The sequence below is a fragment of the Sporomusa sp. 246TCP1 genome (assembly GCF_057319775.1).
The window spans coordinates 977501-1035171 of the sequence record NZ_CM170492.1 but is presented as its reverse complement, the minus strand read 5'-3'; the positions used below and the strand labels follow the sequence as shown (position 1 = coordinate 1035171).

The window sequence follows — 57671 nt, the reverse complement described above, 5'->3', positions numbered from 1 at the left end:
CTCCTAAAAAACGCGTCTGGTAATAGTCCTTAGACATTGCAGTCAAAGTTACTTCACTGGCACCAGAACTAGCATGGATAAATTGCCCATTTCCCACATATATACCAACATGTGAAGGACCAGGGGTATAGGTACTATAGAAAACTAAGTCACCAGGCTGAATGTCATTCATTGACACCCTTCGCCCATAATTATATTGTTCATCTGCAACCCTTGGCAACGAGATACCATATTGGCTATACACATAGTAAACAAAGCCGGAGCAATCAAAACCACCGGGAGCAGCCCCTCCCCAAGTATAAGGCACACCTAGAAACCCTTGGGCAAAATTAGCAAGTTGCCGTCCAAGTTTTCCGTTATAATTACCACGACTTGATTCAGCAGTACCTGTAAAGCTGCGAAGCGTCTGCCATGTTTCGAAACCAACAATGCCATCAACTTGAATTCCAATCATCTGTTGGAATTCAAGAACAGCTTCCTTAGTATCTGAGCCAAATTTGCCATCCACATCTGACTGATAAAAACCTCTTTTTTTAAGTTCTCTCTGTAAGGTGTAAACAGCATCATTAGCGTCTCCTATCCTTAATACCGGCATATCCTGGCCTGATGCAAGAGCTGAATTACCAGGAGTTAATAGCAATGCAACTACAAAAACAACCATAACAAGAGTAATTTTGACTAACTTCAAAAACATACCTCCATTTACTTTAATCTGTCTTTTCTCGATTTCGACATTTTCTATAAAATTCCTGTGGGACTTAAGACTCATAATGTACCATTCAACAAACCATATAATTTACACTTTTCCACTGTTGACAACAGTATTATGAATGTGTATACTTAATAAATGTGAGCCGGGGCGTAGCGCAGTTTGGTAGCGCGCTTGGTTCGGGACCAAGAGGCCGCAGGTTCGAATCCTGTCGCCCCGACCAGATAAACCCAGTAATATCAGGTATCCCGAAGACTTGATAAACTTCTAACAATAAAATTTAAAGCAAGCATTCTAACGCCATTTACAACCTCTTATTTATATAAGAGGTTTGTTTTATTATTTATTCATGTTTCCTTCATTATTATAATATGTAAATGAACTTACATCCGCCATACGATTCCGGCAGTAAAAACAAAAAACCACCCCCAACCGAAGCTGAGAGTGGGCTACATAAACAAACCACACGCCCCCTCCTGATGATAGAGCGTCTATTTAGCCGGCTTTCTTATATACAGGATATTTTACATTTACAACTTCTTTAACTTTTTTCTTAGTGTGCCCAAAATGGGGATTGATCATTGAAATAACAAAAAATACTATACGACCAAGCGCCTTAATCATAAAATCATCCCCTTATCAATAAATAATTATAATTATTATTTCATTTCATTTTCATTTCTACATTTCCTTCCAAAAACCTTTATTTCCGGCAGATGAAAATAAAAAAACCGCCCAGGGACGAACCAGACAGACGGCAATAAAACATAACAATTCATCATACTCTTGCTGCATTAGGGCCTGAAATTGCTGAATAGACATGATAGAATATGTTTTATTGGACGTGCCAGAGCAGTTCAGCTAGTTATCCTCCGGAGGGATTCCCGAGTGGCTAAAGGGAGCAGACTGTAAATCTGCCGTCTTTGACTTCGGTGGTTCGAATCCACCTCCCTCCACCATAATATGATATAAGAATATAATCATGTTAGTACAACAATAGTACTAAAGCAGAGCGAACCGCTCTGCTTTTTGTTTATATTTCGAAATCCTTATTCTTGACACACACCACATCTTTTACACCCTGCACTACATGGCGGGGTGTATTTTTCTGCTTGCGCTTGATGATATTCAGCCAATAGATATGCTGTGTCGAAACCCATGCTCAAGTTATCCCATGGCAAAACCTCGTCCTCACCTCTTGGACGATATAAGTAAAACTCTTCACTAACCTGATGCGCTTTAAGAGCCTGTTTCCACCCCTTGACACCACCATTAGCCGCAGCGGTAAACAGTACTTGCCCTAACCTGCGATCACCTCGCGCCAAAACACTTTGGATATAAGCCTCTTTAGGTTGCTCAATTAATACCTCTACACCTTTCCTTTTTTTCAAAATGGTTTGGATGTATTTCAATCTGGAAGACACTTCCTCCATCGAAGCCATCGGCAACCACTGAAATGGCGTAAACGGCTTAGGAATAAAGGGATTAATACTTAATGTTAACATTGCCCTATTTCCTAAAGATTCCATATGCTCCTTGACTCTGTGGACCATTTCAATAATAGCCTCAACATCCTGATCACTTTCTCCCGGTAACCCAACCATGATATATAACCGAACATGGGGAATTCCGGCTGTTGTCGCAGCAGCTATAGCTTGATATAAATGCTCATCAGTAATTCCTTTATTGATTACCCGCCGCATTCGCTCACTGCCGGCTTCCGGTGCCAACGTAATGGTTTTGTGGCCGCTGGCAGCCAAAGCCTCTACCAAGCCAGGCGTCAGTGAGTCAGCTCGAAGTGACGCAACCGACATCGTAAGCCCCTCATTTAGAATCAGCTGGCATAATTTATCAATTTCAGGATAATCGGAAATAGCGGCCCCCATCAAACCGACTTTTGCCTGGAACATCTTAGCTTTCTCAACACCTTCGGCAATCTGTGCCAAAGGCCGAACTCTGGGATTACGGAAACAATAACCAGCCATACAGAAACGGCAATGCCTGCCACAACCTCTGGCAACCTCAATTAGGAACATATCCTTAAACTCAGTTTCCGAGGTAACAATCACCGTTTGTGCAGGATATTTCCCTAAATCCTTAATAAATCGACGCCTCACCTTGGTAGCTGGCAGTACCGGATGCCGTTCATAGCATTCAATAATGCCGTCATCAGCATATACAGGCTGATAAAAGCGGGGAACATAAACGCCTTCAATTTGCGCCAACCGCAACAATAGTTCTTCTCTTGGCAGCCCTTGCTGCAAACTGTCATAATAACTATCCAGGAAGTCCTGGATTACTTCTTCTCCCTCACCAATTATACAAGCATCAATAAAGTCTGCCAATGGTTCAGGATTAAAGGTAGCACATGGACCGCCGATAATTACCAACGGATCACCGTCTCCCCGGTCAGCCGCCAATACCGGAACTTTTCCTGTCAGTAAAATAGTAAGTAGATTAAAATAATCCATCTCAAATGAAACAGCAAAAGCAATCAACGGAAATTCATATAATGGTAACTGATTCTCTAGCGTTAATAAAGGTGTGTTTGTTCGAATATACTCGTTTAGCATTTTTTTATCAGGCAAAAACAGCCGTTCACAGGCTGTATCGCCCCGGCTGTTTATCTGTTCATAAATAATATGCATTCCAAGGTTGGACATTCCAACATGATACGTATTAGGGTAAACAAGAGCCATAGGCTGGCGGGAACCCGGCGCATAGACCAAAGTTCCCTGCTCAGCAGCCACAATTTTTTGCAGGCGCTCTTTTAAATGCCATGACATTTTTATCACATCCACCTGTAATGTCTGCCCATAATCGCAAGTATAGGTGACACTACAATAGTATACCAATATTTCATTAAATTATCTGATGACAAGTTACCCTAAGAATTCGCTTCGAAAAGCAGAAGTGCTTTACGCCCAGCGTTTTTGTAAGCTATCTTCCCATAATACCACTCGCCCAGCAGCTATTGTTGCTGCTACATCAATCAGACGCTGATTCCGAGAACCGCGAAAGGCCAGCCCTAAATCACGTTCAGCGGCCTGATATAAACCGTCTATCAAAATGTCGGTTTGTTTAAGCAAATCTCCAATGCTTTTACGATTGACCGTCATTGCTGCCAACTGTTCAAAAGTAAACCCGCTATAAGTAACTATGTCCAGACCCAATACCTTTAATTTTTGAGCTAACAAGGACAGCTGTTTCGCTTGGAGAAAGGGTTCTCCACCTGAAAAAGTTACCCCCTTTAATAATTTATTACGGATAAAAACTTTTTCAATATAGAGAAACAGATCCTCAACCTCAGTAGCATAACCGCCATTGATATCATGTGTATCCGGGTTATGACAACCTTCGCATTTGTGTGAACAGCCTTGGGTAAATACTACCAGTCGTAATCCCGGACCATCCACAATACTTTCTTCCGTTATCCCAGCAAGTCTAATTTCCATTTTTTACTCCTAAATATGGCATACGCGCTGGTTTAATTCCTTTAACTTGGCATCATTAAACCGGTCAACAGTACTTAAATAACCGGTAATACGGCGAACACGCCGAATACTGGTAGTCCCGCATGATGGGCATTCATCAGTGTCAATTACCCCTAGATGTCCACAACCTTCACAGAAATCAACGGGAAAATTAAAGCCGGCATAGCCAAAATCACATTTACGCATATGGCGAATAATTTCCTCTAATGCTCCTAAATTATTGACAGGAGGTGCACCAAATTCAACATAGCTGATATGGCCGGCATTAGTGTACTTATGATATACGCCCTCAATACGAATTTTGTCAAAAACGCTTATCGGATAGCCAACAGGAATATGGAATGAATTGGTGTAGTATTCTTTATCGGTAACACCGGGAATAATACCATACTCCCGGCGATCCATTTTTACAAATCGTCCTGATAGACCTTCAGCCGGTGTTGCTAGTAACGTATAGTTCAAATCATAATGCTCAGCAGCCCGATCAAGCTTATCACGCATAAAAGCAATGATTTCTTCTCCCATAATCTGGGATTCTTCATTTTCGCCATGATGGCAACCGGTTAAAGCTGTCAGCGTTTCAGCCAAACCGATAAATCCAGCTGATAACGTACCCTGTTTTATAACCTCTTCAATATAATCATTAGGATTTAGCTTGTCCGAATCAATATATAAACCCTGTCCCATCAAAAACGGCATATCACGTACCCTTAGCTTAGCCTGCACTTGAAAACGATGATAAAGCTGCTCACAAGTTAAGTCAATCAGTTCAGCCAGACTTTCATAGAATTTCATAAAATTACGCTCGGCTTTAATAGCCAAACGCGGCAAATTAATTGTAGTAAAGCTCAAATTTCCGCGTCCATCAGTTACTTCCGGACCGCAGCGATTAGCCATTACCCTGGTACGACAGCCCATATAGCCAACTTGATCCCCATAGGCTTTATTAAAAGAGGAATCCATAAAACTAAAAGTAGGATTAAGCCGTTGAGCCGCAACCCGAATTGCCAGTTTGAACAAGTCATAGTTAGGATCACCAGGATTAAAATTAACCCCTTCCTTAAGACGGAAAATTATATTCGGGAAAATAGGATTTTCACCCCGTCCTAACCCTTTTTCATAAGCTAACAATACATTTTTTATCACTGCTCGCCCGGTTGGAGAAGTTTCAGTCCCGATATTAAGACTGGAAAATGGTACTTGAGCACCTGCCCGGGAATGCATACTATTTAAATTGTAAATCAACGCTTCCATAGCCTGATATACTTCTTCATTACTGGCCTTTTCCATAAATGGTGCAATATCACGGTCGAAAAAAGCAAACGACTGCCCCCCATGCATATCGTTCTGTGAACTCTGCAAGATAATGGCCGCAAGAGCAGTAGCTGATGCAGGGCGTTTGGGAGAACGAATATAGCCGTGCCCGTTGTTAAAGCCACTGTTAAGTAGTTTTCCCAGAGGAATTTGGACACAAGTCAATGTTTTTCCATAAAAGTCCAAATCATGAATGTGATAATCCCCTTTAACATGAGCTTGCGCAAACTTTTCTGGAATAAGTCGGTTTAAATAGAAGGCCTTGCTGGCAGCACTGGCAATTTGCAACATCTTCGCAGATGGTGAATTAGAAACATTCGCGTTCTCACGACTGGTTTCCACCAGAATTTCACCCACTGCGTCCATTAGATCTGATTTAGCGTCCCGCAAGCGATTACGCTTGTCCCTGTACAAAATATAAGCCTTCGCGGTTTTGGCATGGCCTGTTTCAATTAATACCTTTTCAACAGCATCCTGCACATCTTCTACTCCAAATAAACCACCATTATATTGCTGTTTTAGAAATTTTAGTACATTAAGCGTGAGTTCTAATGCCAGTTCCCGGTCTGCCCCGCCTACTGCCTTCGCCGCTTTATATATTGCTTCGGTTATTTTACTTTCATCAAAATCGGCTTCTCGTCCATCACGTTTCTTTATCCTAACAAACATTCTCTTTCCCCCATATTGATTAATCTTTATGCTGTGTTTTCATAAGTAACTCAAGTTCCTGCATAAAATTATTAATATCAGCAAATTGCCGATACACTGAAGCAAACCTTACATAGGCAACCTGATCAATCTCTTTTAAATGCTGCATCACAGACTCACCAATTTGCCGGGTAGAAACCTCTCGTTCCACACTATTATAAAGATCTCTCTCGACTTTGCTGACAGCTGTTTCAATCACATTAACAGGAACCGGTCGCTTTTCACAGGCTCTTAACAGGCCGCCTAGTAGCTTACTACGATCAAACCTCTCCCGACGTCCGTCTTTTTTTATAACCATCAGAGGTATTTCTTCAACTACTTCATAGGTAGTAAAACGACGGACGCAAACCGAACATTCTCTTCGCCGGCGAATAGAATTTCCTTCGTCGGCTGCTCTTGAATCAACAACTTTACTATCAGCTGCTCCACAAAAAGGACAGCGCAAATTTCACTCACTCCTTGATTACTCTAGTAAGTATGTTATACTATTTGTAGGTCATTACCTGCAGTACTATATATTGTGCCCTGCATACTATATATACGCCACATGTTGTGTTTCTCCTGCCTGATAGGAAATTTTAACATAAAAACTCTAACCACTACCGGTTAGAGTTTTTACGTTATTCATGCTTTAACCCGCCAATGCTTGCGCCTTCAACCAAAATTACATCCATTCCGATTTTATTGATCTTATCCCACGGAATAACCACATCTTCATTACGTCCAAATAGTCCTAAAAATTTCCCCATCCCCGGTACAACAATAGCGGTAAGCCGCCCAGTGTCAACGTCAATTTCTATATCAGTAATATGTCCCATACGTTTACCATCAATTACACTTATTACCTCTTTCAACTTCAAATCACGCGTATTACCAACAATGTTTTTATCTGGCATAGTTAACACCTCCCTGATAAATATCTATGATAAGGTGAAGATTATTATGTTTCCTCATAGAAGAAACCTCCTGTCGCAGTTATCCTACAACAGAAGGCTTTTTGTCTCAATGTCCATTTTGATGGTGGATTCTTCACGGCTTCTAAGCTGGACGGCTAAAGGAAGGTTAGTCTTTCTTCGATGCGGCAGGTGCTACATGAAAAATTATCCGTATAACCCATAAAAGTATAACCGCTCCGACAGTACTTGAAATGATTGATCCGATTATTCCATATGTGGATATTCCCATATAGTTAAATATACTTCCACCAATAAAAGAACCTATAACACCTGTTACCAGATCGCCCCAGAAACCGAATCCCCCGCGCGAGATCATGCTAGCAAGCCATCCAGAAATCAGTCCAATTAATAAAAACCAAAGCATTATAATACCACCCTTTCCTGTAATGATTCTATAATTTCCGTTTTAGTTTCATTATATACAGATGGACGTACTCAAAAGATGTGGCCGGAAGATAAAAGTAAAAACCACTCCTATTGGAACGTCCCAAACAGCAGCCTTAGTAGAATTACCGCAAAAATTTCACTGTAATATCAGGCAGATACCTGGCAAAAGCACTAATTAATTCAGTAGTAAGTTCTTCATCCTTAAGCATACGCTCAATTGCATTTATCTCTATTACCCCGTACGGTTTAACCAACCCCAGCAATGGGTGGTGTACTCCCGAATCTAGTTGACCAGTATCTACACTTTCTACACGTAGTCCCTCCAGATGAAATGTATACTCGCCAATAACTTGTCCATTCCGGGTCACCTGAAGACCAGCTTTGTTTTTACGGCCAGCTAGGAGGCTATCCGCTATAGAGTATAAATAAGGATGTTTTTCTTTCACAATACTGAGAATTTTTTCCCTAAACGGCACAACTTTTTCTTTTATAAGTATGTCTGTTTCGGTCATATATACATACCTCCCTATCGTATTCATATATAGTATTTCCACTTGCATGATTTTAATTATGAAGCCGTTGATGATTATCCAAATATCATCAATCACAATCATCGCTAGCCCCTCATACCTCAATTTTCAAATTTTTACTGCCGTATTTCCTCTCACCTCGGAAATACTAATTGGGAGGTGATTTTATGGACAAAAAACATCCTGATCGTACTAATGAATGGAGGAAACAGCAACAAATTTTAAAAGAATACAGTAATAAAAAATCAGCAACTAAGGACACGGATGATATAGATAAAAAGCATAGTTAAAGCAGCAATTTTTCAGGATAAACTATGGCCTAAGAGGTGATTTTTATTTCACTGTATAAACAAGACATAAAAGCTAATTCAAAGAAGGTTACCTTCGGTGATCCAAAATATAATTCAAATCGCGATAGCGCTAAGGAAAAGAATACGCAAAACAAACCATACTTACCGGATAAATGATGTTACTAGCTTTACTAGTCGGCTTACAATAGCCGGCTTTTATCTTTTTACGCCCGCTTGTCCAGTTATTAGACAGTCGGGAATTACCCGACCTAATCTTGCTGTTGCTCGTGTTTTTTGAAGTATCCCTCTAGCCACCCTTGTTCTATGGCTGTTTTAATCTCGTCTGGCAGGTTGTCTGCCGGGTACTGTTCTGCCGGGTACCATATATCATCAACCTGGCAGCCTTTGAAGATGAATTTAAGTTCCCTTTTCGCCACCCTATCACCCCCGGTATAACTCTATGCGGGATAGCTTGAAAACTTACCCCATATCCCCGGTCATGCTTTGTAGTATTTTACAATGAGGGGCTGCGCATAGGAAATTTAGTAAAAAATTTTCTTACCTTCCCGGGTTATTGCCGTGTTATAAATTCAGACGATGTACATATCTTTATGGAAGAAAGGATGGGATGTCTCTATGAATGCAGTGTATGTTCGTGTAAGCTCAGAGGAACAGGCTAAATCCGGGTATTCACTTGGAGACCAACTACAGGTTTGCCGCACCCGCCTGCTAAGTATGAAATTTACAGACATAAAAGAGTATATTGATGACGGCTATAGCGGCGAATATCTTGATCGTCCCGCCCTTGATGAGCTTAGAAGTGACCTTCGTGCCAAGCTTATTCAAAACATCTGCATCTATGATCCAGACCGCCTGAGCCGTAATCTAACCAACCAGTTACTCATAGCCGACGAAATTGAAAAGTCCGGTGTCGCTCTCTACTTTGTGACCGGAGACTATGATGCCAGCCCGGAAGGCCGTTTGTTTTTCAGTATACGTGGAGCCATCAGTGCATTTGAAAAAGCAAAGATCCGTGAGCGTACTCAACGGGGCCGGAAAGCAAAAGCTAACTCCGGTAAAATAGTCCATAATGCCCGACCGTATGGGTACAGCTTTGACAAAGAGACTTCTATGTATATCATTAATGAGGCTGAAGCCACCGTAGTACGAATGATTTATGATCTGTGCATCAACCAAGGCATGGGTGCCAGAACAATTACCCTGAAACTGGCACATATGGGAATTCAGGGACGTAAAGCTGGTAAGCCCCTTTCGATCAACTGTGTCGAACGGGTCCTGACACGCGACATGTACTATGGTCAGCACTACTTGTTCCGCCAGTCAGTTACCAAGACCGGACAGAACACCCGGGAAATCAAGAATGTACCCCGCGAGGATTGGATACCAATAGCAATCCCCCCCATCGTTGATTATGATACCTACCAGCAAGCCCAGAAGCAACGGCAAAAAAATAAGCGCTATGCAAAGCGCAATACAACCCATAATTACTTGCTGCAGGGTATCCTCTACTGTGGATTATGTGGGCACTCTATGACGGCTTACGGACGGCCAGGGGCCCGTAAAAAGACAGATCCTAAGATGTATTACTATTACTCCTGTATTACTAAAGAATCAGCTATCTATATGCTTGATGAACCTTGTCAATGCCGCAGAATACCGGCTACTATTTTTGACGAATTTGTCTGGACTATTTTTGTTAATTCGGCTAAAAACAGTAACAGCCTGGACCAGTATATTAAAAAAGATGCTGTTAAGGATTACTCAGATGAAATTGAAAAAATGTCAAAGCTTGAGGCGGCTTTATTTAGTAAGTGCACTGAAATTACCACCTGGTTCCGCGAGGATTTAATTGCTGCCGACACAGCAAAAAAAGAACTACAGAGTATTAATAGGGAATTGGCTTCTGTTACAACAGCCCTTACTGCTCTGCGCCACGCTCAAAGTAAGTTAACTATACCCGGCCCTACCATCTTACCAGCGGAAATTTTAGCTGCTAAAACCTTTGCTGATAAGCAAGATATCCTCCGTCAATCAGGTATAACCGTCTATGCTGTACGCCTTGGGGATTCGGTAGAATTTGAATTTAAGCTAAGAAAAGACTAGGCTTGCACCAAATCCTTTAGGATATGGTGCAAGCCTAGTCTTTCCAGTCAGTGATAATTATACTTTCCATCCGAAAAACCCAGGTCTTAATTTTATCTACATTATTACGTTTATTATTGTACTTCTGATTTGTTTAAGTCGCTAGTCTTTAACATTCTCCCCCTCCTCTATTTAAAACTTCACACATGCAGCATCAAGATTCTACAATAATTATATGAAGGACAAGGGATAACTGTGCTAAGTATATTTTTTTATTTTTTCAGTGCTCACCGATGCCCGGATTTCCTGGAGTAGATAATTCTACACCTGATTTCGTATTAAACACGCAAACTTGATTACCTCCGGCCTTTTTCGCCTCATATAATGCTTCGTCCGCATAGTTAATTAATGTCTCCAAATCAAATGAAACTTCATTTTGCATGGATACTATCCCAAAGCTGGCAGTAACAGTTATTTTCCTTTCTCCTGCAACAAGTATCATTGACTTTACGGCCCGCTTAAGACGCTCAGCCAGTTCAACTGCTTCGGGAGTATTACTATCAGGTAAAATAATAACAAATTCATCCCCGCCATAGCGTCCAAAAATATCTTGGCTGCGTAAATTATTCTGGCATGTCAATGCAAAATGCCGCAAAGCAGCATCGCCTATTATGTGCCCGTATATATCGTTCACTTGTTTGAACTTATCCAGATCCGCAAGTATAATTGCTATCGAACCATGTTTACGGCAAACCTGAGTCAATAACGCTGTTCCATCCTCCGAGCCACCGGTTCCGGTTCCATGCTTTAGTTAATGGATCAATAGCCGCTTGCAGTTGAAGGCTTTCCACAATATTTGAAAAATGGGTAATATCCCGGCAGATTACCATGAAACCGACAGTATGATTTCTGTTATTATATAGCTCAATGCGCTGTAACTGATACGTGCTCTTTTGGTCTCCCGCTTGCAGCGTCATTGTTTCCTGTTCGTTAACAGAATCAGCAATAAGATTCATCAAAATTGGATAGTCCCGGAATAACTCGGAGCCATTTTTCCCTTTTGCATCATTTTTCAACTTTGGAAACACCTTACAGCCGGCTGCATTAAAGTCGACCAGGCATCCTTCCCGATCAAAAACAAATACACCTTCGGATAGTTTTTGAAACACAGCCTGCCGTGCAATTGGAGCAATTTCAAGCATTTTTAAGTCAAATACAGCCCAGGCATATAGAAGTCCCGGAACTAGAAACGAGACTGGAACTGGATCTATTCCCCAAGGAATAATTCTCAACATGTATGCAAGAAATACAACCCAGGGAAACATAGAACCTAGGAAGATAGCAAAAGCTTGTTGTTTTTTATCCTCTGAAGCGTTTTTCCAGGCACGGGTGTAGAGTATATTGCCAATAACGATTGCTATATTTGTGAATACATTATGGAACCAATACCATGGCCCTGCTACAAAATCCACTACGGGAAAAGGAGCTTCAGAGTTTAGTCGCATATCAACATAATGGAGATGGTGTAATTCTGACGTATTACTGATAATAAACGTGATTGCCGACAGCATCAAAAATAAAGCTTTAACTTGAGGCCAATATTTGAGTTTCATTTTAGTAAAACGGACAGCAAATATAACCCAGGCAGTTGGTATGAAAGCAATACCGATAGATTCTACATGAAGCCAGAATCGAACCTTCTCCAAGGTACTGCTAGCAAACTCAAACATGTAACCAAAGGTATAAATGGTCGTTAGAAAGATTAAAAGGAAAAAGGCTTGCCCCAAGGGGCTCTGTCTGCGCCGCCAAGCAACTAGTGACAGAGTTCCCATAATCAAAGTACTTAACGCAAGTAGAACTATCAAAACCGATTTTTCCGCATACACCGTATTCACCCTTTAAATTATATATACACCATGTAAGCCAATGGAATTTTATCATTATTTTAGCAGTTTAGCAATAACCAAACCAAATCGTACAAAGCATAGTCCTTATTTTCTTCGTTCAGGAGTAATTTTTCTTCTTGTCATAAGAAAAACCTCCAAGTTGATGCTATTTTGCATCAACTTGGAGGTTTTTTCAATTTATCGGTCAATCCCCAGCTACTCCTAAACCTTCATTGGATGAAAGAGCTTTTGAGCTAGTTCTCTCAGAACCGGCGAGCAACGAGCCGGCTCGATGATCATTCCTTTAGCCATACCCTGCCATGAAGGGGCAGGTTCTCTAATCTATGAGCCATACCGCCATTGTCATCAGACGCAGCATAATAGATTTTTTTCACACCTGAGTTAATTATATGTTGTCTGGCGCCCGCCAATGCTTCCTTGAGTGTAATCAGAATAAACGGATCATCCTCGTAGCGTGGATCAAGCGCATAGGTATCAATCGCCTTTGCGATTTCGTCTAAATCGAAGAGTTTATCAGTCCGTTGTTCTTCAGCGGCAGCAGCCAGTCCACAATTGATAAACAATGTACTGGCCACCATAATGATAAATATTTTTAAAATCCAGCCTAAGTGCCAATATCTCACATTGCCATTATTCATCATACTCACTCCTTAGTTACTTTCGAACCAACCATCGCTGCGTAAGATTGCGGGCCGACACGATGAAAATTTTCTCATTCTCATTCCAGCCTTGGCCGTTGAAATGGCAATCAACCGTGATCTGGCTTCATCCAACAGTGTCATAATATACTCCTCCTTTGACAGACCTTGTGGGAGCCTGCTTATGTATGTTTGTGGTTATAGGTACGCGGCTCGCTGCTTATTGTTTGAACGGCTTTATTAAAGCTTTTAATTCTGCCGGGATGTAAGGCAATTCCCTGGTGCGAACTAACGGATTCATAGAAATAAAACCTGCATCATTTAGATATTTTTGTCCATCTGTCAAAAGAAAGTGTATGAATTGCAGCGCTTCCTTGGTATGTGGTGCGTTATTCACCAGAGTAAGACCATAAATTATTGGTTGTCCATAAACTTGTTCAATGCTGCCTGTTTTTTTGCCAGTAAGCGACAGTGTTGCTTGCTTATAATAGTTCACATAATCCAAGGAAGAAAAATCGAGTTCAACCGGCAAGGTTATATAGCGATAGCCGCCTTGTTTGGCTGATGACTCATAAAAGAAAAAGTAATCCAACCGACCTGAATTCAGCATTTCTTTGATAGTTTTTCCATCATTAACGGTGCTAGACTCGTGAAAATTATTTACCAGCTCTTGATACAAGCCTTGTTTATGATAGTATTTTTCGGCTAACTGCAATGTTAGGACTGCCCGGTAGCCGCCAGGATCCAAATTCGGGTCGGTATGACCATACTGCACATCTGGCCTTGATAAAATATCATACCAATTATCACTGGTAATCTCATTAGCATACTTACTTTTGTCAGTAAAGGCTACAACTGTTTTATTACGGGCGAAAAATATATTAAACTTTGCATATTCAGGCATCATCAGATTATCAATAGTTTCATAGTCAGCAGAAGCAACCACGTCACAGGGTCTCTTCAGTTCCGTTACTTTCCGGGCGGCTTCCCGGCTGCCACTTCCCTCTAAAGTGATTTTGGTATCCGGATGAGACTTTTCATAAGCTTCAGCCGCTTTCTGGAACGGTCCGCTTAAACTGCCAGCATGAAAGACAATAACCTCTGTAATTGGGTGGTTTGGACTCTCTTGGGCAAAACTGCTTTGTTGCCCCAGGCCAATGAGTACTACACATAGAAAAAGACCCATTAGTTTCATTAATTTACGATTCATATACATACCCCTTTTGCTAATATTTTACAAGCTGCTTTTGAAAACAAATTTATCGCGATATCAATTGCTTTATTGAAATAGAATAAAATTAAAGTAATATAAGCTAACAAATGCAGCAATACCCTGATTCTATTATAGTATTTGTTTATTTATACTGGCAAGAGTTTAATTGACAAATCAATTTAACCCCTTTTTATAAAGACGAAAAATCAGCTCTAATCTTAACCTCGCAAAAAATTTTTCTAACCAACATATACCAACCATATTGATTTATACACCGTCAAACAATATAATAGTAATTAATTGTTGATGTTTGTTTATGTTAGTTTTCATTATCAAAATACCTCTTATTATAATTTCATAATCGGATAGTCTGCTCCCTTAGCCGATTTACCTAATCCTTTCGTGGTATGGTATCCGGCCGATCGGTATAGCTGAAAACGGCTATATCTCCCTTTTGGAAAGGAGCAATATTTCAAGCAGTGCAAAATTTTGCTCTTGTTTTATGCTTTATTACGTTCGCTTGAATTTATTGCCAAGCCCTTTCCGTTCTGGAGAGGCTTGGCATATTTTTGTTTAAGCTTGTTGCTTCAATTAGTCTATAAAATGTTCTAAGGAGGAAAATTATGTATTCACGAATCAATGATCACAGTGATGTTTTAACCAATGGGAAGATCATGCTATTTACCGACAACGAATCCGGTTGCTATACACTAACTGACTTACAATACTCTGAACATGCATTTCAAGAACTCCTTGTAGATACCCATAAAGCAATTCGAGAAGCTACCTTGTCTAAGAACGACTATACGTTTGATGCCTATGTTAATATTCTGGTAACGTTAACAAATAACCTAAAAAACATTACAGAGTCTCTGCTTGCAGTCAAAGCGGCAATACAGACAGCCAAAGGCGAGCGAAGCACGACAATTGCTGCGTCTTACCAAATAGAAAGTGTCGAATGTATTACAAAAAAAGTTGTGTAAAGAAATAGATTGTTTTACTTTAAATACAAAAAGGATGGTGATACCGCATGAAGATTTCAGATTTCATATTAGTAGCCAACAATATCCCGGTTGATACGCTTCCTCTTTTTGTCCAGCTCGCTGGCGATACATCATCGGCATACAAAGAAATAGACTTGCTTTATGAAATCGATAAAACCCGTTACCAGACCGCAGCCTCTCAGTCTTCTTATGCTAATCATCCTTTGTTCACTACCAGCGGCATTGATCGACAAATTTATGCCTTAAAATACTTAGGAATGTTGCTTGTGGCTATGGAAGATGGCCCTTGTTCTCCCTTATTCGAACAGGTAATACACATTCTGACAAAACGCTGGAGCAATTTGTATGGCTATATTAAAAATTCCGAAACAATTGATTTATCAAAAGCCGTCCAACCAGAGTATTATGCCGAATCCATAAAAAACAGTCAATACCACAATCTTCTTACTGGCGCCACAATACAATATCTTCAATATTTTATTGCAATGTATCCAGCTATTGATTTACCACCTCATGCCTCCCTGAAATTTGCCATGTTTATTACCTGTATTTTAGGCAAAAAAGCAATCATACCCGAACCTGAAACTTTATTTGTTGTGCAAACACTTGCCAGCAAACTTGATAACACCGGCGATTTTCAACAATTAAAAAGCAGGCTGAATAAACCAGCAATAAAAAAAATGGCCCGTCAACTTAAAAATGCGATATATCAAAAGGTATTTTATAATTATCTTGAACCCTGGAACGGCGACCACTTCTGGGAAGGAATGGCTCACTGCACCGCGTATCTGTCATCATCAGCCGGAATATCCCTGGCTTCACCAAAAATTCTGACAAAGATTAAAGAACGAGATGTTGAACTACTTTGCCGCCTCTATATTATCAAGATGACATCAGAGTTATTTCGATCCAATCATAAGCAAAGCCAAGAGGATCTGGAATCAAAATGTGCCGAGTTTGTAATGCTCGGCTTAAGTTTACTCGAATTTATACGTGAGTATAAAAAAACGAGAAAATATTATTTTGAACAAAACAATCCTTTTATATATGCCGAAATTGATAATCTCAAAAAACAACTTCAAGCCTACGAAATAGAAGTTCGCAGAATGAGTGCGGATTTGGCAGCCAAAACCGATTTACTGGCCCAGAAAGAAGAGGAGCTTAACACCTTGGTTCTCAAACAAAAGTTCGTGGTAAATGCCTTAAGCAAAGAAACTGAGCTACTTCAAACTAAACTCACTCAAGTGGAAAATCGCCGAAAACAAATTAAAGACATAGAAAGCTCTGATAATATTATAAATTTAGCAACATCTAATCAACACTACAATATCGAGGCAGCTTTAAACACTTTAAGCAACATTCACGCCCTGGTTATCGGCGGTGCTGAAAACTGGCAAACCAAGTTAAAGACCCAGTTACCTAATTTTGTTTATCTCTCCGGCGATGCAAATGGCTTTGATGAAGCACTTATCATTCATGCTGATATTATCTTTGCCAATGTTCGCTGCAAATTCAGCCATGACTGTTTTTATAAGATGATCAAACTAATTCGCTATTACGACAAACGTTTAGTGTTTTTGTCCAAAACCAACATTCCCCTTACCATCCAACAGATGGCCAGTGCTGCAGTTCCTTCCTATTCATCAGTAGAAAAAAGCGTTGTAACGCAAAGCAATATCAGACGCGTTGTCGAAGTATAAATAATCTCAGTAAAGTTTCCTACAGTGAAGGTACTATGAAACGCTAAGGCTTGTGCCGGCATCCTAAAGGACGCCGGCACAAGCCTTAGCCGTTCATCCAGGAAAAGTTCAACTTTCCCTCTGGAACAAAAAGAGAGCTACTTAATTTGTTAGCTTTCTTTTTAGTTTATTCATAGGAATCCATTGTATTTTCGCAGAGTTGAGACTGCTTTTTACCTGTTGCAACAATTTATTATCTAAAAATCTCAACTAACTTCCAGCAAATTTTTAGGGGTTTTTCGCCATCCTCCTGCTGAGTATACTCATTGGAAGAAGAAACTGGGGCTAAAGTCGTGTTAGTACCATCAATAAAACATAGGGGTGGAAATAATACGCACCACCAATTTTGCCCGGCACCCTCTCCCAGGAGAATGCGAACAGCCTGATACTCTCCCGCAGGCAACACTAAGCTGCCGTAGGAACGCACCGGAAATTCAAAACTACCAATTTGGATAGCTACAGGATAATCAACGCCGTTTTCCGCCAGCGTGTTTTTAGCCACCAGAACAAGTTCCTCTTGGCGGTTAGCTATAATGTTTTTAGCTGCTTGGGCGTTACTCACATCTTTGACATGCGGAGTTAGATAGGCAATAACTGCATCGCGAACCTTTAGTTTAAGCTGTTGGTCTTGCACGCTATCACTATTAGCTAAAATATGCAATCTAACATAATCACTACTATTGGGTGTCACCGACACCCCGTGTTTTTGCTGATAAAGAAGTACATTCCAACCACCAGCAATAAGACAAATTACTAAAATTATCAATATTCGCTTACTCCACAAAGGTAAACTTCTCTCCACTACACTGCCTCCCTGATAAATCATAAACTCTATATGTATTTGCGCATGTGGCCTAATGCGGCCTTTTCCAACCGTGACACCTGTGCCTGGGAAATACCGATTTCATCTGCAACTTCCATCTGCGTTTTACCCTCAAAGAACCTAAGAGTGAGTATATGTTTCTCACGATCACTCAGTTTGCGCAGAGCTTCTTTGATCGCCACTCCCTCAAGCCAACTTAAATCTAAATGTTTATCATCACTGATTTGATCCATTACAAAGATGGGATCACCACCATCATGATAAATAGGCTCAAATAAGGATATAGGCTCTTGGATTGCATCCAGGGCAAATATTATTTCTTCTCTTGGCACCTTAAGTTCATCAGCAATTTCATTAATTGACGGCTCCCGTGAAAACCGACTGACTAACGAATCCCGTACTTGCAGCGCTTTATAGGCAACATCCCGCATTGAGCGGCTTACCCTTATGGGGTTGTTATCTCTTAAATAGCGCCGGATTTCACCAATAATCATTGGTACTGCGTAGGTAGAAAACTTTACATTCTGTGCCAAATCAAAATTATCAATGGCTTTCATTAAACCAATACAGCCAACCTGAAATAAGTCATCAACATATTCTCCCCGATTGTTAAACCGTTGAATTACGCTAAGCACTAATCGGAGATTGCTATAAATCAGCTGTTCCCTGGCGGCTTTTTCGCCCCCCTGCATTACCTCAAACAACTCACGCATTTTAGTGGCAGAAAGCACCGGGAGCTTTGCTGTATTTACACCACATATTTCGACTTTATTAACAATCACATTATTACCTCCCCAGTTTTTCTAAGCTACTAAAACAACTTGCCCCACACAAGCATTATTGCCATGGGCTGACGATTTTATACTTTGCAGTGCAAGAGAAGCTTGCCGTTTTTTCAAAAAAGATCAAAAACCGCTATTGCAGCCTTTTGATCTTCAGCCAAAAAATAGTAATGCTATAGTCCACAATACCGTTATTCCTTTGCGTACTTTGAATACTTTGCGGTAACAATTCTTAAAATGGGTGGAGCTTGGCTTTTGGCTAGTTCTTTGGATTTGCACACATCAGATATTTGGTCAATATAATACCAGGTGAGGGCCTTTTACTTTTGGCATTGCCCCAAAAGTAACAAAAGGTCTAGGCCCCACGCCTCCAAAAGCTGAAAAGGCGGGCGATATTCCTAAAATCCGTAAACTCTATATACCGCAAAACAAAAACCGCACCCCGGAAGATGCGGTTTTTACGATTAATTTATAAATCAACTGCCAACAAAAGGCATTATACAGTCTTTCCAATGAAATACAAAAAACCCACCTTAACCAACGGCTGATAGTGGGCTAAACAAGAAACTGACCCACCCGAAGAAAGGGCGACTAAAAATGCATTTAACAAAACCTTACTCCATGCGAGATATCTCTTTACGCAGCCTTTTTATTATCCTCTTTTCCAGCCTAGAAATATAAGACTGGGATATCCCCAGCATATCAGCTACTTCTTTTTGTGTACGTTCATTACCATCATCATTAAGGCCAAACCGTAGTTCCATAATTCTTCGTTCCCGCCCTGACAACTTGCTCATGGCTGTGTATAACAGGGTTTTATCAACCTCTTCCTCTACTGACTTATAAATAATATCATTATCTGTACCTAACACATCAGAAAGTAACAGTTCATTACCATCCCAATCAATATTTAATGGTTCGTCAAAGGATACTTCGGCCCGGGTTTTACTGTTACGACGTAAATACATTAAAATTTCATTTTCGATACATCGTGAAGCATATGTGGCCAGTTTAATCTTTTTAATGGGATCAAAAGTGTTTACTGCTTTGATTAAGCCAATCGTACCGATGCTAACTAAATCTTCGACACTTACGCCGGTATTTTCAAATTTGCGGGCAATGTAGACGACAAGCCGGAGGTTACGTTCAATGAATACACTTCTGACAGATTTATCCCCTTTTTGCAAACGGTTAAGCAAAAATATCTCTTCATCACTTGATAAAGGCGGCGGTAAAATTTCCGCGCTACCAACATAAAATACTTCATCAGGCTTCAGCCAACCAATCGCCTGAAGTAATGATATGATCCTTAGCCTTATATACAATTTAATTATTGGCCAGGTAATTCGCATGTACTTTCCCCCTTGGTTCTATTGATGTCTGTTATAAGCGCCGGATGTAAAAGTGCCTGACAATCACTACCATCAGCAAAGGTACCATCGTAAATGCCGATGAGTACTTCTGAGGTATAATACGAGCCTACCTTACTCATCACGGTAATACTATCTGGTCTAAAGCCAAGTAACATATTGCAGCCGCCAACCGACTGGCAGGGAATAATCTCCACCCTGGCTAGCCAAGCTGAGTCCTGGCATTCGTCAAGATTAGCTAACCAGGAATCTGGCCGGTTAGCTGTTAAGAATGCTGCAACCTGCCGGCCCAGTAATTGAAGTGCAGATTGCAGGGACAGCAGAACTACCGGTTTACGCCCCAGCAGCGAATAGAGGCCATTGCCAGTATCCATCATACCCGTAACTTCCTGCAACTGCCCGGCATATTCTATTCTTGCCTGATAAAAAGTCTTATACCGGTACATTCTGGCCAGCAGTCTTTTGACAACCAGCAGGATGAGAACTATGGCTATAACACTGCCTGCCACTAAATGGCCCCAGGAGAGTTTAATAGTAGTACCAGCTCTAAAAGGCGCTTCAGTCTGAATAAAATACATCCAGCCCAACAAGGCCCCACCCAGGATAAAAGATACTATAAAAAAAATACCGGTAAGTGTTACTGTCAGCTTTACTGACCTATAGCCAAAAGCCAATAAAATAATCACCACCGACGCCAAGAACTTTCCGGGAATACTATATAATACAGCCATCTCCGGAAAAATACCGATTAATGTATATACGCCTCCCGCTACAGCCGTCATCAACAAGCGTTTCCAACAAAAAGAAATGCCTGCGGCATAAGCTGTTACTACTAAAATAATACTATTCATAATAAAATTGATTAACAATACTACATCAGCATAAATGCTCACAGTTTATACCTTCTTGGATCATATTTTATATATAAAAACATTATACACATAAGACTATATGCCTGAAATCAAATTGTTATTCTAATTATACAAAGTATTCCTTTAATAAAATGTAATTTCCTGCCATTTTAATAGTTTCAAAAATAGACATAAAACCCGGCTCGTAATGAGCCGGGTTTTATGTTACATTCCTTATTTACTATATGTCTACCGCCGCATCCAAGCCGGAATATCTAAATCCCGCCCTTTAAACGGTTCAATAACCTTAGTTTCGCTTTTACCTGCACTTACCTTCAATGGCAGGGGATCAAAACCAGTAGCAATGACAGTTACTCGAACTTGGTCTTCAAACGCTTCATCAATGGTTGCACCAAATATAATCGTAGCTTCCGGATCAGCCGCTTTGGCAATAATATCAGCAGCCTCATTAACTTCAAACAATGTAGTATTAGGACCGCCAGTAAAATTAAGTAATACACCTTTAGCGCCATCAATTGACATTTCTAAGAGCGGACTCTTAATCGCCGCTTCAACAGCCGTAATTGCGCGGTTATCCCCTGTACCAAAGCCAATACCCATAAGTGCCGAACCAGCATCGCTCATAATAGTCTTAACATCGGCGAAATCAAGATTTATTAATGCAGGCACAGCAATAAGATCAGAAATCCCTTGCACACCTTGACGGAGTACATCATCAACAATCTTAAATGCTTCCATGATCGGAGTGCGTTTATCCACAACCTGTAGCAATCGGTCATTAGGGATAGTAATCAACGTATCTACTTTTTCCTTCAGCTTGGCAATTCCCCGTTCAGCTTGGAGTTGACGCTTGCGTCCCTCAAAAGAAAAAGGTTTAGTAACAACCCCAACCGTTAAAGCTCCTACTTCCCGGGCACACTCAGCTACTATCGGTGCCGCCCCTGTGCCAGTACCGCCACCCATACCAGCTGTAATAAACACCATGTCTGATCCTTTAAGAACCTTAATGATATCATCCCGGCTTTCCTGAGCGGCCTTCTCACCGATATCAGGATTAGCCCCCGCTCCCAAGCCTTTAGTTAATTTCTCACCAATCTGAATACGATAAGTAGCTTCAGATCCAATCAATGCCTGTGCATCTGTATTTATAGTGATAAATTCTACACCCTGCAAGCCAGCGCCAATCATTCGATTGACAGCATTATTGCCACCACCGCCCACACCAATAACTTTTATTGAAGCAAACTGGTCCAAGTCCATGTCAAATTCCAACATTACTAAGTTTTCCTCCCTTACCATCTATCAAATTTTCAATAATTTTTTCGCCTTACGGATAAACGCATTCCAAGCACTGTAGCCTTCTGCAACTGGCTCACTTGTTGAAATCCTGGCTCCATGGCTTATAATGCCATAACACACAGTATTAGTTGCATAAGCATATTCATCAGCCAATTGCGCTGGTTTAATCGTTTCGGTATGTATCTGAAACACTTTGGCTATGCAAGAGCCCATACTGGGCATTGTCCCTGAACCACCCGTCAAATAAATGCACTCCAAAGTTTCTCCATTTACGGTTAGATGCTTGTCCAGAAGCGGCTTAATAAAATCATATAGCAAACCAACAATTTCATCTACTCTACTTTCAATAATATCATATAAAAAATCAAAAGAAATATGCTTATCTGTAGTTCCGTAATCATTACAGTCCAGAACCACTCCTTGATTATGCAAATCAGGCGACAACCGGGAATAATAACGCTTAATTTCTTCAGCATGAACTCGGTTAACACTCAATCCCTGCATCAAATCACTGGTTATATAATCACCGCCCAAGGGTAATGAGGCTGAAGAACAAAGCTTACCACCAACATAAATAACAACATCGGCCGTACCTGCCCCAATGTCCATAAAAATAAAGTTATTACGCTCATCAGATAACTCTTTCCTCAACGTTTCTGCGGCCACAACACCATTAGCAACAATTCCATTTAATTTAAGCCCGGTTTCGGCAAGCGCCTGGGTTAGTCCTTGCACAATTACCTTCGGCGCCGATATTATGTGAGCTTCTACCTCAAAAGCAGCGCCTGGTTTGGCGACAGATTCTCTAGTTGAAAACACATGTAAAATTTCGTAATCATTATCGGCAACGGCAAAGGTTGCTGCTTTACAGGCGCGTCCAACATCTTCGCGTGTCACAGTTCCTGCAGTTATTGGAGCAATACTACCAATACTATTTTGCATAACAAGTGATGAACCGCTAATACCTAAGTATACACAACCTGTCTCCTGGCTGTCAGCTGCCATAAGAACACAATCTACTGCCTGTCTTATAGAATGAGTCAAAGCGTTACTGTCAGTGATAACCCCTCTATCGTAGCCAACTGTTGGAGCAGCACCACTACCTAAAATGTCCACATTGCCATCAGCCAGCCTTCTTCCAACAAACACTTTGATCATACCTGTGCCAACATCAATAGCTAATATAGTTTTTTTATTCATAACTCCCTCGCAGCACAGTATTATGTTTCTTCAAGAATAGTTTCAACAAAAGTGCCATTTTCCCTTTTTTTTAACCGAAAAATCTATATTTATTTTACATTTAAACACAAAGAAAACTCCAAAGCCAAAACGATACTAGGATGACTTTGAAGCTTTCTTATTATTTCTTTAAAAAATAACGACGAATAATTGCTAAATTTTGAAATATTCGCAAGCCAAAAGCCAATAGGGCAACATAATATAAATCAATTCCCAGACGGTCGCCAATATATACCAAGCCTGCGGCCAACAATGCATTTGTAAAAAAACCTGTGATGAATATCGTATTGTCAAATTTTTCCTCACTGCCGGCTCTTAGTCCACCAAACACAGAATCTAGCGATGCCAGCAACGCCACCGACAAAAACTTAGCATATTCTACAGGCACTGTAACCGGAAAAAATATACCAATAAGCACACCTATAATAAGTCCGGCAATCGGCAATGCCATACTAAAGACCACCTTCCTGCGCCGGCTTGGCGAGTTCAAACCGAAAAGTACCCTTAAATGCCGGAATTTTTACTGCCTCTTGCGTTTTGATTGTTACTTGAATACCCCAGAATTGTAAGGTTTCAACTACTCCGCCACGCATTTTTAGTGCATTCTCCAACGTTGTTGGCTCACCAATAACACGAACTTCATAGGGTGGTGAATAGCGCGAATTATTGACTGATAACGTTGGCCCGGCACAACGAATTTCGGAACTGGCAATAAGCCGTTGTTCGTTAATCGACATAGCTTCCGCACCGGCTGCCCACAATTCATTAATCACTTTAAGAATATCATCATCATGAATTAGATACAAATTAGGGTTTTCCCCCGGCTTAGATGGCCGCTTACTATCATCAATCGTTACAATAATACCAGGTCCTTCGACAGCTACTACACCGGCTCCCATTTTTATCCTCTCAAATTCCTTAGATGCGGCTTCAGCACCTGAAGTACGCTTTAATTCATGAACTTGATTAACTAACGCGTCCCGCTCCTTTTCAGTCTGACTTAGCCGTTGGGATAAGTCCTCAACCCTTTGATAGGGAATACTTGACTTAATGTCTTGCGTAGTACGGAATTGCACCGCCAACATAATGCCCAATACAACGCAGACCAGGGCAATGGCAAGCTGCCCTTGCTTGATGGGTAACAAAATATCGTCTCCTTTCAAAATTGAACCCTATTTACTACGTATTTTAATAATTGGGGAGGTATAATTTAGATCGACATATTCGACAGTCATTTTTTTAGCAGCTATTTCCTGTAAGATTTCAGCTGTCAGCTTAGCTTTTTCTATAAGACGCTGATTATCTCCAATCCGGATGCAAACTGAATTTATAGTGTAAACAACAAGCTCATCCGGTGATTTAATGTTTACTTCCGATAATTGGTTTAATGCTCCCTCATCCAGTTCAGATAAATAGGTTAAAACATTAGCAAGCCCTGGATCATTTATCTGATCGCCAACATAAACATTCCCCAACCGAACACCAGTAATAACAGGCACTTTTACTTGCTTTAGGTTTTTAAATGCAACCATTACTATACCCTGTCGGTCAATTTCTACAAAACCATACTGGCTGGCAACAAAAGCCAAAGGCTGGCGTTCCTTGATATGAATAGTAATCGTTGCCGGAAAATTTCTCTCAACCTTAACCTCATCCACGCGCAGATCACCAGTCAGCCGCTCTTTAATTTCTGCAGGTTTTAGTCTAAAGATATTTATTTTTTCCGGAACTCCGGCTATTCGCAGCACTTCTTCAACAGTTACATACTTATTGCCCTCAACCACTACTGTCCCTACAATAAAATAGGGAGAATTAATAAATAAAAAAATAGCTATTAATGCTACCAGCGCCGCCAACCACAACGCCAGTATGGAAGCGCGCCGCTTTCTAGCTGCTCTCAAGCGTTCTGCGGTCTGCATACAATCACTCCTGTAGACATCTTCTGCAGTAATTATACAACGTATTGTCCACTAAATAAATAAAAAAATGAGCAGTAAACACTGCCCAATTTTTTCTAATCAGTCACCATCTGCAGTATCTGCTCACACAATTCGGCAAAACTTATGCCAACAGCAGCAGCAGCTTTGGGTACTAAACTAGTAGCTGTCATCCCTGGAATTGTGTTAATTTCCAAAACGTATGGCTGATTAACGTCACTGAGCATTACGTCAACCCGCCCAATTCCCCGGCATCCCAATAACTTATAGGCGTCAAGCGCAATTTGCTGGATATGCTCCGCAACCTTGGCTTCTAGCCTGGCTGGTACTATATACTCTGTCGCACCTTTAGTGTATTTAGATGTATAATCATATCGTCCTGATTGGGGCACTATTTCGATGATCGGTAGTGCTTTCGGCTCTTCACTACCAAGTATAGAAACAGTCAATTCTTTTCCTTTTATAAATTCCTCAACAACAATATGACCGCTATATTTAAAAGCCTCTGTTACTGCAACTTCAATGTCTGCAGCATCTTCAACGATGATCACGCCAATACTTGATCCCTGCGCAGCCGCTTTTACTACCACAGGTGTGCCGAATACCTCTTGAATCTCTTTTGTCACCACAGCAAGGTCAACATCCTGTTTACTGTATAGCCGTGACCGCGGAGTAGGTATTCCGGCTGACATAAACAATCGTTTGCTTACTGTTTTATCCATTGTCATCGCACTAGCCAATACACCTGAACCAGTATAAGGTATACCTAACATTTCCAGCGTGCCTTGCAGCAAGCCATCTTCACCATAAAGACCATGAATAGCATTAAATACAACCTCGATCTTCTCTTGTTCCAGTTGTTCAACAAATTTTCGGGGGTCAAGGTCGATGCCAACGGCATGATAACCTTTCTCTTTTAACGCCGCTAGAATGGCCCGCCCCGTATTCAAAGATACTTCCCTTTCTGCAGACGGTCCACCCATAACAACTGCAATTTTTTTATCTTTCATAAAAAGTCCCCCTTTATCTCCCTTACACCTTTACAATATTTGCTCCTAATGCTTGCAATTTTTTATCTATACTTTCATAACCACGCTCAATGTGATATACCTGCTCAATTTCCGAGGTTCCTTCTGCTGCTAAAGCGGCTAATACCAACGCACTGCCAGCCCGCAAATCAGGGGCAGCCACAATGGCACCAGTCAATTTCGCCACCCCGCGAATAATAGCTGTTCGTCCTTCAACCTTAATTTTAGCTCCCATCCGGGTAAGCTCATCAACATGCTTAAACCGATTTTCAAAAATAGTTTCCGTAATAATGCTAGTACCTTTAGCAATGGTAACCAATGACAACATCGGTGCTTGCAAGTCGGTAGGAAAACCGGGATATGGCAGCGTCTTTATATCTACACCCCTGAGTTCGCCAGCCTTTATCCTAATATAATCCTTACCAGTTATTATTTTCGCCCCAATATCCTGCAGTTTATCTGTAACTGAGAATAAATATTCAGGAACGACATTCTCAACTACAATATCACCACGTGTCATAACGCCTGCGGTTAAAAAAGTACCAGCCTCAATTCTATCACTCATTACTGTATGTTCTGCCGGAACTAGCCGGGCTACGCCATCAACTCTAATCGTATCAGTACCTGCACCATTGATTCTTGCTCCCATTTTATTTAAGATAGCCTGCAGATCAACAATTTCAGGCTCACGCGCTGCATTGCGAATAATCGTAGTACCCCTGGCCAGCGCGGCCGCCATCATCGCATTTTCTGTAGCACCAACACTGGGAAAATCAAAATTTATTTCACCGCCGGTTAACTCTTTCGCCTCAGCATCAATAAAACCAAAACTTTCATCAACAATTGCACCGATTTTCTCTAATGCCTTGATATGTAGATTAATTGGCCTGGGACCGATGGCACAACCACCTGGATAGGACAGTCTGACTTTGCGAAATCTTCCCAAAAGAGGCCCCATCAAAAAAACTGAAGCACGCATTTCCCGCATCAAATGTTCAGGTATTTCAACCTTACTCACATTGCTGGTATCGATTAGCATGGTATGACCTTGCCTGCTTATCTTAGCGCCAAGCAATATCAAAATATCCTGCATGGCTTGGATATCGCGCAAATACGGAACATCATGGATAACACTGATACCAGAACACAGAAGCGTTGCTGCCATAATTGGCAAAGTAGCATTTTTCGCCCCGCTTATCCGGACGTTGCCACTTAGTTGTACTTCTCCTTTGACGATAAATTTCTCCATCGTCTTCCCTCCCAGAAAAGTACAATCACCCTATACTCTTCTCTAATATAATCTAATCTCTAGCTAACTACACATTATTCGCTTGCGTAAGTTTTTCTACCAACTCTTCGCCTACCTGATAAATATTGCCGGCGCCCATAGTCATTACTAAATCTCCCGGCTCAACAATTTCAAACAAATAACGCGCAATTTTACCTTTATCTGGTACATAAGTTACCCGCTGATTGGTTTGCTGTTCAATTTCATTCTTAATCGTATCCCCGCTAACTCCGGGAATAGGCTGTTCACCAGCTGAATAAATATCAGTAAGAATTAACAAATCAGCTTGTAAAAATGCCGCACCAAACTCTTTTCGCAGAAAATTCGTACGGGTATACCGATGCGGTTGGAAAACACAAATTAGTCGCTTAGGTTCTGTTTGGCGTGCACCGAGTAATGTTGTACTGATTTCAGTCGGATGATGGGCGTAATCATCCACTACCCATACGCCATTAACCCGTCCTTTTGTCTGAAACCGGCGTTTTGCTCCCTGAAATAGGCCAAGACCTTCGACAATTTGGGCAAAACTTAACCCGGCATAAATACCTACAGCAACCGCAGCTAACGCATTAGATACATTATGGATTCCCGGCACACAGATTTTAGCTGTGCCTAAAAGATTGCCTTGATAGTATACATAAAAGGTTGAAACTGGACCGTCGGATTTTATATTGCGGGCGATAACATCTGCCTCCTGCTCAAGCGCATAAGATATATAGCGTCTTTCAAGCTTAGCAGCTATATTTCTTACATAGGAATTATCGAAACATAGAATAGCTACCCCCTCTGCCGGCGCAAGCTTATGCAAGAATTTTTCAAAAGTACGCAATATATTATCCATAGTTTTGTAGTAATCCATATGGTCGTTTTCAATGTTAGTTACAATGGCAATCTGTGGTGAAAATTTCAAAAAAGAGCCATCACTTTCATCAGCTTCTGCCACCAGATAGGGACCGTGACCAAGTTTTGCGCTGCCGCCTATTGATTCTAGCTCACCACCAATGACTATGGTCGGATCTATACCTGCCCGTTCCAGCATCAGGGCAATCATTGACGTCGTTGTAGTCTTGCCATGAGCACCAGCTACAGCTATGCCCTGCCGTTTAGACATTAAAAATGCCAGTACATCGGCCCGGTGATATACAGGTATTTCCTTGTCCCTGGCAGCCTTTACCTCCGGATTGGTCTCAGGGATTGCAGTAGAAACAACTACAGCTTGCGTATCACCAATATTTTCGTAACTGTGGCCAATATGCACTCGCGCGCCGGCTTGAGCAAGTTTGGTGGTAACGGCTGATTCCTGAGCATCAGAACCAGACACAATATACCCCATTTCCAGCAGTACCTTCGCAATAGAGCTCATACCTGAGCCACCAATACCAACAAAATGAATTTTTTTTATATTATCTAACAACAGTATTTCTCCCCTTTCTTGCGCACCGGTAACTCCAGCGCCTATATCTGCAGAAAGAGTTATTCCCTAGCCCATCCGGCTGCCGCTTTGGCATACCATAGTGTATGCACTCTCCGCACCCGATGTTACCTTATTAGTAAGATTAAGGTTTTTTCAGACTAAGTGCCAGCCGGGCAATTGTTTCTGCCGCTTGTGGGCAACCTAACTCTTTACTTTTCTTAGCCATACTGGAAAGTACTTCCGGATTACCTAGCAACCTCTTGATAGTATCTATCAGTTTACTATCTGTCAGTTCTTTGTCGATAATTACTACTGCTGCCCCCTGCTTTTCTAAAGCTCTGGCATTAAACTCCTGATGATTCTCTGCAGCAAAGGGGTATGGTATCAGAATTGCCGGAATGCCGCGCGCGGTTAATTCAGACAAACCGACTGCCCCAGCTCTGAAAATAGCTAAATCAGCAGCCGCTAAAGCTAACGGCATATTATATAAATATGGTTTGATGATAATATTACCAGCACTGGATAGCTCTATACCAGATTGCTTACTATTGCCAACCATGCTATTATACTCGCTTTGTCCTGTGACATGCAATATTTGAATCTGTGAATTGCCGCTAAAATAGTTGTACACACCAGACATCGCCTTATTGATACTGCGAGCCCCCCGGCTTCCTCCAACTACCAAAACAGTGAGTTTATCCGACGCAAGTCCAAGTTCAGTCAAACCTTCTTCCCGTTTAGCTGACATGACCTCCGGTCTAATAGGATTACCGGTAACTACAATTTGCTCAGGCCTGCACTTAGTAAAATAGACTGCAGCGTCTTGATAGCCTAAAGCAATTTTATCAACAAACCGGGATAAAATTTTATTCGTGATGCCAGGTATAACATTTTGTTCTTGAATAATGGTTGGTATTTTTAGCAAGCTAGCCGCCAAAAGCACCGGACCACATACATAACCACCAGTACCAATAACAACGTCAGGGCGAAATTTTTTTATAATTTGAGCAGAATTCCAAACACTTCCTACGGTAGTAAAGAGTGTTCGGACATTCTGCCAGGACAACCGCCGTTCCAGCCCACGTACTTCGATAGTAGCAAATGGAAAACCTTCCTTCGGAATGATATCTGCTTCCAGCCCATGTTTCGTCCCCACAAATAGTATCTCGCAGTTATCGGCTAACTTGGCTACCTCTCTGGCGATAGTAATGGCGGGGTAGATGTGCCCACCTGTTCCCCCGCCAGAAATAATGATTCGCATAACCTTTGCCCCCTACATTCATTTCAAGCTGACATACCGGGAAATATTAAGGAGTATACCCACCGCAGCCAACGTGAAAATCAGGGCTGAACCACCGAAGCTAATGAAGGGCAATGGGATTCCTGTTACCGGCATTGAGGCTGTAACTACTGCAATGTTCATAAGCGCCTGCAGTACAATCATACTGGTTATGCCTCCAGCCAGCAGGCTGCCATATATATCTGGCGCTGATATAGCTGTCTTAAAACCTCTCCAGGCAAATAGAAAAAATAGGATTACAACTGTGGCTGTACCAATAAAGCCAAGTTCCTCACCCAAAATAGCAAAGATAAAGTCAGTATGAGGTTCAGGCAAATACAAGAATTTTTCCCGGCTGCGCCCCAAACCAACACCGAACAGACCACCAGAACCGATCGCATATAAGGACTGAATGATATGGTAGCCGCTATTTAATGGATCAGCCCACGGATCACTAAAGGCTAACAAACGTTTTAGCCGGTAGGGTTCGGCAATAATTGCGGTAATTATGCCGAGCACACCGGCAGCACCCAGGGATCCCAGGTGCGTAAGCTTAGCACCTGAGGCAAACAATAGAATAAAAACCGTTCCACTAATAACAAGTGCGGTCCCTAAATCAGGCTCTTTCAAAATTAATCCAAATACCAGTATCAGTATCAATAATTGGGGCATGACCCCCTTAACAAAGTTACCAATTTTATCTTGTGACCTTGCCAAACTATTAGCAGTAAACAATACCATACTTAATTTTGCAATTTCTGACGGTTGTAGATAAAGTGAACCAAACCCCCCCAGCCAACGTCTGGCACCGTTGACTACCTTTCCTAAACCAGGAACAAGAACCAAGACCAATAAAAGCAAGGTGATTATCATAATCGGTTTGGCTAATTTGCGCCACACGTGATAATCAATATTCATCGTAAACAACATCGTCAGTATTCCTAGTGTAGCCCATATCAACTGTCGTTTTAAAAAATAGAAACTGTCATTATAGTTTACATATGCGGAAACAGCACTTGAACTATAGACCATTACTATCCCGAAACCCAACAAGCCCATAATGGCAAAAAAAACGACATAATCGGGCGACTTAGGCCTGACTCCCATCTTACTCCCTCCTTACCCTAACTGGCGCACCAAGTCCTTAAAGGCTTTCCCCCGTTCCTCGTAATTATTGAACATATCATAACTGGCACAGGCAGGCGATAATACTACCACCTGTGGTGGCTGCGCCAACTTATGTGCCAGCGTTACTGCCCCGGCAAATGTGGCCACCTGATGAATATTGTTTACACCCTGCTGCATCGCTGCCTCAGCGAAACGCTGCCGGGCCTCTCCAAGCAGAATCAGATGATCCACACGTTCTTTTGCCAGCTTCATAAAGGCGGTTAAATCTGTATTCTTATCCCGTCCACCGGCAATGAGAATAATATGACCGTCAAAGGCTTCCAGCGCTTTTATTGCCGATTCAGGATTAGTGGCTTTAGAATCATTATAATAGGCTATGCCGGCAATTTCAGCCGTAAACTCAATCCTGTGCTCCACACCGGAAAAAGTTTTAAGAACCTCTGCCATTGCTTCAGGCCGAACTCCGGCAAAATAAGCAACTCCACAGGCAGCTAATGCATTTTCCACATTGTGGCCGCCTTTTATGTTAATATCATTAACAGCGCAGATCTCACTACTATTACCATCCATGTTCATTTTGATCTTGCCATTTTCGACATAAAATCCAGCATCAAGACACTGCTGCCGGCTAAAATATACTACTTTTCCCTTGGCCCGCTTAGCCATACCGCGCACAGCCATATCATCATAGTTCAAAATTAAGTAATCGCTAGCTTCTTGCCTGTTAAATACTTGCTCTTTCATTTGTTGATAAACTTCCATCGTATGATGCCGGTCTAAATGATCAGGAGTCAGGTTCAAAATGGCAGCAATATGGGGGCGAAACTCGATAACACCCTCAAGTTGAAAGCTCGATATCTCGGCCACAACAAAACCATCCGGTCTGGCCGCAAGCGCCTGCTCTGACAATGCAGCTCCAATATTACCCCCTACCCCAACTTGGTGACTGGTAGTTTTAAGCATTTCGCCAATTAAAGTTGTTGTTGTTGTTTTACCATTAGTACCCGTAATCGCAATCATTGGTGCCTCACTCAAACGGTAAGCCACCTCCACTTCGCTCATAACACAAATACCCCGGTTTTGTGCAGCCATAACCAGCGGGATATAAATCGATATACCGGGAGACACCACAAGATAGTCTATGTCATCAAGTAGTTTCTCATTCTGGTGTCCCATCACAAAAGTAATACCAGCCGCCTGCAATTCAGAAAAGTCCTGATCAAATTGATCCATAGCTTTAGCATCACTTAAGACAACACTCGCGCCTAACCGCTGCAAAATCTGAGCTACGGAAAGCCCGCTAATACCGGCGCCTAATACGAGAATTTTTTTATTGGCGAATTCTGTTTGTCTAATCAATTTATATTCCTCCAGCCCGGCTAACTGCCAAGATACTTAATGCTATAGCGGCAAACACTGTCCCTGCCAGCCAGAATACTGTCACAACTTTTGTTTCCGACCAACCGGATAATTCAAAATGGTGATGAATAGGACTCATTTTGAATACCCGCTTTCCGGTTGATTTAAACGAAATAACTTGGATAATGACCGACAATGCTTCAATTACAAATACACCACCAACGATAACAAGCAGGAATTCAGTTCTAGTCAATACCGCCACTGCAGCCAGCGCCCCACCCAATGCCAGCGAACCGGTGTCACCCATAAATACTTTGGCTGGATGAGCATTGTATCGTAAAAAACCAAGACAGGCTCCCGCCAGGGCTACACAAAAAACGGCTAAGTACGGTTTACCAAAATACAAAGCGATTACCGTATAAGCTAGCGCGGCCACAGTGGTCGTACCTGCAGCCAAGCCGTCAAGTCCGTCAGTAAGATTAACCGCATTAGTCGTTCCGACAAGCACAAGAAAAATCAATACATAATATAAGGCCCCAAAGTCAACACTTGCCCCGAGTACTGGTATCCATAAATCTGTGCCACGACCAAAATAAATACTGGCAATATAAGACAAAGCTAGTGCCATAATTATCTGCCCCAGCAACTTTTGCCGGGCTTTAAGACCCATTGAGCGTTTTAATACCACTTTAATAAAATCATCCAAAAATCCAATTAGACCATGCCCAAAGGTAACAAATAAAGCCAATAATACTTCCGGATTGCTACCCGCAAAAATCAAACTGGGAATAACCAGTGCCAGCAAAATCAATACCCCGCCCATAGTGGGAGTACCGGCCTTGGCATAATGACTCTCAGGTCCTTCTTCTCTGATACTTTGCCCGAATTTCAGCCGCTTCAGCATGGGAATAAAGAGCGGCCCTGCTGCTATGGCAATGACAAATGCCATAGCAGCAGCATACAACAATTCCTGCATGGTAACCTCCTAAATGTGTATAACGATTTAAAGCCTTTTGCAGGCGGGTGGTGTGGTTGACTATATGTCTTGAAATGCCTCCAGCATAGTTTCCATCTTCATGCCACGGGAGCCTTTAAGTAAAATATAATCCCCTGGCTTTAGCAGCTTGCGCAGGGCGTCAATCGCCGCTTTATGTTCGGTAAAGGATTGCGTAGATTTTACACCCTGTTCGCTGGCAGCAGCAGCAATATGTTTTGCTAGTTCTCCAACCGCTATGATACTATCTACACCCTGCTCTGCGGCTTGCCTACCAACCCTGCGATGAGCCTCAACCGCAGCATCACCCAACTCTAACATATCACCCAGCACGGCAATTTTACGGCCCTTACTGATATTGGCCAATGTAGTAAGCGCGGCCGCCATTGACAACGGACTCGCATTATAAACATCATTGATGACCGTATACGGGCCATACCTATTTATTTCGAGCCGCATAGCCCCAGGGACAAAACTACTAATTCCGGCTTGTATTTCACTTGGCTGCAGGCCTAGCTCCCAGCCGACAGTAATAGCTGCAAGTGCATTATAAACATTATGAATACCGACTGTTGGCAATGTAACCGTAAAAGAACCGCGGGCACTGCAGCAATCAAAGGTAGTACTCAGTTCAGCACTTTTCCCGGTAGTTATATTCTCAGCCCTGACAAATGCATTGGAAGCTATACCATAAAATACGATTCTTCCTTGGGTTTTGTGCTGCATATTACGTACCTGCGGATCATCAGCATTGAGCACCACTAAATCATCAGGTGCAATTGCCTCAACAAGTTCTGCTTTGGCAGACGCAATATTTTCAATTGATCCGAGAATTTCCATATGTGTTTCGCCGACATTTGTCACTACGCCTACTGTGGGCAATGCAATTTCAGTCAGCTCGCGGATTTCCCCGCTGGCCCGCATGCCCATTTCAACAACAGCAACCTCATGACTGGCTTCAAGCTTTAATAGTGTAAGTGATAAACCTATTTCATTATTAAAATTAGCTTCCGTCTTAAGCACTTTGAACTTGCTGGATAATACAGCGGCAAGCATATCTTTGGTCGTAGTTTTACCATTAGATCCTGTCACGGCGATCACCGGAATAGTGTATCGCTGCCGATGAAATCTGGCCAGAGCCTGCAACGCCGCCAACGTATTTATTACTTGGATTACAGTGACATAGTCAGGCACATTTACCGTCTTACTGACAAGTAGAGCTGTTGCCCCTTTAGCCACAGCCTGAGCGACAAATTCATTGCCGTCAAAATGTTCACCAACCAAAGCAACAAACAAATTCCCGGCCTGAATGCTCCTGGTATCAGTCGAAATACCTTGGAACAGCTTGCTATCACCAGCATTAATCAATTGACCGCCAGTAGCCTTAAGCACCTCAGTTAAACTAAAATCAGCCATTGTTGCTCATCTCCTTGATGACTTCACGCGCTACTTGCCTGTCATCAAAATCAATTGTTTTATCTTTTAAGATTTGATAGGTTTCATGACCTTTACCAGCAATAAGCACAACATCATGTGCTTTTGCCAATCGAATAGCGTGCGTAATTGCCTGACGGCGGTCAGGAATTACTTCATAGCTTTTTCCATTGTTATCTGCACCTAAGGCCTCTTTGATACCCACTTCTACATCTGCCAGTATCTTTTCCGGGTCTTCACTACGCGGATTATCTGATGTCGCAAGGACAACATCGCCATATTGAACCGCCAGTTTACCCATAATTGGTCGTTTTGTACGGTCGCGATCACCACCACAACCAAAAACCACAATTATTCTTCCCTGGGCAAACTGTTTTGCCGTTTTTAGCACATTTTCCAAACCATCAGGCGTATGGGCATAATCTACAATCACCGTAAACGGTTGCCCGGCCTGCACTAGTTCAAACCGTCCCGGTACACTAGTAAAACTCTCCAGGGCCTGTTTGATAACCTCGGGGGGAACTCCCTCGGCCAAAGCCGCCCCCACTGCCGCTAAAACATTATAAACATTAAACATGCCTGTAATGCTAAGCGATAGCTCCATAGTGCCAAATGGGCCTTTTACCTGGAAACTCGAGCCAGTTTCTCTAACAGCAACGTTGCCGGCCGTTAAAACTCCTTCTTTATTAACAGCATAACTAATTACCGGGCAAGCTGCATTCTGGGCCATAATGGCCCCGGCACTATCATCAAAATTGACGACTGCTGTTTTACCTTGCTTCGTATTGGTGGGTTTGTTCAAACCGCGGAAGAGTTCGGCTTTGGCATCAATGTAATTTTCAAAAGTCTGATGAAAGTCTAAGTGATCCTGAGTCATATTGGTAAAAATACCGACATCAAACTCACAGCCAGCCACCCGATTAAGCGCCAGGGCATGGGAAGAAACCTCCATAATAGCATACTCCATACCACTATTGACCATTTCCGCCAGCGTAATTTGCAACTCAATAACATCAGGGGTAGTGTTTTTTATTGGTAGTGTCTTGTCATCAATAAGAGTCTGGATTGTGCCAATTAATCCGACTTTATGACCATTTTTTCGCAAAATATCACGAATTAAGTAAGTAGATGTGGTTTTACCGTTGGTACCAGTTACACCAATCATCCGTAACTTCTGTCCAGGATAATCAAAAAAACACGGTACAATGGCCTGCATTGCCACCCGGGTATCGCCAACCCTGATTATCGTAATCGTAGCATCAGCTACATCTGACACATCTCTCTCAACTACCACAGCGACTGCACCACGCCGGGCAGCCTCAGCAATAAAATCATGCCCATCAACATGAGCACCGCTAAGACAAAAGAACAATGTCCCTGGAACCACTTTGCGGGAGTCATGCGCCACTGCTTCAATGGTTTGATCAAGCTTTCCCAAAATCGTAGCATCTGCTAATAATGCCGTTAATTGTTTTAAATTCTTGGCCATCCAAAATCCTCCTGCCCAAATTACAAAAATTTTCTAATCAATACGCTGCTCTTATTATTTTTACCATTATTCCCTATTCTAACGCTTTATTCAAAATAGATAGTAATGCTTGTGCCTGATAATACTTTACTCCCTGCTAACGGATCCTGCTTAACAGCCTGACCGTTTGTTCCTACCGGTTTAATCGCCAGACCTAGTTCAGCCAACGAATCTGACGCTTCCCGCAGTGTCCGCCCGGTTAAGTCTGGAACAGTAACTTCACCAGATGAATATCTAGGTGTCATAGTATAGAGTAGCACACCGCCGCCGCTAGGTATAAGGCTACCCGGTTTAGGAATTTGGTCGGCAATCCTATCACCAGTCTCCTCAATGCGCGGGATTAATCCGGCCTGTTGTAATTCCTTCATTGCTTCAGGAACACTCAGGTTTATAACACTAGGAACCAGCACATGCGCTTGTTCAGTACCAGCTTTGCTATTTGTCGATAATTGCGGGTTAACCTTAAGATACTGCAATACATCCTTCATTACTGCGCCAAATACAGGGGCAGCAATCTGACCGCCATAGTATAGTCCAACAGGCTCATCAATGACAACCAGCATAGCTACCTGTGGGTCATCAGCAGGCGCAAACCCAACAAAGGATGCGACGTATTTATCAGGCAAATAGCCACCTGCACCAACTTTTTGTGCAGTACCCGTTTTGCCGGCAATTTTGAAACCTTCGATATACGCATTTCTGCCAGAGCCTTGCGATACTACTGACTCTAATATTTCTTTAACCTGTTTTGTGGTGGAAGAATCAAGCACTTGCCTGACAACATCAGGCTGAAAGGCTCTAATTACTTGCCCTGATTTATCCTTTACTTCTCTTACAATCTGCGGCCTTAGCAGTTTACCATCATTAGCTACAGCCGCCGCTGCCGTAACCAACTGAATAGGAGTAACAGCAATACTTTGCCCGATAGACATTGTCGCAATATTAATAGGCGTTGCTTTAGCTCTGTCAATCGTTATGCCTTTTGCTTCTCCCGGCAAATCAATATTGGTTTGTTGCCCAAAACCGAAAGCATCAATATAGCGATAAAACGACTCACGGCCTAACCGTAATCCTACATTAACAAATCCGACATTGCAAGAGTTCTGAACCACTTCAGCAAAAGTCTGACTGCCGTGCCCGCCATGTTTCCAGCAATGAATCCTGCGCCCTTGTACTTCGACTTCCCCGGGATCAAAAAACTTTTCGTCAGGCTTAACAAGATGTTCAGACATGACAGCAGATGTAGTAATGATTTTAAAAGTAGACCCTGGCTCATAGACATTCGATACAGCAATATTCCGCCATAACTTAGGGGAAAACTCACTGAATTTATTAGGATTATAGTCTGGTCTGTTAGCCAAAGCCAAGATACCGCCATTCCTGGGATCAATGGCAATGATGGTAACTGCCTTAGCCTGGGTTTCCTTCATTACACGATCCAGCTCACGTTCGACAATCTGTTGGATAACCAGATCAAGGGTAAGATAGATATTATGACCTTCAATTGGCGATAAAAAACGATGCGAAGCATTCGGTATTTCCTGGCCTCTGGCATCATACTCAATGACAATACTGCCAGAACGGCCTTTTAAGTAACTGTCAAAGGTCATTTCTACTCCGTCAAGGCCCTGACTATCAATACCATTAAATCCGAGGACATGAGCAGCTAAATTATCATAAGGATAATAACGCCGGTTTTCCTGGGTAAGACCAATACCAGGAAGATTAAGCATTTGTACTTGGTGACCAATTTCTGGTTCAATCTTGCGTTTTATCCAAGTAAACGCCTGACGTTTTTTTAACTTGCTTGTAAGTTTGGTTTCATCTAACGCCAAAATAGCAGCCAGTTTGGCTGCTGTTTCTTCAGGATTACGTATTTCGGCAGGTATTGCGTAGACAGATTCAGTACTAACACTAACTGCGAGCTCCCGGCCATTCCGATCATAAATAATACCCCGTTTAGCCTCCACCGGAATTTCGCGAATGCGTTGATCAACAGCATTTTCTGATAACCAGACACTTTTGTAAAACTGGAGATATAGTAAGCGACCAATCAACCCCATCATAATTACCGATATAACAAGAAAAAGGAACGCCACCCTTTTTCTGATGGTAACATGCGAAACAGCTGCCACTTATTTACCTCCCCCATCATCCAGATTACCGCCCTTTATTCGCCTCCGCCGTGTGTACTTTGATTGCGCTTAGCACTTTATCAGCAATCCCGTTATTATTATCAACGGCTGCTGGCTGAGAGTGACTGCTGTCAGGCATAACTGTAGTTGCATAATAAGCGTTTTTGGGCACAACCATTCCCAAGTTCTTGGTAGCATACTCTTCAATACGTTGTGGTGATTTTAGTTTCGCAATATCAAGACGTAAAATTTCATTTTCTTTTTCAATTTTTGCTACTTGACTTTTTACTTTTACCAAATCATAGCCTGCTTGAATAATGATAGCACTCTGTATGGTTGTAACCGCCGCCATTACAGCAGCCAGAATTACTAGTATCAGACACTTGGCTCGCAATCGTTTATCAGCTTTTCGTACAATCTTCGGCGTAGGTAAAGCGGATTCTTGTTCATAAGCAGGTATCTCCCGCTTTTTATGTACTAACATCTTTATTGTTCCTCCTTACTATTTAGAACAATTCATCACGATAACTTTTCCGCCAACCGCAGCTTAGCACTGCGGGCTCGTGGATTGTGCTCAATCTCAGCTAACGATGGCAGGGTAGGTTTTCTTAGAACCTTAACTTTGGGTTTAGTATTACACATACACACTGGTAATTGTGGTGGACAGATACATGTTTTAGATAACTCTTGCAGCGTTTGTTTGGCAATCCGGTCTTCCAGTGAATGAAACGTTATTATTCCAATACGGCCCCCCGGTTTTAACCTTTCCACCGCAGTGATGAAAGTATCCCGTAAAATCCCCAGCTCGTTATTGACTTCAATTCGAATGGCCTGAAACGTTCGCTTGGCCGGATGGGGTCCATCCCGGCGTGCGCCAGCCGGAATGGCCTTTTTGATAATATCGACCAGTTGCCTGGTTGTATCAATAGCAGCGTTTTTCCTGCTTTCCACAATAAATTTAGCAATTCGTTTAGCCCAGCGTTCCTCACCATAGCTGGCGATAACTTCTGTCAACTGCTTTTCATCGTACGAGTTTACCAGTTCACAGGCCGAAAAATCAGCCTCAGGATTCATACGCATATCAAGCGGCGCATCCTGCATATAGGAAAAACCCCGCTCGGCAACATCCAACTGATGCGACGAAACGCCTAAATCAAACAAAATTCCATCTACCAGGCCAATCTCTAAACGGTCAAGTATGGCACCTAAATTACGAAAATTATCCTGCACAATGCTAATCCGGCAAGCGGCCTCTGCCAACCGTTGCTGCCCCGCCTGAATAGCTGCAGCGTCTTGGTCAATACCAATCAGCCATCCCGCTGGTGCCATACGGGCAGCTAAACAAGACGAATGACCGCCTCCTCCTAACGTACAATCTACATAAATACCCTGCGGATTGGAAAAAACCCCGGCAACACTTTCTTCCAACAGTACGCTGGTATGCTCAAATTCAAAACCCTGCATTTTTCAACAACTCGTTTCGATTATAATTAAATACCCAAATCGGCGAGATTTTCAGCAATTTCAGCAACCGTGGGGCTAACTTTCTGGTTATATTCATCCCAGGCAGCCTTGTTCCAAACCTCAATTCGAGTCGACACACCAATTACTACTACATCTTTATCTAAGCGCGCATGCTCGCGCAAATTTGTCGGCAACAACACTCTTCCCTGTTTGTCACATTCCAATTCAGCAGCTCCTGAAAAAAAGAAGCGAACAAAGGCTCTGGCTTCAGGTTTTGCTAACGGAAGCTTTTTTAATTTTTCTTCTAGGATAGCCCACTCACTGCGGGTATATACAAATAAACAATTATCCAGTCCTTTGGTAGCAATAAATACTTCTCCCAACTCATCCCGAAACTTAGCGGGAAAAATCAGCCGGCCTTTATTGTCAATGGTATGCAAATACTCCCCCATAAACACGGCTGTATCACCACCATCCAGAAAAATTCAACCACTTTGCACCACTTTATACCACTTTTAAAGTCTATTCTTGGTAAATAAAAAAAATCCTGCCTAAAACTCGCAGGATTCTAAAAAAACAAAAATTTGGACTTAAGTCCTATATTCCATTACATTAATTTCTTATCAGACCAAAGCGTTCCAATACAGGTGCCGCGTTAAGTCTGACAAAAAAGCTTCGAAACGTATGTTGTCCTCTAAATATAGGTATACGTTCAAGTGCGTAGGGGTTACTTCCCGTACCGGCCTGACCATAGCGAATGGTAAAGGCTGCTTTATAGCCTGCCTGTTTAACCATTTCTTCAATCTGGTGATTATATACGCCGGTAGGATAGGCAAAATATCGCGTTTTAACCCCTAGTTGCCGCTCCAGTTCTTTGCGTGAGTCAGTCAGCTCTCTCATAGCCTCCTCACGTAATAACTTGGTAAGAGCGGCGTGGGATACCGTATGTGAACCAAAAACAAAACCGTCTTTTTGCATTGTCCGTACTTGATCCCAGGACATAAAGTTTTCCTCATGTCCTACTTTATTGGTCACTAAAAATATAGTAGCCGTAAAACCATACTTTTTCATGATCGGATAAGCGTTGGTGAAATTATCCAAATAACCATCATCAAACGTAATCAAAATGGGTTTTTCCGGCAGTTCCCGATCATGATTGAGATAAACCATTAACTGGTCAGGTGTTATTGTCGTAAACCCATTTTGAGCTAAATATGCCATTTGCTCTTCGAATTCCTCTGGTGGTATTGACAATGCATGATAAAAGTTGTCCACTTTATGATAATTTAAGATAGGCACATCAGCAAGTGAACTCCCTGCAACACGATTCGTATTGCGTCCTGCCACTACAGCAGTAGTGCTTACTACAGAAGCTGATACTATTAGTAAAAAACCAAGGCCCATAATGAGAAACCATCCCTGACGTCGACTAATGCGAACCACCGTCTCGCCTCCCTAAAAGACTAAGCTGGATCCTGCTTTGCGCTTATAGTTGCGCCACAACATAAGTACTCCGGTCACTATTATGGCAATGACGCTAACCAGTTGCGCTAATCGCCACACTCCAAACATTTCACTATCAAGCCGCAAGCCCTCAATGACAAAGCGACCTGCTGAGTACAAAATAATATACAGCAAAAACACACTGCCGGCTGCTGACTTACTTGGATATTTAGTAAGCAGCCAAGTCATAATAATAAGTATACTAAATACAATTAAGTCCCACAAGCATTCATATAAAAAAATCGGATGAAAAAAATCAAACTGTTCATAGCCTGGCGGGCGATATATATAGTCAATGTAGATGCCCCAAGCAACATCAGTCGGATATCCAAATACATCCTGATTAATAAAGTTTCCCCACTGACCTATAGCCTGCCCCAAAATAAGTCCTGGTGCCAGCATATCGGCCCATCGCCAAAAAGAAATTTTATTAACTTGGCAATATACCCAGATTGTCAAAGTGACGCCGATAATAGCTCCATGGATAGCCAAACCACCATGCTTTACTTGCAGTATTTCATTGGGGTTAGCTGCATAAAGCTGCCAATTTACAATAACGTAGTAGGCTCTGGCGGTCACTAAACCTACAGGTAAACTATAGAGTGTCAACTCTAACAATCTGTCTGAATTTTCATTACGCAGACGGACATAATACCAGCTAATAGCCACTGCTATAATTATAGCAGTGGCTAAAATTAGCCCAAACCAGTTAAAATTAATTGTCCCAATAGAAAAAGCAATTTTCTCCATATAAAGCTCCTAACATAACTCTGATTTCGTATAAAAAAACATAAATCAGTTAATAAATAATAGCATAATTGCCATTCTCTAATTTCATAATAAAGTCATGACAAATATTAGTCAAGTATGCTATAATAATTTATATTGTCAACATGTTCCACTCTCAACAAAAGGAGGTTGTTAAAATGACTATCACTAAAGACATGAGTATTGTTGATGTTGTTCAACAATATCCCCAAACCGTAGAAGTATTTCGCAATTTTGGCATGGGTTGCTTAGGTTGTGCCGCCGCCCGCTTCGAGAATATCGAACAAGGCGCTGCTGCCCATGGTATTGATATACCGGCTCTGATTGCCGCCTTAAATGAAGCAGTAAGTGCATAATTGCAAAAACAGGGCAATACAGCCCTGTTTTTATTTTTTTTGTTTGACTGCCACCTTAGCCACGGTAATACCAAACGCCGCTTCAAAGTCAAGGGCCAGCTGGGTATTATCAATCTTAAGAACATAAGCCGGAAAGGTCTGTAGTACCTCGATCTCCCTTCCCGGTAACAAACCAAAAATAATAAGTTTTCTCATGTTTGCAGCGCTCTGGCCGTGTATGGCTATAACTCTAGCCTTCTCACCTGTTCTAAGTTCGGTTACAGATTGTTCTGTCATACCACCCCTCACCTTCCTATGGCTAACAAGGTAAGCACATTATGGATGAGTGCCGCCGAACCATAAGCAATCATAATTATTACCACCACCATAGCTAAAGATATTCCCAGCCCTCGTTCTTTAACCATGACAGCCAATTGAGCCACACAGGGAACAAATAAGGTTAATGCAATTGCTGCAGTAAGCAATTGCGCATCTGTTAACTGCCCTGCCACCGCAAGATCATAGAGTCCTGCTGCTCCATAGTCACGCCGGAAAAAGCCCAGTAAAAATGCTTGCGCTGCTGCTGGTGGTAACCCGATAAGCATCATAAAGGGCTTAACATAGCTTATCATCTGATCTAAAATGCCGCTACAATCGCCAGCCCATAATAGAATACTGGTAATAATAAACACCGGTAATATCTCCATAAAATACCAATACATGCGGGCATATGCTTTCTTCAAGACATTACCAACAAGCGGCAATCGTAATGGCGGTATTTCCATATAAAATGCGCTTCTGCTTCCCGGAATAAACTGAGCACTCAACCAGCCCACACCGGCAAAGACTAGCAGCATGTACGCGCTCCAGATAATAACAATCGTTGTGTTATGAGAAAGTAATGCCAAGACTACTCCCAACTGAGCGGAACAAGGTATCGTTAAAGCCAACAAAAAAGTAGCTAATAATCTCTCACGCTTGCTCTCTAATGTTCGTGTTACCACTACCGCCATGGTGCCACACCCCAATCCCAGCGTTAGCGGGATAACAGCACGGCCGTTAAGTCCAAAATACCGAAAAACAGCATCAACCAGCATAGCCAGTCGCGGGAGATACCCAGTATCCTCCAAAAAGGCGAACACCAAAAAGAATGTCCCGACAATGGGTAAAATAATTGCAGCCGCGTACCGAAATCCCATCGTAAAGATACCATATTCACCGGCTAGCAGCGACCTTAGCCACTCCCATGGAATATAAGCATTGGCACCCATTACCACCACAGGATTGATGATGGGTACAAATACACTATCATTAATATAGTCAACAAGATATCCGGCCCCGAATTTTCCCACAAACTGGTATAATCCAAAATAAAGCACCAAACATAAAATTGGAATCCCGGTTAAAGGTTCTCTGGTTATTTTGCCCAGCCAACCTGCCATGTTTTTAAGTGGCTGACGCTCAAAGCTTGCGTATCTGATAACATTAGCCACTATTTTATCAATAATAGCCTGCTGCTCTATTGCCACCAGAGCGTCAAGGTTATTTTTATTTTTCAATGCTAAACAATCAATAATGGCAACTATCTCCAACCACGCTTTTTCGGTCTGTGCAGCACTATTGAGTACCATCGGATCCCCTTGCAAAAGCAGTAAGGCAGTAATCCTTTTGCTCATACCATAGGAGCAAGTTAACAGAGCGCTTATTTTAGTTATCGCTTGCTCAAGCTCATCATTCAGTTTAAAAATACCTGGCTGTAGTTGTTTATATTGACTAATTGCTTTTCTTAACCCTTCTAATCCAACCTTATTGACCGCCGAAGTCGCAATTACCGGAATCCCCAGCATTTTTCCGAGAAGCTGAATATTGATGAGCAACCCCATATTCTGAGCTTCATCCATAATATTCAAATTAAGAATAACCGGCAACCCTGCATCAATAAGCTGAATTGTCATATTAAGCATCCGCCTTAAGTTTTTTGCATCAACAACATGAACAACAACATCTGGCAATTGCCTGGTCAACAATAGCCGAGTGACCCTTTCCTCCTCTGTCAGGGGAATTAATGAATACATTCCGGGTGTATCAATAATCTCAAAACGCTGCAGGCCATATTTAAAATGGCCTGTGGAAATGTCAACTGTCGTACCTGGGTAATTGGACACAGCGACATAGCTACCTGTCAAATAATTAAAAATGGCACTTTTGCCAACATTAGGCGAACCCACCAATACTACTTTTACTGCCTTATCCCGCACCACTATATCCTCCGCTGCTTCAGAAATACTCATAATATTTCCTATGCCATTGTATGAGGGGATATGCGTTACAGGACAAATAAATTCCCGGCCATAAGACCGGGAATAATGGTTATACCAGCTTTTGGAGTTTAGAAGTTATGTTGGCTTTAGGCAGATAACCTGTCAGTTTCTCTAATTGCTCACCGTCTTTGAAGACAATCATTGTAGGCAAACTCATCACACCGTATTTTTGGGTTAGTGAACGATTTTCATCAACGTTAACTTTTACAACTTTAATTTGGTCACTCATTTCTTGCGCCAATTCATCCATAATAGGTGCAAGCTTATTGCAATAGCCACACCAAGGAGCCCAAAAGTCTACAAGTACCGGCTTAGCAGTATCAAGCACTTCCTCCTGGAAATTGTTATCGTTAGCATTGACTACAGTTGCCACAGACAGTCCCCCTTTTCACTTAACTGAAGTACATATCTACTTGTGGTTGCGCAGTTCAACCAATATACAGTTTTGATCAACCACAGTAAGACCAAAATTGTTGGCTGCCGCTACTACATTAGCGGCATTGGCCCCAGGCTGCAGCCATACATTTTTAATACCAAGTTCAGAACAATTATTCATAATTTGTTCCCCGACTTTCGGCGGTACTACAACATTCACAACCTCAGGCCTAACAGGCAAATCCTTAAGGGCTGGATAACATTTATCGCCAAGTATCTCGTTTATACCGGGGTTTACCGGATATACACTATAACCGGCGTCCTTGAGCGCTTTAAATATCTTATAGCCAAACTTCTCTGTGTTGTCGGTAGCTCCTACAACAGCCCAGTTTTTCATTTGGAGCATAGTCTCAACATGAGTCACAGATTGCCTCCCTTACGTCATTTTACGACGTTATCAGTTAAATCATTCCTCACTAATGGTAACTTTATTCATTATGTCGCCTTGGCTAATTTGATCAACAATATCCATACCGTCAATAACCTTACCAAACACTGTATGTACACCATCTAAGTGCGGCTGAGGCTCATACACAATAAAGAACTGACTGCCGCCAGTATTAGGGCCGCGATGCGCCATTGACAGCGATCCCCGTTCATGTTTGTTCGGATTGCCTTTGGTTTCACAAGGAATAGTATAGCCAGGACCACCGGTACCATTACCATTCGGGCAACCACCTTGGGCCACAAAACCTTTAATTACTCTGTGAAATTGTAAGCCATCGTAAAAACCCTCTGTAATTAGCTTTTCAAAATTAGCAACCGTCTTAGGTGCGTCTTTTTCAAACAACTCAATAACAATCTGGCCTTTATCCATCTCAATAATTGCTTTTTTCAAGTTTATCCCTCTCTTAAATAGAATTATTTTTATTATAACATAGTGGATGCCCTTTGGCAAAATTGGAAATCGCTTTACACGCAAAAAATACTCTTCCTACCGAGAAAGAGTATTTTTAAAAAATATTATGTACGCCCATGGTACCGTGCTCTCGTATGTTCATACCCGCCGCTAAGCAGGTGGGCGTTTTCTAGTTAGGCTTTTGCCTTCCACTCCAAGGAGGCATGGCAGCTACATCACATCAAACTCCCCAAGTAAATGAGTAGGTTGAACATATAAGAGTGTAACGAGCACCTCAGGCATTAATTTCTACTAACATTATGTATTTTATCATGGTTATACCTTTACCTCAAGGCTTAAAAATAGTCAAAAAACTGGGGTTTTGGACTATTTCTTTTAACCCTCCCGGATCATTCCTTTTCGTCCTTGACCTCACGCAATCACTAAGCGTTTGACTTTTTATTATCATAGCCTCACTCAGTCTTTCTGCGTAATCAATGATGTATCTATCCTGGGTTTGGCTGCAATACTCTGCGTCAAATAGGCGGAAAGCAAAATTTTCATTGCCTTCTACCAGAAAATCCGGCGTCACCTTTTTTCATCAATTCCGGCGGCAGATTAATTTGGCAAATCAGAACGCTTACACATTCTACATGATACACTGTTGCTTCTTCGTCGAATAGAGAAAAGGCACCAAAAAATTCAAGTGTGAAGAGGGGGTTAATGGGAAAAAGCCGCCCATCCATAAGAACAGGCGACTTACGGTACAACCGATATCTAAGTGGGCCGCACTTTAGATTTAGTTGTGGATTTTACTACGATCGAACTATGTTAGCAAACCGTGCTGCAGTCATCATTGAAACAGAAAAATAGTAAAAGTATTATAATGATGATTATAATACAGCTACTATCACGACCTCCTCCGAAATTACCAAATCCCATAAAGCATGCCTCCTTCATTACGTATTAGGGACGTTACATACTATGCTATACAGGATGGGTTTGCTCCAGGAACATAACAAAAAAGCCGCCCACCAGAACGAACCCGGCAGGCGGCAAAAAAAGAGCACCCCAACCGCCAGGCTGAATTGGTCAAATAACAAAAACTGCTCCAATCCCGAACGACAGAACGGCTAAATCAAGAAATTATGGCATCCAATTAAAAGCATAAATCAAAGAGCATAACGTAATAGCCGCAACGGAAACAAATCCGCAAATAAAATCCCAAAACATTACTGATCCCTCCCTTTAAAAACAAGAACATTTACAGTATATGAGGGAGGGTTTATTTTGATTCCTGAAAAACATGCCAAATAGAAATGGAAAAAACCGCCCGCCAGGACGAACCCAGCAGGCGGACGAAGCACAGGGACGGTTCTCAAAGGCGTGCGCACTGTTCCTGGACAACCTGTGCAGAAATGAGCAATAAAACCAGGCGCATAAAGCGAATTTTACATTCAAATTGGCAGGAGCATTACCTGCTATGGACTGAATATCGGCAGACCATCCCTAATACTCCGACGTGACTTAAGTAGATTATCCTGCTGAGGTACGAAGCTCGGTGAAGACGGCGAAAAGCAGACCTGTGAAGTGGTTATCGAAGTAGTCGGGGGGCTATAAAGTGATCATGCCTACTCATCAGGAACTTCCGTATGTACGACCCGTAAAGAACAAGATACCTAACTGAAGGTATTTACTCCCTTCGTGGAGTCCAAGCGCAGGAATGGAAATTCCTTTTTTCATTCCTGTTCCAAACCCAATGATAACCCAATGAGGTTTGGAGTCTTACGACCGCCGATAATGGTCAAAAAGATGATTGGCGGGCCAAAGGAAGAGGTTAAAGTCACTATGTAAAGCTAGAATGTAAGAAACAGTGGAACTTCGGACGAGAATGCTAATGCAGATAAAAGCAGATGACTCGAAATGGGAGGAAATGCCCGTTGTATCTGGAGGGCGGCAGCCCGTAGTAATGATGAAATGGAGTAATGTCCATGGAGTGAAGGGGCATAGTCAATATTTATATGAAAGTCAACACAACCTGCTAGGGAAGGCGTGGAGCCATACCTGACATGAAACCAGCTGGCCAAATCGAAAACGAGGAGGCTGATGCTTGGAACAACAATCTAACTATCCCGTCCTAAAAGTTCCTGCCGACGAAAAGGAACTGTATCAATACCTTGACCAGTTGTATACAAAGACCCAGAAAGCAAAAAAAGATAGAAAAGCTATAAAACATAACGGTCTGCTGGAAATCATCATATCAGGGGTTACCATACAAACCGCAGTCCACAATATTAAAGCAAACCGTGGAGCTGACACGCCGGGAACCGATAACGAAACCATGCGGCAAATCCTTGAATTACCCTATGAGCAAGTTATCGATACAATCCAGAAACATTTTAGCCAGTACCAACCTCGGATGATACGCAGAGTGTACATCCCCAAACCGGGAAAAATAAGCCTTCGACCGCTGGGAATACCCGCTGTTACAGACCGCATTATCCAAGAATGTGTTCGCATCGTCATAGAACCAATCCTCGAGGCTCAGTTCTATAGTCATTCTTATGGATTTCGACCCTACCGAGACACACATATGGCTTTGGAAAGAATAGCAGACATCGTCCATAAAACTGGATACCACTGGATCGTCGAGGGAGATATAAAAGCTTATTTCGATACCATAAATCATACCCGGCTGATCAAACAACTTTGGCATATGGGTATCAGGGACAAACGAGTCTTGATGATAATTAAACAAATGCTTAAAGCCGGAATTATGGGCGAAGTTAAGCGAAATCTAATGGGAGCCGCGCAAGGCGGAATCATATCGCCGCTACTGGCAAATGTGTATTTAAATCGATTCGACTGGTCAGTTGCCAATGCCTGGGAAGAAAAGAAAACCCGGTATGCATACACGCGAAAGGATGGTAAGTTACAAGCCTTACGGGAGCGTAGCGCACTAAAACCGGCGTATGTTATCCGCTATGCGGATGACTGGGTACTTGTCACCAACACAAAAACCAATGCAGAAAAGTGGAAATTCCGCCTACAGACAGAATTTATGTCCAAATATAAACTGGCACTATCAGAAGAAAAAACAAGAATCACGAACGTCAGGAAAAAACCAATAGAATTCCTGGGGTTTACCTTCAAGGTCATTAAGTTCGCTAAGGCGCGTAAAGGATACAAGACAAAAACAAGACCCAATCCCTTACGGCTTAAAGACAAAATAAACAGCCTACGCGAACCCATACGGCAGATAAGTAAACAAGGGACGCCAGAACAGACAATAAAGCACATCCATCTGCTAAACAGTCAAATTCGGGGAATCATCAATTACTATGACAAGGCGACTCAAATCACAACGGATATAAACAAACATTCTTGGAATCTTATGTACCTTGCCCGCCGTGAAATGAAGAAAATTGGTGGTCGGTCGATTCCTGCGAATCAGACTGACAATTTATCATCGGTGCATAGTCAATATACAACAAAAATACCGATGCTAGAAGTAAACGGACAGAAAATTGGACTTACCTCTCTGGCCTTTTGCAAATGGCGAAAAACCAAACTGAAAAATCAAGAGGAAACTCCATACACGCAGGAAGGGCGCGAGAGGTATCAACAACGGACAGGAAAGACCAAGGGATTATTTCGCCAAGACAAATTGCTCAACGCGAGCAAAATTGCGAGTCAAACAAACGGTTTAGGGTATAACTTTGAGTATCATTTAAACTGTGCGTATGCATTTAACCGGGATAAAGGGACATGTAGAGTGTGCAAAGTAAAGCTTGGGAGTGAAAATGTGGAATTTCACCGCATTCGACCATCTTTGTCTTTGAAAGACCTTAACCGTGTCCCAAATTTAGCGAGTGTTTGTAAAACGTGTCATGAAAGAATCCACTGGACTGCGGTACATCCGAAATTACCTGTAAAATCGGAGAAAAAGCTTAACAGGATGAGAGAAAAGTTGTTGTTGACTAACCATAAAATATTGATGGAACGCGCGGTGAAGCGAAAGTTTCACGCCGTGTGTGAATCAGGGGAAAAGGGAGTCCGAACGGCGCAAAATGCGTGCGAGGATGCCCCTTACCTACTGGTACTTCAATCGGAAGTTTTGCGCGCAAAAAGGCTCAACTAACGGCTCCCGGCTGCCAGTTGAGCCACAAAACTATCTACGCGCAAAATTTTTGATTGCCTCAGAAGAATGAAGTCGCGGGCTGCCCAGCTATGGAATTTCAATCTTCTGTTCTCGGTTTTTGATTGTTAATTTTTTCTGTTTTCGTATATTTTTTTGGCTTTACTTTGCTGATTTATAAACGAAGACAAGGGGACGGTGGTTGCGTCCTATAAGACACTTTCTCCGTCCCCTCGTCCTATTTTGGTTTCTACGCCATTAGCAGAATTAGTTTGTTGTCAATCAGAACCGTCCCCGGTGGCACCATGGTGGTGTTTTTGAAAAGTCAAGTTTTATTTTCAAATCCAAATTATTTCCCCTGATTTGGGGAGGTAAACAAAAAAAGGCCCTCTTGCGAGGGCAGGAAATTCAAGACTTGAGAGTTTATGAAAATACTCTCAATTTTAAGGGAGGGGCCGAAAAGATTTAACTCCCATAAAAGTTTTCAGCCGGCCGCAGTTTAGTACAATAAGATTTATGCGACATTGGCACTTGGGAAGATTGTATTCTTCTCAGGCGCTTTTTCTTGCCAATCTCGCATAAATTCCTACTCATTTTGCGTAAAGGTTTGACGCCCTTTATCGCAAGGGGGTCAGTTTCCAAATAGCCAGAGGACTTATAGTCACTGAATTACTTCGTTTCGTTATTATTTAACACCAGCATATCGTTCTCGTCAAACGACCAGTAAGGGTTATATGCAACCTCCCAATAATAGCCGTTTGGGTCGGTGAAATATCCGCTGTACCCGCCCCAGAAAACCTTCTGCGGATCTTTGGCGATAACCGCACCCGCTTTTTCCGCAAGTTCCATGACTTCGTGCACCTCGGCCTCGCTTTTCACATTGTAGGCCAGCGTAATTCCAGCAAATCCTTCGGCAATCTGCAGCGGGATTTTCTCATTAATGTCCTCTGCAAGAAGCGCCAATGGATACAGTTCAAATTTTGTGCCGGTGGTGTTAAAGAAAACCACCTTCGGGTTATCTTCTTTTTCATCGGTGGCAAAGCCAAGTCCATCGCGGTAAAAGCGGATGGACTGCGCCATATCCTTCACACCAAGGCAAATTATGCTAATTCTGTTCATAGTAAATTTCTCCTCGTAAATTGATTTTTAAAAAGGCACACGATAGCATGCTTCAGCTTATAGTCATAGTGTTGGATAAAAAGCATATGAAATCATCCTCGTACCTATCGCAGGGAAGGGATCGCTGTCAGCTCCATTTTAGACCTAATTACCATTATGTATGCTAAACTAAAGGTTACCGCCTCAGCCAGGGGCGTTGTCAGCCATATTCCCGTATCGCCTATAAGGTTAGGCAACACTGCAACAAAAACTACCGTTAGTATAAGACTGCGCAAGCTTGATATCAAGACAGCTTTTTTAGCTTCGCCGATAGAAGTAAAAAACGCTGCTGCCATCATGTTGTAACCATTTATTATAAACGCAGCAGAAAAGAATCTAAGTCCGATTGACCCAATATGTATAAGCTCCTGATTGTCTCTGGCAAACATACCAACAATATTTTCTGATAACGTAAAGGCCACTGCAAATACAAGCACTCCTACAATGAATGCTGCCACTGCCGCTATCTTAAACATTCTAAATATTACACCGATGTTTTTTGCGCCAAAATGAAAGCTGATCAGTGGATGAATGCCAACGGCCATTCCGGTTAGTATCATGCTCTCTACAAACATTACATAGCCAATAATGGTAAGCGCCGCAATGCCATTGACCCCTAGTCTCGTAAAAAGTACCTGGTTAAAAATATACGTAGTAATTGAAATCGAAATCTGCGCGATAAACTCTGCCGAACCAAGGAACAGCATATTTTTAAAGAGTCCAAGATTTATGCCAAATGCGAATATTGTAAATACCGATTTTTTACTTAAAAAATACCATGCCCCAAATAAAAATGGCAACAACACGGCTATCCCAGATGCTAATGCGGCCCCACGCATTCCCCAGTCTAAGTTTATGATAAACACATAATCCAGTATCACATTAAGTATATTGCCAGCTAATCCAAAAAACAAAGATAACTGCGGCTTTCCTTCCGCTCTGATAAACATCGAGAAAGCCATGTTCATCATCATGAAGATATAAAAATATAGTATTACGCCAAAAAAGTCAGCGACATATCCGTAGACATCTCCCGTTGCTCCAAGCAAAACTACTACATCCGTAAAAAACAGCCTAAGAATACCGATAATTACAGCAACAACCAGTAATATCGCACCTAAAGAAAACGAGAAGTAATAACTAGCTTCCTCCTTTTTTCCAGCGCCCAAGCTCTGTGCAGCAAGTGTTACACCTCCAACACCGATTAAAATAGTAATCGCCAACAAAATATACATGACCGGCAACGTAAGGTTAATGGCCGCAAGACCGTTTTCTCCTACCTGATAACCGATAAACAGCCCATCCACGACAATAATAAGCGACGTAAGAAGCATACCGACAATACAGGGAATGGAATAGCTCAAAAATGTTTTGACAATATGTTCATCCTGTATGTTTGTATTCATTCGAGTTCCCCCTTTATATAGTTTCCTTTGTATTCTACCTGTTTATATAAAAGGGAACTTCTGAATTCGAGCTTTTTTTAAAACTCTTGTATCGGTATGCATATTTCAAGCTGTATTTTACCTTTTTCATCCAATTCAGATTTATAAACTTCCAACGCAAAGCGGTTATCCAGCTTATATTTACAAAAGGGTAGTCATAGTACGAAAATTTCGTTAAAAGCAAATATAAGCTTATCAAGCGTATCATAAAAGGTATAACAGGCATACATTCCCGGCTCAATCCAGCGTATATCCACACCGGATGTCTTGTCAACCAGCATGCACATATCATACACGCACCTATCTTCATCCGCTATCAACGGATCATCATACGATATACCCACAAAAGTTGAAAGATGCCCGCCAAATCGCTTCTCCATATCTATGCAAAAATTTTCCCACGCTGATTTTAAATCTCGTTGATAGTTGCAGATAACCCGCTTATACACCACATTCATGCCAGCCAATCTTTTTATCTTAATTTTTCTGTCGAGCGAATCAAATATGTTATCATCTTTTTGAAGACTTTGAATATGGCCGGTTACAGCCGCAAATGTGTCTTTATATGGAACCACATTAAGTTTACGATATTTTGAGGCGCTCACTCCAAAATATTGTTTGAAAGCCGATGCAAAATTAGACGGGCTATAACCCATCTCAATAGCAATCTCCATAATAGATTTGTTTTTTGCTGCCCGCAGTTGAAATGCAGCACATTCGAGTTTTATCCTTTTGATAAAAGAATATATATTTTCCCCAACAATCGCCTTAAAGATCCTGTTAAAATAATACTTGGAAAAACAGCACTGCTCTGCTAGCTCTTCCACCGCCAGCGTCTTATTCAGATTCTGATATATGTAGTTTAAGGCCTGGTTAATACTCATAATATAGTCACTTTGCAAAATATAATTCTCCAATCTGTCTTTTTCCAATTAACTGTATATGAGCAAAATCAATCGCAAGTACATCTTACAATATTTAACTATACCATAACGCCGCAAAAATCTCTATTCCACTTAAAAAACTAAAGACGAGGGGACGATGGCATTGTCTCCCAAGACACTTTTCCCGTCCGCTCGTCTTCATTTGTTACATCTTTGGCAAACCATCTACGCGTTTAACCGGATACCGCAGTATGGTTTTCATTTTTGTTACATCAATTTTTCGAGGGTCGGACAGATAAATTTCATGATGACGCCTTGTATCAGACAAATCGCTAGCAAGTCCATTTTCATCAATATACCGTTTAATTTTCCCAAGTGTAGCTGGTTCCTCATCAAAGGTGCCAATATGCATGCATTGCACACATAAGCCTTCGGAAAAAGTAGCCAGTCTGGCCTTGGATAAATTAAGGCTCGGCTTTTTCTTTTTAACTATCTGAAGCGCTAATGAGAATACTTCATCGGTCACAAACTCCGGCTGGCGGATCATAGCTGTCCAACAAAACTTGGATTTATCGCTGTAATCAAACTCTTTGCCGCCACCCAGCCACCATAAACCCTCGAGTGGCGGCACTACATAATCAAAATATCCTTCCGGCGTCTGCCCATTTTTAGGAGACATCTTGATGGCATAAGCTAGTGCGTAAAGTGTTTCTACGGCAAATGGATATTCACCGCCTGGTTCATTTGGATTGCCACGTCCATCAATCTGAATAAAATTCATCTCTGCAACTTCTATTTCACTAGGCTCGCTTTTAGGCTGATACAAATCTTTATATACTTTCTTATAGTCAAATTTATCCATCTAATCACTGCTCCTTTTCATTGAAACTCTGTACAAAATTGGCGACTGCGATGTTTTACCCGAATTCTTGAACTACAAGTATTTCTCCAATAATCTTAACCTGACATATTCTTCGGTTTAGCAATTAACAAATTTTATAATTAATTATAACATAAAGCCTCCAACTAATAGCAAAATGCCGATCAAGGTGATTTCAAACACCCCAACCGACTCATTATTTTAAACACTAATCAATTACACATTCTATGTCTGTACCATCAAGCAAACTCACAAACAACCTAACGCCATCAAAAACCGTAACTAAATCAAAATCGATCATCGCCACAGCATCCGTTATTATCTCCATAAACTGCTTGCTCTTATATCGCTTCAGCAAGTTATCGTTTTTCACTCCTTGTCGCCACTTTCCGATAAAATCCTTATTTTCAACCATCGCATTAAACACGTTTACAAAAGCTTGATACAATACCCCATCATCAATATGCTTGCTTTCTCAGCCCTTTTCCGGCTACTTGCCGTTGCATCGCCATATGATCCGCTAAACCGGAGTTCCAAACCTCCCGGTCAAAAATCTGACCGCAAGAGCCTCAGGTAATCTATTGCAAAGTCGATAATGACGTATATGTAAAGCAGCGTCAACTAAACAATGTTTAGCTGACGCTGCACTCTAGCAAACTAACCGAAATTCGCCTGAAAGGTAATTACGAAATGCCCTAAGAACATCTGACCGTATTTCTTCTTGTGTAACCAGCCAGTCTGCAAATCCTTTTAGTACACCAGCCTTATTAGCCTCATCGACAATACGCCGGATATCACTTTTAGAAAGCTTTGCAGGAGTTTCTGCGACTAAATTTAGTAAACTACGATAACTGATGTTAGAAATGGCCTTACGATTAATTTTAGTCATTTGTATCAGCCTCCAGTTATGCGAATATGTACTTACATTACTATAGTTATAGTTCTTTCTCGATTCGACTTTATCCTGCATAATAAAACTAAATATATCCATCGCACAATTCCTAAATTAACATAAACTATACGATTGTTAAGAAAAGTATCACAAACCTCAAGACACTGCGAAAATGCTGGATTTTCTATTTACAGAATTACTTATTATCGGACAAAATATCATTCATATGTCTTTTATGCAAAAAACACCCATCACTTACTTTTCAGTAAACGATAGGTGTTTTTCTGGAGCGGGTGAAGGGAATCGAACCCTCGTAGCTAGCTTGGGAAGCTAGAGCTCTACCATTGAGCTACACCCGCATATATAATTGGTGGCGGCGCAGGGATTTGAACCCCGGACACTGCGGGTATGAACCGCATGCTCTAGCCAACTGAGCTACGCCGCCGTTTTGGTGGAGGGAGGTGGATTCGAACCACCGAAGTCAAAGACGGCAGATTTACAGTCTGCTCCCTTTAGCCACTCGGGAATCCCTCCAAGTTAAATGGAGCTGGCGAGAGGAATTGAACCCCCAACCTGCTGATTACAAGTCAGCTGCTCTACCTATTGAGCTACGCCAGCGTGTGTGGTGCCTCAGGGCAGAATCGAACTGCCGACACGAGGATTTTCAGTCCTCTGCTCTACCGACTGAGCTACCGAGGCATTAATAAATGGCGACCCCGGCAGGATTCGAACCTGCGACCTTTTGATTCGTAGTCAAACGCTCTATCCAGCTGAGCTACGGAGTCGTATATATTTAAAACAGCCTTCCTTAGAAACCGTAAGCCAGTTTCTGTTTTAGGAAATCATTTATCTAACGCACGAAAGTGCGCTCTTCCCTTCGGTTCTTATTCCTTACAGGAAGCTCCCCTACCAAATTTGGGTTTCTGCCTCGTGGAGTTTACCAATTTTCACTAGGTTGTTGCCAACCTACTCATTCTCTGTGCACTTTATGGCTACTTTCGGCTACATGAGTCGATTTTGCCGTCGTCAGAGCATTCACTCTGCCCCACCTTGCGATGGGCACGAACATTACGACCATCACAGGTCGTGGCAGTCTGGACTTTCCTCAATACCGCAGTCAATGCCGTACCGCAATTTCCCGTTTCTAAAGAAGACTGGATTTTTTGGCGACCCTGAACGGATTTGAACCGTCGATCTCCGCCGTGACAGGGCGGCATGTTAGACCGCTACACCACAGGGCCGTATCGGGTAAATGGTGGGCGATGACAGGATCGAACTGCCGACATCCTGCTTGTAAGGCAGGCGCTCTCCCAGCTGAGCTAATCGCCCGATAAATAGATTGGTGACCCGTGGGGGAATCGAACCCCCGTTATCGCCGTGAAAGGGCGGTGTCTTAACCGCTTGACCAACGGGCCAGATGGTGACCCACCCGCGACTCGAACGCGGGACACCCTGATTAAAAGTCAGGTGCTCTACCGACTGAGCTAGTAGGTCATTAAATAATGGCGGAGTAGGTGGGATTTGAACCCACGCAGGCCTCACGACCTCTAACGATTTAGCAAACCGTCCTCTTCAGCCACTTGAGTACCACTCCACATTGGCAGGGGCGGCTGGACTCGAACCAACGCGTGACGGAGTCAAAGTCCGTTGCCTTACCGACTTGGCTACGCCCCTATATCATTAAGTTGGGGTGACTGGAGGGTCTCGAA

General features: G+C 42.1%; 55 protein-coding genes, 15 tRNA genes, 2 other RNA genes and 1 riboswitch (2 of these 73 running past the window's edge). Of the genes, 8 read left to right on the top strand and 64 right to left on the bottom strand.

Annotated features, from left to right (window positions below):
• Window positions 1-688, bottom strand: partial view of a C40 family peptidase gene (locus AC1ECB_RS05095; RefSeq protein ID WP_485667725.1) — the 5' portion only. 20 nt of this gene lie to the left of the window's left edge; only the first 688 of its 708 coding nucleotides appear in the window; its start codon is at window positions 686-688; its stop codon lies beyond the left edge, outside the window.
• Between the two features lie 167 nt (window positions 689-855).
• Here AC1ECB_RS05095 and AC1ECB_RS05090 point away from each other — a divergent pair.
• Window positions 856-932 (top strand) — tRNA-Pro (locus AC1ECB_RS05090).
• A 272-nt stretch (window positions 933-1204) separates the two neighbouring features.
• On the opposite strand, the gene AC1ECB_RS05085 is transcribed toward AC1ECB_RS05090, so the two are convergent.
• On the bottom strand, window positions 1205-1333 hold the full coding sequence (locus AC1ECB_RS05085; RefSeq protein ID WP_485667724.1) for a hypothetical protein: 129 nt from the start codon (window positions 1331-1333) through the stop codon (window positions 1205-1207).
• A gap of 250 nt (window positions 1334-1583) precedes the next feature.
• Between AC1ECB_RS05085 and AC1ECB_RS05080 the strand changes: the two genes are divergently transcribed.
• A tRNA-Tyr gene (locus AC1ECB_RS05080) sits at window positions 1584-1668 on the top strand.
• 90 nt (window positions 1669-1758) lie between these two features.
• On the opposite strand, the gene AC1ECB_RS05075 is transcribed toward AC1ECB_RS05080, so the two are convergent.
• The 7 genes from AC1ECB_RS05075 to AC1ECB_RS05045 all read right to left on the bottom strand — a co-directional run bounded on the left by AC1ECB_RS05075 (window position 1759) and on the right by AC1ECB_RS05045 (window position 8182).
• Window positions 1759-3495 carry a TIGR03960 family B12-binding radical SAM protein gene (locus AC1ECB_RS05075; protein ID WP_485667723.1) on the bottom strand — a complete coding sequence of 579 codons (1737 nt, stop codon included), beginning with the start codon at window positions 3493-3495 and terminating at the stop codon, window positions 1759-1761.
• 132 nt (window positions 3496-3627) lie between these two features.
• The gene (nrdG, locus tag AC1ECB_RS05070) at window positions 3628-4164 is read right to left on the bottom strand and encodes an anaerobic ribonucleoside-triphosphate reductase activating protein (RefSeq protein ID WP_485667722.1); all 537 of its coding nucleotides are present in this window, start codon (window positions 4162-4164) and stop codon (window positions 3628-3630) included.
• Between the two features lie 9 nt (window positions 4165-4173).
• Window positions 4174-6186: an anaerobic ribonucleoside-triphosphate reductase gene (gene nrdD / locus AC1ECB_RS05065; protein ID WP_485667721.1), complete on the bottom strand. Its 2013-nt coding sequence runs from the start codon at window positions 6184-6186 to the stop codon at window positions 4174-4176.
• 19 nt (window positions 6187-6205) lie between these two features.
• The gene (gene nrdR / locus AC1ECB_RS05060) at window positions 6206-6670 is read right to left on the bottom strand and encodes a transcriptional regulator NrdR (RefSeq protein WP_485667720.1); all 465 of its coding nucleotides are present in this window, start codon (window positions 6668-6670) and stop codon (window positions 6206-6208) included.
• Between the two features lie 175 nt (window positions 6671-6845).
• Complete coding sequence (locus tag AC1ECB_RS05055; RefSeq protein WP_485667719.1) at window positions 6846-7121, bottom strand: YlmC/YmxH family sporulation protein; 276 nt, start codon at window positions 7119-7121, stop codon at window positions 6846-6848.
• A 166-nt stretch (window positions 7122-7287) separates the two neighbouring features.
• Entirely contained in the window at window positions 7288-7545 is a 258-nt protein-coding gene (locus tag AC1ECB_RS05050) for a GlsB/YeaQ/YmgE family stress response membrane protein (protein ID WP_094605514.1), read from the bottom strand.
• Between the two features lie 145 nt (window positions 7546-7690).
• Window positions 7691-8182, bottom strand: coding sequence for a hypothetical protein (locus tag AC1ECB_RS05045; protein ID WP_485667718.1), 492 nt, complete (start codon window positions 8180-8182; stop codon window positions 7691-7693).
• A gap of 83 nt (window positions 8183-8265) precedes the next feature.
• Between AC1ECB_RS05045 and AC1ECB_RS05040 the strand changes: the two genes are divergently transcribed.
• Complete coding sequence (locus AC1ECB_RS05040) at window positions 8266-8388, top strand: hypothetical protein (RefSeq protein WP_485667717.1); 123 nt, start codon at window positions 8266-8268, stop codon at window positions 8386-8388.
• Between the two features lie 269 nt (window positions 8389-8657).
• On the opposite strand, the gene AC1ECB_RS05035 is transcribed toward AC1ECB_RS05040, so the two are convergent.
• Entirely contained in the window at window positions 8658-8825 is a 168-nt protein-coding gene (locus AC1ECB_RS05035; RefSeq protein ID WP_485667716.1) for a hypothetical protein, read from the bottom strand.
• 199 nt (window positions 8826-9024) lie between these two features.
• Between AC1ECB_RS05035 and AC1ECB_RS05030 the strand changes: the two genes are divergently transcribed.
• Window positions 9025-10512: a recombinase family protein gene (locus AC1ECB_RS05030; RefSeq protein WP_485667715.1), complete on the top strand. Its 1488-nt coding sequence runs from the start codon at window positions 9025-9027 to the stop codon at window positions 10510-10512.
• 259 nt (window positions 10513-10771) lie between these two features.
• On the opposite strand, the gene AC1ECB_RS05025 is transcribed toward AC1ECB_RS05030, so the two are convergent.
• The 4 genes from AC1ECB_RS05025 to AC1ECB_RS05010 form a co-directional block, all read right to left on the bottom strand.
• Window positions 10772-11254 (bottom strand): GGDEF domain-containing protein, encoded by a 483-nt coding sequence (locus tag AC1ECB_RS05025; RefSeq protein ID WP_485667714.1) that lies wholly within the window; start codon window positions 11252-11254, stop codon window positions 10772-10774.
• Window positions 11235-12377, bottom strand: a complete 1143-nt coding sequence (locus AC1ECB_RS05020; RefSeq protein ID WP_485667713.1) for a histidine kinase N-terminal 7TM domain-containing protein — start codon at window positions 12375-12377, stop codon at window positions 11235-11237. Before AC1ECB_RS05020 ends, AC1ECB_RS05025 begins: the two co-directional genes overlap by 20 nt.
• 296 nt (window positions 12378-12673) lie before the next feature.
• Window positions 12674-13039, bottom strand: a complete 366-nt coding sequence (locus AC1ECB_RS05015) for a hypothetical protein (protein WP_485667712.1) — start codon at window positions 13037-13039, stop codon at window positions 12674-12676.
• A gap of 217 nt (window positions 13040-13256) precedes the next feature.
• A complete protein-coding gene (locus AC1ECB_RS05010; RefSeq protein ID WP_485667711.1) occupies window positions 13257-14246 on the bottom strand; it encodes an extracellular solute-binding protein in 990 nt (329 codons plus the stop codon).
• Window positions 14247-14610: 364 nt separating this feature from the next.
• Window positions 14611-14730: riboswitch (molybdenum cofactor riboswitch) on the top strand.
• 142 nt (window positions 14731-14872) lie between these two features.
• Here AC1ECB_RS05010 and AC1ECB_RS05005 point away from each other — a divergent pair.
• Together AC1ECB_RS05005 and AC1ECB_RS05000 are read left to right on the top strand one after the other, a co-directional pair.
• Entirely contained in the window at window positions 14873-15232 is a 360-nt protein-coding gene (locus AC1ECB_RS05005; protein WP_021167427.1) for a hypothetical protein, read from the top strand.
• Between the two features lie 47 nt (window positions 15233-15279).
• Window positions 15280-16953 carry a hypothetical protein gene (locus AC1ECB_RS05000; protein ID WP_485667710.1) on the top strand — a complete coding sequence of 558 codons (1674 nt, stop codon included), beginning with the start codon at window positions 15280-15282 and terminating at the stop codon, window positions 16951-16953.
• A gap of 232 nt (window positions 16954-17185) precedes the next feature.
• On the opposite strand, the gene spoIIR is transcribed toward AC1ECB_RS05000, so the two are convergent.
• The 24 genes from spoIIR to lgt all read right to left on the bottom strand — a co-directional run bounded on the left by spoIIR (window position 17186) and on the right by lgt (window position 42618).
• Entirely contained in the window at window positions 17186-17794 is a 609-nt protein-coding gene (gene spoIIR, locus AC1ECB_RS04995) for a stage II sporulation protein R (RefSeq protein ID WP_485667709.1), read from the bottom strand.
• A 29-nt stretch (window positions 17795-17823) separates the two neighbouring features.
• The gene (sigG, locus tag AC1ECB_RS04990) at window positions 17824-18597 is read right to left on the bottom strand and encodes an RNA polymerase sporulation sigma factor SigG (RefSeq protein WP_021167424.1); all 774 of its coding nucleotides are present in this window, start codon (window positions 18595-18597) and stop codon (window positions 17824-17826) included.
• A 614-nt stretch (window positions 18598-19211) separates the two neighbouring features.
• Window positions 19212-19949, bottom strand: coding sequence for an RNA polymerase sporulation sigma factor SigE (sigE, locus tag AC1ECB_RS04985; protein ID WP_485667708.1), 738 nt, complete (start codon window positions 19947-19949; stop codon window positions 19212-19214).
• On the bottom strand, window positions 19928-20860 hold the full coding sequence (locus AC1ECB_RS04980) for a sigma-E processing peptidase SpoIIGA (RefSeq protein ID WP_485667707.1): 933 nt from the start codon (window positions 20858-20860) through the stop codon (window positions 19928-19930). The genes sigE and AC1ECB_RS04980 overlap by 22 nt, the downstream gene beginning before the upstream one ends.
• Before the next feature lie 207 nt (window positions 20861-21067).
• Entirely contained in the window at window positions 21068-22114 is a 1047-nt protein-coding gene (gene ftsZ, locus AC1ECB_RS04975; protein ID WP_021167421.1) for a cell division protein FtsZ, read from the bottom strand.
• 27 nt (window positions 22115-22141) lie between these two features.
• Window positions 22142-23338, bottom strand: a complete 1197-nt coding sequence (ftsA, locus tag AC1ECB_RS04970; RefSeq protein WP_485667706.1) for a cell division protein FtsA — start codon at window positions 23336-23338, stop codon at window positions 22142-22144.
• Window positions 23339-23498: 160 nt separating this feature from the next.
• Window positions 23499-23828 (bottom strand): small basic family protein, encoded by a 330-nt coding sequence (locus tag AC1ECB_RS04965; protein ID WP_485667705.1) that lies wholly within the window; start codon window positions 23826-23828, stop codon window positions 23499-23501.
• A 1-nt stretch (window position 23829) separates the two neighbouring features.
• Entirely contained in the window at window positions 23830-24522 is a 693-nt protein-coding gene (locus AC1ECB_RS04960) for a DUF881 domain-containing protein (protein ID WP_485667704.1), read from the bottom strand.
• Between the two features lie 27 nt (window positions 24523-24549).
• Window positions 24550-25296 (bottom strand): cell division protein FtsQ/DivIB, encoded by a 747-nt coding sequence (locus AC1ECB_RS04955; protein ID WP_485667703.1) that lies wholly within the window; start codon window positions 25294-25296, stop codon window positions 24550-24552.
• Window positions 25297-25391: 95 nt separating this feature from the next.
• On the bottom strand, window positions 25392-26324 hold the full coding sequence (locus AC1ECB_RS04950) for a D-alanine--D-alanine ligase (protein WP_485667702.1): 933 nt from the start codon (window positions 26322-26324) through the stop codon (window positions 25392-25394).
• A gap of 22 nt (window positions 26325-26346) precedes the next feature.
• Window positions 26347-27591: a UDP-N-acetylglucosamine 1-carboxyvinyltransferase gene (gene murA, locus AC1ECB_RS04945; protein ID WP_485667701.1), complete on the bottom strand. Its 1245-nt coding sequence runs from the start codon at window positions 27589-27591 to the stop codon at window positions 26347-26349.
• 67 nt (window positions 27592-27658) lie between these two features.
• Entirely contained in the window at window positions 27659-29044 is a 1386-nt protein-coding gene (gene murC, locus AC1ECB_RS04940; protein WP_485667700.1) for a UDP-N-acetylmuramate--L-alanine ligase, read from the bottom strand.
• A 142-nt stretch (window positions 29045-29186) separates the two neighbouring features.
• Entirely contained in the window at window positions 29187-30305 is a 1119-nt protein-coding gene (murG, locus tag AC1ECB_RS04935; protein WP_485667699.1) for an undecaprenyldiphospho-muramoylpentapeptide beta-N-acetylglucosaminyltransferase, read from the bottom strand.
• An 18-nt stretch (window positions 30306-30323) separates the two neighbouring features.
• Window positions 30324-31430, bottom strand: coding sequence for a stage V sporulation protein E (spoVE, locus tag AC1ECB_RS04930; RefSeq protein ID WP_485667698.1), 1107 nt, complete (start codon window positions 31428-31430; stop codon window positions 30324-30326).
• 12 nt (window positions 31431-31442) lie between these two features.
• Window positions 31443-32810 carry a UDP-N-acetylmuramoyl-L-alanine--D-glutamate ligase gene (gene murD / locus AC1ECB_RS04925; RefSeq protein ID WP_485667697.1) on the bottom strand — a complete coding sequence of 456 codons (1368 nt, stop codon included), beginning with the start codon at window positions 32808-32810 and terminating at the stop codon, window positions 31443-31445.
• A 1-nt stretch (window position 32811) separates the two neighbouring features.
• Entirely contained in the window at window positions 32812-33786 is a 975-nt protein-coding gene (mraY, locus tag AC1ECB_RS04920) for a phospho-N-acetylmuramoyl-pentapeptide-transferase (RefSeq protein ID WP_485667696.1), read from the bottom strand.
• Between the two features lie 60 nt (window positions 33787-33846).
• Window positions 33847-35220, bottom strand: a complete 1374-nt coding sequence (locus tag AC1ECB_RS04915; protein WP_485667695.1) for a UDP-N-acetylmuramoyl-tripeptide--D-alanyl-D-alanine ligase — start codon at window positions 35218-35220, stop codon at window positions 33847-33849.
• Complete coding sequence (locus AC1ECB_RS04910; RefSeq protein ID WP_485667694.1) at window positions 35213-36727, bottom strand: UDP-N-acetylmuramoyl-L-alanyl-D-glutamate--2,6-diaminopimelate ligase; 1515 nt, start codon at window positions 36725-36727, stop codon at window positions 35213-35215. The genes AC1ECB_RS04915 and AC1ECB_RS04910 overlap by 8 nt, the downstream gene beginning before the upstream one ends.
• 86 nt (window positions 36728-36813) lie before the next feature.
• Window positions 36814-38901, bottom strand: coding sequence for a stage V sporulation protein D (locus AC1ECB_RS04905; protein WP_485667693.1), 2088 nt, complete (start codon window positions 38899-38901; stop codon window positions 36814-36816).
• Between the two features lie 25 nt (window positions 38902-38926).
• The gene (locus AC1ECB_RS04900; RefSeq protein WP_485667692.1) at window positions 38927-39385 is read right to left on the bottom strand and encodes a cell division protein FtsL; all 459 of its coding nucleotides are present in this window, start codon (window positions 39383-39385) and stop codon (window positions 38927-38929) included.
• A 35-nt stretch (window positions 39386-39420) separates the two neighbouring features.
• Window positions 39421-40365 carry a 16S rRNA (cytosine(1402)-N(4))-methyltransferase RsmH gene (gene rsmH, locus AC1ECB_RS04895; RefSeq protein ID WP_485667691.1) on the bottom strand — a complete coding sequence of 315 codons (945 nt, stop codon included), beginning with the start codon at window positions 40363-40365 and terminating at the stop codon, window positions 39421-39423.
• A gap of 26 nt (window positions 40366-40391) precedes the next feature.
• Entirely contained in the window at window positions 40392-40823 is a 432-nt protein-coding gene (gene mraZ, locus AC1ECB_RS04890) for a division/cell wall cluster transcriptional repressor MraZ (RefSeq protein WP_021167404.1), read from the bottom strand.
• A gap of 154 nt (window positions 40824-40977) precedes the next feature.
• On the bottom strand, window positions 40978-41808 hold the full coding sequence (locus tag AC1ECB_RS04885) for a polysaccharide deacetylase family protein (RefSeq protein ID WP_485667690.1): 831 nt from the start codon (window positions 41806-41808) through the stop codon (window positions 40978-40980).
• 12 nt (window positions 41809-41820) lie between these two features.
• On the bottom strand, window positions 41821-42618 hold the full coding sequence (gene lgt, locus AC1ECB_RS04880) for a prolipoprotein diacylglyceryl transferase (protein WP_485667689.1): 798 nt from the start codon (window positions 42616-42618) through the stop codon (window positions 41821-41823).
• A 176-nt stretch (window positions 42619-42794) separates the two neighbouring features.
• Here lgt and AC1ECB_RS04875 point away from each other — a divergent pair, with 176 nt between their 5' ends.
• The gene (locus AC1ECB_RS04875) at window positions 42795-42992 is read left to right on the top strand and encodes a DUF1858 domain-containing protein (RefSeq protein ID WP_485667688.1); all 198 of its coding nucleotides are present in this window, start codon (window positions 42795-42797) and stop codon (window positions 42990-42992) included.
• Window positions 42993-43022: 30 nt separating this feature from the next.
• Here AC1ECB_RS04875 and AC1ECB_RS04870 read toward each other — a convergent pair whose 3' ends face one another.
• The 6 genes from AC1ECB_RS04870 to ssrS all read right to left on the bottom strand — a co-directional run bounded on the left by AC1ECB_RS04870 (window position 43023) and on the right by ssrS (window position 46870).
• The gene (locus tag AC1ECB_RS04870; RefSeq protein ID WP_485667687.1) at window positions 43023-43268 is read right to left on the bottom strand and encodes a FeoA family protein; all 246 of its coding nucleotides are present in this window, start codon (window positions 43266-43268) and stop codon (window positions 43023-43025) included.
• Window positions 43269-43276: 8 nt separating this feature from the next.
• Window positions 43277-45262, bottom strand: coding sequence for a ferrous iron transport protein B (gene feoB / locus AC1ECB_RS04865; RefSeq protein WP_485667686.1), 1986 nt, complete (start codon window positions 45260-45262; stop codon window positions 43277-43279).
• 79 nt (window positions 45263-45341) lie between these two features.
• Window positions 45342-45665, bottom strand: coding sequence for a thioredoxin (gene trxA / locus AC1ECB_RS04860; RefSeq protein WP_021167398.1), 324 nt, complete (start codon window positions 45663-45665; stop codon window positions 45342-45344).
• Window positions 45666-45701: 36 nt separating this feature from the next.
• Entirely contained in the window at window positions 45702-46091 is a 390-nt protein-coding gene (locus AC1ECB_RS04855) for a CoA-binding protein (RefSeq protein WP_485667685.1), read from the bottom strand.
• A 42-nt stretch (window positions 46092-46133) separates the two neighbouring features.
• Window positions 46134-46565, bottom strand: coding sequence for a peptidylprolyl isomerase (locus AC1ECB_RS04850; protein ID WP_485667684.1), 432 nt, complete (start codon window positions 46563-46565; stop codon window positions 46134-46136).
• Between the two features lie 128 nt (window positions 46566-46693).
• A non-coding RNA gene (gene ssrS / locus AC1ECB_RS04845) (6S RNA) lies at window positions 46694-46870 on the bottom strand.
• Between the two features lie 1805 nt (window positions 46871-48675).
• Between ssrS and ltrA the strand changes: the two genes are divergently transcribed.
• Window positions 48676-50706: a group II intron reverse transcriptase/maturase gene (ltrA, locus tag AC1ECB_RS04840; RefSeq protein ID WP_485664615.1), complete on the top strand. Its 2031-nt coding sequence runs from the start codon at window positions 48676-48678 to the stop codon at window positions 50704-50706.
• Between the two features lie 666 nt (window positions 50707-51372).
• Here ltrA and AC1ECB_RS04835 read toward each other — a convergent pair.
• From AC1ECB_RS04835 to AC1ECB_RS04740, 20 genes are all read right to left on the bottom strand, one after another.
• Entirely contained in the window at window positions 51373-51822 is a 450-nt protein-coding gene (locus AC1ECB_RS04835) for a VOC family protein (RefSeq protein WP_485667683.1), read from the bottom strand.
• Between the two features lie 104 nt (window positions 51823-51926).
• Window positions 51927-53267, bottom strand: a complete 1341-nt coding sequence (locus AC1ECB_RS04830; RefSeq protein ID WP_485667682.1) for an MATE family efflux transporter — start codon at window positions 53265-53267, stop codon at window positions 51927-51929.
• Between the two features lie 194 nt (window positions 53268-53461).
• Complete coding sequence (locus tag AC1ECB_RS04825) at window positions 53462-54208, bottom strand: AraC family transcriptional regulator (RefSeq protein WP_485667681.1); 747 nt, start codon at window positions 54206-54208, stop codon at window positions 53462-53464.
• Between the two features lie 187 nt (window positions 54209-54395).
• Window positions 54396-55052 (bottom strand): GyrI-like domain-containing protein, encoded by a 657-nt coding sequence (locus AC1ECB_RS04820; protein ID WP_485667680.1) that lies wholly within the window; start codon window positions 55050-55052, stop codon window positions 54396-54398.
• A gap of 226 nt (window positions 55053-55278) precedes the next feature.
• Window positions 55279-55443: a hypothetical protein gene (locus AC1ECB_RS04815; RefSeq protein WP_485667679.1), complete on the bottom strand. Its 165-nt coding sequence runs from the start codon at window positions 55441-55443 to the stop codon at window positions 55279-55281.
• A gap of 276 nt (window positions 55444-55719) precedes the next feature.
• Entirely contained in the window at window positions 55720-55959 is a 240-nt protein-coding gene (locus AC1ECB_RS04810; protein ID WP_485667678.1) for a hypothetical protein, read from the bottom strand.
• 288 nt (window positions 55960-56247) lie between these two features.
• Window positions 56248-56321 (bottom strand) — tRNA-Gly (locus tag AC1ECB_RS04805).
• A gap of 9 nt (window positions 56322-56330) precedes the next feature.
• A tRNA-Met gene (locus AC1ECB_RS04800) sits at window positions 56331-56407 on the bottom strand.
• Window positions 56408-56411: 4 nt separating this feature from the next.
• Window positions 56412-56496 (bottom strand) — tRNA-Tyr (locus tag AC1ECB_RS04795).
• 8 nt (window positions 56497-56504) lie between these two features.
• Window positions 56505-56580, bottom strand: a tRNA-Thr gene (locus AC1ECB_RS04790).
• A 5-nt stretch (window positions 56581-56585) separates the two neighbouring features.
• A tRNA-Phe gene (locus AC1ECB_RS04785) sits at window positions 56586-56661 on the bottom strand.
• Window positions 56662-56670: 9 nt separating this feature from the next.
• Window positions 56671-56747: transfer RNA gene (locus AC1ECB_RS04780), tRNA-Arg, on the bottom strand.
• 28 nt (window positions 56748-56775) lie between these two features.
• Window positions 56776-57108: RNase P RNA component class B (gene rnpB, locus AC1ECB_RS04775), an RNA gene on the bottom strand.
• Window positions 57109-57126: 18 nt separating this feature from the next.
• A tRNA-Asp gene (locus tag AC1ECB_RS04770) sits at window positions 57127-57203 on the bottom strand.
• A gap of 12 nt (window positions 57204-57215) precedes the next feature.
• Window positions 57216-57291 (bottom strand) — tRNA-Val (locus AC1ECB_RS04765).
• Between the two features lie 11 nt (window positions 57292-57302).
• A tRNA-Glu gene (locus AC1ECB_RS04760) sits at window positions 57303-57377 on the bottom strand.
• A gap of 3 nt (window positions 57378-57380) precedes the next feature.
• Window positions 57381-57456 (bottom strand) — tRNA-Lys (locus tag AC1ECB_RS04755).
• Between the two features lie 9 nt (window positions 57457-57465).
• Window positions 57466-57556, bottom strand: a tRNA-Ser gene (locus AC1ECB_RS04750).
• Window positions 57557-57560: 4 nt separating this feature from the next.
• Window positions 57561-57636, bottom strand: a tRNA-Gln gene (locus AC1ECB_RS04745).
• Window positions 57637-57648: 12 nt separating this feature from the next.
• Window positions 57649-57671: transfer RNA gene (locus AC1ECB_RS04740), tRNA-His, on the bottom strand (it continues 53 nt past the right edge of the window).

Excerpts from the sequence above, each read along its gene's own strand:
- AC1ECB_RS05085 (WP_485667724.1), bottom strand. The coding sequence starts at position 1,333 with ATGATTAAGGCGCTTGGTCGTATAGTATTTTTTGTTATTTCAATGATC.
- AC1ECB_RS05075 (WP_485667723.1), bottom strand. The coding sequence starts at position 3,495 with ATGTCATGGCATTTAAAAGAGCGCCTGCAAAAAATTGTGGCTGCTGAG.
- nrdG (WP_485667722.1), bottom strand. The coding sequence starts at position 4,164 with ATGGAAATTAGACTTGCTGGGATAACGGAAGAAAGTATTGTGGATGGT.
- nrdD (WP_485667721.1), bottom strand. The coding sequence starts at position 6,186 with ATGTTTGTTAGGATAAAGAAACGTGATGGACGAGAAGCCGATTTTGAT.
- AC1ECB_RS05055 (WP_485667719.1), bottom strand. The coding sequence starts at position 7,121 with ATGCCAGATAAAAACATTGTTGGTAATACGCGTGATTTGAAGTTGAAA.
- AC1ECB_RS05050 (WP_094605514.1), bottom strand. The coding sequence starts at position 7,545 with ATGCTTTGGTTTTTATTAATTGGACTGATTTCTGGATGGCTTGCTAGC.
- AC1ECB_RS05045 (WP_485667718.1), bottom strand. The coding sequence starts at position 8,182 with ATGATTGTGATTGATGATATTTGGATAATCATCAACGGCTTCATAATT.
- AC1ECB_RS05040 (WP_485667717.1), top strand. The coding sequence starts at position 8,266 with ATGGACAAAAAACATCCTGATCGTACTAATGAATGGAGGAAACAGCAA.
- AC1ECB_RS05030 (WP_485667715.1), top strand. The coding sequence starts at position 9,025 with ATGAATGCAGTGTATGTTCGTGTAAGCTCAGAGGAACAGGCTAAATCC.
- AC1ECB_RS05015 (WP_485667712.1), bottom strand. The coding sequence starts at position 13,039 with ATGATGAATAATGGCAATGTGAGATATTGGCACTTAGGCTGGATTTTA.
- AC1ECB_RS05010 (WP_485667711.1), bottom strand. The coding sequence starts at position 14,246 with ATGAATCGTAAATTAATGAAACTAATGGGTCTTTTTCTATGTGTAGTA.
- AC1ECB_RS05005 (WP_021167427.1), top strand. The coding sequence starts at position 14,873 with ATGTATTCACGAATCAATGATCACAGTGATGTTTTAACCAATGGGAAG.
- AC1ECB_RS05000 (WP_485667710.1), top strand. The coding sequence starts at position 15,280 with ATGAAGATTTCAGATTTCATATTAGTAGCCAACAATATCCCGGTTGAT.
- sigE (WP_485667708.1), bottom strand. The coding sequence starts at position 19,949 with ATGCGAATTACCTGGCCAATAATTAAATTGTATATAAGGCTAAGGATC.
- ftsZ (WP_021167421.1), bottom strand. The coding sequence starts at position 22,114 with ATGTTGGAATTTGACATGGACTTGGACCAGTTTGCTTCAATAAAAGTT.
- ftsA (WP_485667706.1), bottom strand. The coding sequence starts at position 23,338 with ATGAATAAAAAAACTATATTAGCTATTGATGTTGGCACAGGTATGATC.
- AC1ECB_RS04965 (WP_485667705.1), bottom strand. The coding sequence starts at position 23,828 with ATGGCATTGCCGATTGCCGGACTTATTATAGGTGTGCTTATTGGTATA.
- AC1ECB_RS04955 (WP_485667703.1), bottom strand. The coding sequence starts at position 25,296 with ATGCAGACCGCAGAACGCTTGAGAGCAGCTAGAAAGCGGCGCGCTTCC.
- AC1ECB_RS04950 (WP_485667702.1), bottom strand. The coding sequence starts at position 26,324 with ATGAAAGATAAAAAAATTGCAGTTGTTATGGGTGGACCGTCTGCAGAA.
- murA (WP_485667701.1), bottom strand. The coding sequence starts at position 27,591 with ATGGAGAAATTTATCGTCAAAGGAGAAGTACAACTAAGTGGCAACGTC.
- murG (WP_485667699.1), bottom strand. The coding sequence starts at position 30,305 with ATGCGAATCATTATTTCTGGCGGGGGAACAGGTGGGCACATCTACCCC.
- spoVE (WP_485667698.1), bottom strand. The coding sequence starts at position 31,430 with ATGGGAGTCAGGCCTAAGTCGCCCGATTATGTCGTTTTTTTTGCCATT.
- mraY (WP_485667696.1), bottom strand. The coding sequence starts at position 33,786 with ATGCAGGAATTGTTGTATGCTGCTGCTATGGCATTTGTCATTGCCATA.
- AC1ECB_RS04915 (WP_485667695.1), bottom strand. The coding sequence starts at position 35,220 with ATGGCTGATTTTAGTTTAACTGAGGTGCTTAAGGCTACTGGCGGTCAA.
- AC1ECB_RS04910 (WP_485667694.1), bottom strand. The coding sequence starts at position 36,727 with ATGGCCAAGAATTTAAAACAATTAACGGCATTATTAGCAGATGCTACG.
- AC1ECB_RS04900 (WP_485667692.1), bottom strand. The coding sequence starts at position 39,385 with ATGTTAGTACATAAAAAGCGGGAGATACCTGCTTATGAACAAGAATCC.
- rsmH (WP_485667691.1), bottom strand. The coding sequence starts at position 40,365 with ATGCAGGGTTTTGAATTTGAGCATACCAGCGTACTGTTGGAAGAAAGT.
- lgt (WP_485667689.1), bottom strand. The coding sequence starts at position 42,618 with ATGGAGAAAATTGCTTTTTCTATTGGGACAATTAATTTTAACTGGTTT.
- AC1ECB_RS04875 (WP_485667688.1), top strand. The coding sequence starts at position 42,795 with ATGACTATCACTAAAGACATGAGTATTGTTGATGTTGTTCAACAATAT.
- AC1ECB_RS04870 (WP_485667687.1), bottom strand. The coding sequence starts at position 43,268 with ATGACAGAACAATCTGTAACCGAACTTAGAACAGGTGAGAAGGCTAGA.
- feoB (WP_485667686.1), bottom strand. The coding sequence starts at position 45,262 with ATGAGTATTTCTGAAGCAGCGGAGGATATAGTGGTGCGGGATAAGGCA.
- AC1ECB_RS04835 (WP_485667683.1), bottom strand. The coding sequence starts at position 51,822 with ATGAACAGAATTAGCATAATTTGCCTTGGTGTGAAGGATATGGCGCAG.
- AC1ECB_RS04830 (WP_485667682.1), bottom strand. The coding sequence starts at position 53,267 with ATGAATACAAACATACAGGATGAACATATTGTCAAAACATTTTTGAGC.
- AC1ECB_RS04820 (WP_485667680.1), bottom strand. The coding sequence starts at position 55,052 with ATGGATAAATTTGACTATAAGAAAGTATATAAAGATTTGTATCAGCCT.
- AC1ECB_RS04810 (WP_485667678.1), bottom strand. The coding sequence starts at position 55,959 with ATGACTAAAATTAATCGTAAGGCCATTTCTAACATCAGTTATCGTAGT.